The 57671-nt window shown below is 37.6% G+C and carries 42 protein-coding genes (1 of these 42 running past the window's edge); 16 read left to right on the top strand and 26 right to left on the bottom strand.

Annotated features, from left to right (window positions below; translation table 11 throughout):
• The 5 genes in view from AAKU52_RS08200 to hemA are tightly spaced (at most 41 nt apart) and all read right to left on the bottom strand, a layout consistent with a single transcriptional unit that may run on beyond the window.
• A protein-coding gene (locus tag AAKU52_RS08200; protein ID WP_354332163.1) for a sensor histidine kinase crosses the window boundary here: on the bottom strand, positions 1 to 320 show its 5' end (the start). It extends 547 nt beyond the left edge of the window; only the first 320 of its 867 coding nucleotides appear in the window; its start codon is at positions 318 to 320; the stop codon falls past the left edge of the window.
• Positions 321 to 1694, bottom strand: a complete 1374-nt coding sequence (gene hemL / locus AAKU52_RS08195; protein ID WP_354332161.1) for a glutamate-1-semialdehyde 2,1-aminomutase — start codon at positions 1692 to 1694, stop codon at positions 321 to 323. It abuts the gene before it with no gap.
• Between the two features lies 1 nt (position 1695).
• The gene (hemB, locus tag AAKU52_RS08190) at positions 1696 to 2664 is read right to left on the bottom strand and encodes a porphobilinogen synthase (RefSeq protein WP_354332159.1); all 969 of its coding nucleotides are present in this window, start codon (positions 2662 to 2664) and stop codon (positions 1696 to 1698) included.
• Between the two features lie 8 nt (positions 2665 to 2672).
• Positions 2673 to 4253 carry a hydroxymethylbilane synthase gene (gene hemC, locus AAKU52_RS08185; protein ID WP_354332157.1) on the bottom strand — a complete coding sequence of 527 codons (1581 nt, stop codon included), beginning with the start codon at positions 4251 to 4253 and terminating at the stop codon, positions 2673 to 2675.
• Positions 4254 to 4294: 41 nt separating this feature from the next.
• Entirely contained in the window at positions 4295 to 5521 is a 1227-nt protein-coding gene (hemA, locus tag AAKU52_RS08180) for a glutamyl-tRNA reductase (RefSeq protein WP_354332238.1), read from the bottom strand.
• A gap of 169 nt (positions 5522 to 5690) precedes the next feature.
• On the opposite strand from hemA, the gene AAKU52_RS08175 reads away from it, so the two are divergent.
• Positions 5691 to 6518 (top strand): alpha/beta hydrolase family protein, encoded by an 828-nt coding sequence (locus AAKU52_RS08175; protein ID WP_354332155.1) that lies wholly within the window; start codon positions 5691 to 5693, stop codon positions 6516 to 6518.
• A gap of 83 nt (positions 6519 to 6601) precedes the next feature.
• On the opposite strand, the gene AAKU52_RS08170 is transcribed toward AAKU52_RS08175, so the two are convergent.
• The 8 genes from AAKU52_RS08170 to AAKU52_RS08135 all read right to left on the bottom strand — a co-directional run bounded on the left by AAKU52_RS08170 (position 6602) and on the right by AAKU52_RS08135 (position 18347).
• Positions 6602 to 8182 (bottom strand): DUF5689 domain-containing protein, encoded by a 1581-nt coding sequence (locus AAKU52_RS08170; RefSeq protein WP_354332153.1) that lies wholly within the window; start codon positions 8180 to 8182, stop codon positions 6602 to 6604.
• A 33-nt stretch (positions 8183 to 8215) separates the two neighbouring features.
• Complete coding sequence (locus AAKU52_RS08165) at positions 8216 to 9778, bottom strand: SusD/RagB family nutrient-binding outer membrane lipoprotein (protein WP_354332151.1); 1563 nt, start codon at positions 9776 to 9778, stop codon at positions 8216 to 8218.
• 149 nt (positions 9779 to 9927) lie between these two features.
• Positions 9928 to 13194 carry a SusC/RagA family TonB-linked outer membrane protein gene (locus AAKU52_RS08160; protein WP_354332149.1) on the bottom strand — a complete coding sequence of 1089 codons (3267 nt, stop codon included), beginning with the start codon at positions 13192 to 13194 and terminating at the stop codon, positions 9928 to 9930.
• A gap of 178 nt (positions 13195 to 13372) precedes the next feature.
• Positions 13373 to 15340 (bottom strand): (E)-4-hydroxy-3-methylbut-2-enyl-diphosphate synthase, encoded by a 1968-nt coding sequence (ispG, locus tag AAKU52_RS08155; protein WP_354332147.1) that lies wholly within the window; start codon positions 15338 to 15340, stop codon positions 13373 to 13375.
• Between the two features lie 18 nt (positions 15341 to 15358).
• Positions 15359 to 15970 (bottom strand): RDD family protein, encoded by a 612-nt coding sequence (locus AAKU52_RS08150; protein WP_354332145.1) that lies wholly within the window; start codon positions 15968 to 15970, stop codon positions 15359 to 15361.
• Between the two features lie 21 nt (positions 15971 to 15991).
• Positions 15992 to 16939 (bottom strand): toast rack family protein, encoded by a 948-nt coding sequence (locus AAKU52_RS08145; protein ID WP_354332143.1) that lies wholly within the window; start codon positions 16937 to 16939, stop codon positions 15992 to 15994.
• Positions 16940 to 16981: 42 nt separating this feature from the next.
• Complete coding sequence (locus AAKU52_RS08140; protein ID WP_354332141.1) at positions 16982 to 17638, bottom strand: PspC domain-containing protein; 657 nt, start codon at positions 17636 to 17638, stop codon at positions 16982 to 16984.
• 13 nt (positions 17639 to 17651) lie between these two features.
• Positions 17652 to 18347, bottom strand: coding sequence for an SDR family oxidoreductase (locus tag AAKU52_RS08135; protein WP_354332139.1), 696 nt, complete (start codon positions 18345 to 18347; stop codon positions 17652 to 17654).
• A 142-nt stretch (positions 18348 to 18489) separates the two neighbouring features.
• On the opposite strand from AAKU52_RS08135, the gene hflK reads away from it, so the two are divergent.
• The 5 genes from hflK (at position 18490) to AAKU52_RS08110 (ending at position 22870) form a co-directional block, all read left to right on the top strand.
• On the top strand, positions 18490 to 19464 hold the full coding sequence (gene hflK, locus AAKU52_RS08130; protein WP_354332136.1) for an FtsH protease activity modulator HflK: 975 nt from the start codon (positions 18490 to 18492) through the stop codon (positions 19462 to 19464).
• Between the two features lie 2 nt (positions 19465 to 19466).
• Entirely contained in the window at positions 19467 to 20405 is a 939-nt protein-coding gene (gene hflC, locus AAKU52_RS08125) for a protease modulator HflC (protein ID WP_354332134.1), read from the top strand.
• A 75-nt stretch (positions 20406 to 20480) separates the two neighbouring features.
• On the top strand, positions 20481 to 21215 hold the full coding sequence (locus AAKU52_RS08120; protein ID WP_354332132.1) for an MlaE family ABC transporter permease: 735 nt from the start codon (positions 20481 to 20483) through the stop codon (positions 21213 to 21215).
• Entirely contained in the window at positions 21212 to 21964 is a 753-nt protein-coding gene (locus AAKU52_RS08115; protein ID WP_354332130.1) for an ABC transporter ATP-binding protein, read from the top strand. The genes AAKU52_RS08120 and AAKU52_RS08115 overlap by 4 nt, the downstream gene beginning before the upstream one ends.
• A gap of 24 nt (positions 21965 to 21988) precedes the next feature.
• A complete protein-coding gene (locus AAKU52_RS08110) occupies positions 21989 to 22870 on the top strand; it encodes a class I SAM-dependent rRNA methyltransferase (RefSeq protein ID WP_354332128.1) in 882 nt (293 codons plus the stop codon).
• A gap of 87 nt (positions 22871 to 22957) precedes the next feature.
• Here AAKU52_RS08110 and AAKU52_RS08105 read toward each other — a convergent pair whose 3' ends face one another.
• The 4 genes from AAKU52_RS08105 to AAKU52_RS08090 are packed head-to-tail and all read right to left on the bottom strand — an operon-like array spanning position 22958 to position 27874.
• A complete protein-coding gene (locus AAKU52_RS08105; protein ID WP_354332126.1) occupies positions 22958 to 24043 on the bottom strand; it encodes a family 10 glycosylhydrolase in 1086 nt (361 codons plus the stop codon).
• 4 nt (positions 24044 to 24047) lie between these two features.
• Positions 24048 to 25139, bottom strand: coding sequence for a carbohydrate-binding family 9-like protein (locus AAKU52_RS08100; protein ID WP_354332124.1), 1092 nt, complete (start codon positions 25137 to 25139; stop codon positions 24048 to 24050).
• Between the two features lie 49 nt (positions 25140 to 25188).
• Positions 25189 to 26649, bottom strand: a complete 1461-nt coding sequence (locus tag AAKU52_RS08095) for an alpha-L-fucosidase (protein ID WP_354332122.1) — start codon at positions 26647 to 26649, stop codon at positions 25189 to 25191.
• Between the two features lie 19 nt (positions 26650 to 26668).
• On the bottom strand, positions 26669 to 27874 hold the full coding sequence (locus tag AAKU52_RS08090; protein WP_354332120.1) for an ROK family protein: 1206 nt from the start codon (positions 27872 to 27874) through the stop codon (positions 26669 to 26671).
• A 182-nt stretch (positions 27875 to 28056) separates the two neighbouring features.
• On the opposite strand from AAKU52_RS08090, the gene AAKU52_RS08085 reads away from it, so the two are divergent.
• The 4 genes from AAKU52_RS08085 to AAKU52_RS08070 all read left to right on the top strand — a co-directional run bounded on the left by AAKU52_RS08085 (position 28057) and on the right by AAKU52_RS08070 (position 35040).
• Positions 28057 to 31326, top strand: coding sequence for a SusC/RagA family TonB-linked outer membrane protein (locus tag AAKU52_RS08085; RefSeq protein WP_354332118.1), 3270 nt, complete (start codon positions 28057 to 28059; stop codon positions 31324 to 31326).
• Positions 31327 to 31345: 19 nt separating this feature from the next.
• A complete protein-coding gene (locus tag AAKU52_RS08080) occupies positions 31346 to 32941 on the top strand; it encodes a SusD/RagB family nutrient-binding outer membrane lipoprotein (protein WP_354332115.1) in 1596 nt (531 codons plus the stop codon).
• 196 nt (positions 32942 to 33137) lie between these two features.
• The gene (locus AAKU52_RS08075; protein ID WP_354332113.1) at positions 33138 to 34184 is read left to right on the top strand and encodes a hypothetical protein; all 1047 of its coding nucleotides are present in this window, start codon (positions 33138 to 33140) and stop codon (positions 34182 to 34184) included.
• Positions 34185 to 34452: 268 nt separating this feature from the next.
• On the top strand, positions 34453 to 35040 hold the full coding sequence (locus AAKU52_RS08070) for a HupE/UreJ family protein (RefSeq protein ID WP_354332111.1): 588 nt from the start codon (positions 34453 to 34455) through the stop codon (positions 35038 to 35040).
• Positions 35041 to 35065: 25 nt separating this feature from the next.
• Here the strand turns inward: AAKU52_RS08070 and AAKU52_RS08065 are convergent, their stop codons facing one another.
• The gene (locus AAKU52_RS08065) at positions 35066 to 37927 is read right to left on the bottom strand and encodes a DNA gyrase/topoisomerase IV subunit A (RefSeq protein ID WP_354332109.1); all 2862 of its coding nucleotides are present in this window, start codon (positions 37925 to 37927) and stop codon (positions 35066 to 35068) included.
• A gap of 123 nt (positions 37928 to 38050) precedes the next feature.
• Positions 38051 to 38539 (bottom strand): cytidine deaminase, encoded by a 489-nt coding sequence (locus AAKU52_RS08060; RefSeq protein WP_354332106.1) that lies wholly within the window; start codon positions 38537 to 38539, stop codon positions 38051 to 38053.
• A 276-nt stretch (positions 38540 to 38815) separates the two neighbouring features.
• Between AAKU52_RS08060 and AAKU52_RS08055 the strand changes: the two genes are divergently transcribed.
• The 3 genes from AAKU52_RS08055 to AAKU52_RS08045 are packed head-to-tail and all read left to right on the top strand — an operon-like array spanning position 38816 to position 47210.
• On the top strand, positions 38816 to 43951 hold the full coding sequence (locus AAKU52_RS08055; RefSeq protein ID WP_354332104.1) for a translocation/assembly module TamB domain-containing protein: 5136 nt from the start codon (positions 38816 to 38818) through the stop codon (positions 43949 to 43951).
• Positions 43935 to 46226: a translocation and assembly module lipoprotein TamL gene (gene tamL, locus AAKU52_RS08050; protein ID WP_354332101.1), complete on the top strand. Its 2292-nt coding sequence runs from the start codon at positions 43935 to 43937 to the stop codon at positions 46224 to 46226. The genes AAKU52_RS08055 and tamL overlap by 17 nt, the downstream gene beginning before the upstream one ends.
• Before the next feature lie 6 nt (positions 46227 to 46232).
• On the top strand, positions 46233 to 47210 hold the full coding sequence (locus AAKU52_RS08045; RefSeq protein WP_354332099.1) for a YihY/virulence factor BrkB family protein: 978 nt from the start codon (positions 46233 to 46235) through the stop codon (positions 47208 to 47210).
• Here the strand turns inward: AAKU52_RS08045 and AAKU52_RS08040 are convergent.
• Positions 47207 to 49111 (bottom strand): DNA topoisomerase IV subunit B, encoded by a 1905-nt coding sequence (locus AAKU52_RS08040; RefSeq protein WP_354332097.1) that lies wholly within the window; start codon positions 49109 to 49111, stop codon positions 47207 to 47209. The genes AAKU52_RS08045 and AAKU52_RS08040 overlap by 4 nt on opposite strands.
• A 339-nt stretch (positions 49112 to 49450) precedes the next feature.
• Here AAKU52_RS08040 and AAKU52_RS08035 point away from each other — a divergent pair, with 339 nt between their 5' ends.
• Positions 49451 to 50794, top strand: coding sequence for a DEAD/DEAH box helicase (locus AAKU52_RS08035; protein WP_354332095.1), 1344 nt, complete (start codon positions 49451 to 49453; stop codon positions 50792 to 50794).
• A gap of 16 nt (positions 50795 to 50810) precedes the next feature.
• Here the strand turns inward: AAKU52_RS08035 and AAKU52_RS08030 are convergent, their stop codons facing one another.
• From AAKU52_RS08030 to hxlB, 6 genes are all read right to left on the bottom strand, one after another.
• Complete coding sequence (locus AAKU52_RS08030; RefSeq protein ID WP_354332236.1) at positions 50811 to 51539, bottom strand: acyl-CoA desaturase; 729 nt, start codon at positions 51537 to 51539, stop codon at positions 50811 to 50813.
• A 185-nt stretch (positions 51540 to 51724) separates the two neighbouring features.
• Complete coding sequence (locus tag AAKU52_RS08025; RefSeq protein ID WP_354332092.1) at positions 51725 to 52222, bottom strand: cupin domain-containing protein; 498 nt, start codon at positions 52220 to 52222, stop codon at positions 51725 to 51727.
• A gap of 39 nt (positions 52223 to 52261) precedes the next feature.
• Entirely contained in the window at positions 52262 to 52633 is a 372-nt protein-coding gene (locus AAKU52_RS08020; RefSeq protein WP_354332090.1) for a response regulator transcription factor, read from the bottom strand.
• Between the two features lie 61 nt (positions 52634 to 52694).
• Entirely contained in the window at positions 52695 to 53387 is a 693-nt protein-coding gene (locus AAKU52_RS08015) for a carbonic anhydrase family protein (protein ID WP_354332088.1), read from the bottom strand.
• A 228-nt stretch (positions 53388 to 53615) separates the two neighbouring features.
• The gene (gene hxlA, locus AAKU52_RS08010) at positions 53616 to 54248 is read right to left on the bottom strand and encodes a 3-hexulose-6-phosphate synthase (RefSeq protein WP_354332086.1); all 633 of its coding nucleotides are present in this window, start codon (positions 54246 to 54248) and stop codon (positions 53616 to 53618) included.
• A gap of 23 nt (positions 54249 to 54271) precedes the next feature.
• The gene (hxlB, locus tag AAKU52_RS08005; protein ID WP_354332084.1) at positions 54272 to 54859 is read right to left on the bottom strand and encodes a 6-phospho-3-hexuloisomerase; all 588 of its coding nucleotides are present in this window, start codon (positions 54857 to 54859) and stop codon (positions 54272 to 54274) included.
• Between the two features lie 201 nt (positions 54860 to 55060).
• On the opposite strand from hxlB, the gene AAKU52_RS08000 reads away from it, so the two are divergent.
• Both AAKU52_RS08000 and AAKU52_RS07995 read left to right on the top strand, forming a co-directional pair.
• The gene (locus tag AAKU52_RS08000) at positions 55061 to 55924 is read left to right on the top strand and encodes a helix-turn-helix domain-containing protein (RefSeq protein ID WP_354332082.1); all 864 of its coding nucleotides are present in this window, start codon (positions 55061 to 55063) and stop codon (positions 55922 to 55924) included.
• Between the two features lie 1364 nt (positions 55925 to 57288).
• Positions 57289 to 57654: a hypothetical protein gene (locus AAKU52_RS07995; RefSeq protein ID WP_354332080.1), complete on the top strand. Its 366-nt coding sequence runs from the start codon at positions 57289 to 57291 to the stop codon at positions 57652 to 57654.
• Positions 57655 to 57671: the final 17 nt, after the last annotated feature.

Raw genomic sequence — 57671 nt, 5'->3', positions numbered from 1 at the left:
AAGGAAGTTTGTCTGGCTTTGTCCAAATCTCTTTTAACAATGGTTTGCAAAGAAAGTTTAATAGCAGCAAGCGGCGATTTCAATTCATGTGTTACCGATAATAGGAAGTTGGTTTGCTGTTCATGTAAACGGTTTTCCTTTATAATGGACTGGTGCAAAAAATAAGCACCTATGCATAAAAGAAATAAGAATACTGAGCCCTCACCCATAATCATTGCCATTCTGGAAGGCTCCAGCTTGATAACAAGCGTACCCCAGGAAACCAACTGTATTAAACTATACAGCAACAGGAAGTAAAATATGACGAGGGACTTCTTCATTTATTTATTTCTAAAAACTATATCCAATGTTTCAACGATAGCTCTTTTTGCTTTCTCTAATTCAATTTTTGTATGTGCTGCAGAAACAAAACCTACTTCGTAACCAGATGGCCCAAGGTAAATACCTCTGTTTAACAATTCGCGGTGCATAATTTTGAATTTCTCCATACTAGCCGGATCAATATCTGCTGCACATTGTATCTTTTCCTTTTCTGTAAAGGCGAACCAAAAGATCGAGCCTATATAAAATACTTTAAATTTATAATTTCTTGCGGTAGCAAAGCGTTGAATACCTTCAGCAAATTCAGCAGTTTTATTGTTAAGGTCTTTATAAAAGTTAGACCGTAAAAGTTCTGTAAGCTGTGCAATACCGGCAGCCATAGCTACGGGATTACCAGATAAAGTTCCCGCCTGGTAAACACCGCCTTCGGGAGAAATATGACTCATAATTTCTGCTGAAGCGCCATACATTCCAACAGGTAGGCCACCACCAATAATTTTTCCGTAGGTAACAATATCAGGTTTAATACCATAATAAGATGCAGCACCCTCAAAACCTATCCTGAATCCAGTAATCACTTCATCAAAAATCAGTAAAGAGTTATTTTCCTTACAAATATTTTGCAAAAATGCTATATAATCCTGGTTTTGAATTAACAAGCCATTGTTTGCCGGTACACCTTCAATAATTACCGCTGCAATTTGATCTTTAAACTGCTCGAAAGCTTCGGTTAAAGCTGCTGTATCGTTTAATGGAATAACGATAGTTTCCTGTGCAAAAGATTTAGGAACCCCAGCTGAAGAGGTTTCACCAAAAGTTACCAGACCCGAACCGGCTTTAACCAGCAGTGAATCTGAATGCCCATGGTAACATCCATCAAATTTCAGTATTTTATCACGTCCTGTAAAACCCCTGGCCAGTCTGATGGCAGACATGACCGCTTCGGTACCAGAACTTGTAAAACGTATCTTTTCTACATGTTTATTGTTTTTTATAATCAACTCAGCAAGTTCATTTTCCAAAGCTGTAGGTGCACCAAAGCTCATTCCGCTTTGCATTACTTCTGTCACTTTTTCCCTTACTTTTGCATTGTTATGTCCCAAAATTAAAGGGCCCCAACTAGCACAAAAATCAATAAACTGATTTCCATCTGCATCCCATAAAAAACAACCATCGCCCTTTTGAATAAACAAAGGGGTTCCGTAAACAGACTTAAAAGCCCTAACAGGCGAATTTACACCTCCAGGAAAGAAAGTTTTAGCTTTCTCATAAAGCTCTGCCGATTTTTCTCTTGAAATATCCGGTTTGCTTCCAGTATTAACAGGCATATCACCTTCATTACCAGAAAACATTTTTTTTAAAGACTCTAACATATTACAACCAATTCTTTTCTAATATATCCCTAATGTGGTATGTGGTAATGATACTTGCACCTGCCCTGGCGAAAGCATGCATGGTTTCCATCACCACTTTTTCTTCATCAATCCAACCCCGCTCTGCTGCTGCTTTTACCATGGCATATTCGCCCGATACATTATAACAAGCAATGGGGAGGTCAGTATTTTGTTTTAAATGATGAACAACATCTAAATACGCCAGTGCAGGCTTAACCATTAATACATCTGCACCTTCACTTTCATCAAGCAATGCCTCTCTTAAGGCTTCATTGCCATTTCTGTAATCCATTTGGTAAGCTTTCCTGTCGCCTTTACTTGGTGCACAATCTGCAGCTTCCCTAAAAGGGCCATAATATGCAGAAGCAAATTTTGTGGCATGAGACATGATTGCTGTATTTACATAATCATTCTTGTCTAGTAAATCCCTTATTGCCCTTACTCTGCCATCCATCATATCAGAAGGAGCAAGCATGTCTGCACCAGCTTTTGCATGTGCTAAAGCCATTTTTGCAATCACTTCAACGGTAGCATCATTCTGAACGTAGTCATCTTTTAAAATACCACAATGACCATGGCTAGTATAAGAACAAACACATACGTCAGTAACTACGTATAAATCATCACCAAAGTTTTTTTTCAGTTCCCGAATAGCAACAGGGATGAGCGAATGGTCATGATAAGCAGTATGTGCATCCTCACTTTTCTCTACGCCAACGCCAAAGAGCATGATTTTATTTATGCCAAGTTTTAAGCCTTTTTCAACGTCACTTAACAAGGTATCTGTAGAAAAATGACTTATGCCCGGCATTGAACCTAATGGATGAATTACATTATTTCCCGGAACTACAAAATAGGGATAAATGAACATGTCTTTAGATAACCTTGTTTCAGCTATCATTTCCCTTACTATTGGATTTTTCCTTAACCTTCTTGGACGTTGTAACATTTCTTTTTTTATTTAATATCTATGCCAAACACAGCTTCGGCAAGGCCAATTTCATCAGGTGAATAAGGTAAGGTGTACTTTACGTCCATCTCATCAAATTTCTTGCCTGTAGAATGACCTATAGCGATAACCTTTTGTTCAGGCTGTAATAAATTTTTGGCAAAATAAGCTTCCACATTTGAAGGACTGGTAAAGATCAAAACTTCAGCTGAAGTAGGATCTATTTCATCTTCAATAACAGTCTCATAAATTGGCAAATCAACTACTATAGTGCTTGTTTTCAAAAACTTCTGCATGCTTAAAAGCGAATCTTGTGCCCGCGGGAACAACACCCTTTTTCCTTCAACCATTGTAGCAAAAGATTCAGCAACTTCATCTATGTCTCCACCTTCTCCAACAAAGTCAGATAAGTGACCACATCTTCTTAAAGCATCTTCAGAACCCCGACCTACTACACCAAATTTAACTCTTTTAGATAGAATGGGATTTAAATTAAAGAAGTATTCCACGCCATTTCTGCTGCTAAAGAAAATCCAGTCAATATTGCGGAGGTAAAAAGGATCTAATACATGTACTATTGGAAAAGTACGGATTAATGAACGACCTTCTATTGCTATCTGGTGTTTTTCTAATGCTCTTCTAAAATAGCTGAATTCACCAATTTCTCTGGAGATAAACACTTTAGAAGGAAATTTTCTGATTGATTTAAATTTGGATACAATTTTTTCGGCAAGGCCGTCCAGGTTTTCAACCCTAAAAAAAAGACGATCAGGAAAATGCTCATCAGTTTCTGCTTTAGAGGTCCACACTTCATATTGACCATTATCTTTTTTACAATAACAGCCTAATGGCATGTGACAACCACCTTCAAATAAATTAAGCACTTTACGTTCTAAGGCAATTTCTGCTACAGTTTCAAGATGATTTAATTGTTGAAGTAAATCAAACAATTCCTGATCAGATTCCCGGATCTGTATACCTAAAGCACCCTGTGCAGGGGAGGGAACAATTTCGTTGGTATCGATTACTTCGACATGGAATTCGCTTAAATCGATTCCCAAACGATTTACACCCGCCTTAGCTATTAAAATTGCATCGTAGTTTTCATCGCGAAGTTTCTGTATCCTGGTTGGAACATTGCCGCGTAAGTCTTCAATATTTAACTCTGGGCGTAATGCCAATAATTGTGCCTTACGGCGATTAGAGGACGTACCAACCATAGCTCCTGTTTTCAAGGAAAGTTTTTGGGTAACGTCAACACAATCTTTAAGTATTAGGAGTAATTCGGCAGGGTCTCCTCTTTCAGGAACCGCAGCAATAATTAAACCTGCAGGATGAGTGGTAGGCAAATCTTTATGAGAATGCACAGCCAGATCGATAGAGCCATTCAACAGCTCTTCTTCAAGTTCTTTGGTAAAAAACCCTTTCCCTTCCAGCTTATCTAATCTGACGTTTAAGATCCTGTCTCCCTGAGTTTTGATAATTTTCAATTCTACCTCAACACCAATTGCGGAGAGTTTATCTTTAATAAAATTAGCTTGCCATAAGGCAAGATCACTGCCCCTAGTTCCTATAATAAGTTTTTTCACGTACTGAAGTAAAATATATTTGCTGACTAATATAGCTAGAATTAGCTGTTATTTACTAAAATTTCTTTCGCCATGACCATAGGAACACTGATACATTTCTTCTCCATATAGTTCATAACCCGCTCTAAAACAAGTCGCGAATTTTCATCCATACCATTTATTTCATCTGCAAAAATGGCATTCATAGCGGTATGTTTTATTTCTTTTATTTTTTCAGGTACACTGCGCATTGCGATTTCAATTTTACGCTGGCGAAGCACCATCACAAATTCTTTAATATTTTCTTCAATGATCTGTTCTGCATTAACGAGTTCATCATAGCGCTCCTGAATGTTTTTGCGTGCAGTTTCTTTTAAAGATTCTACTTCTATATAATGCACTGCATTATTAGTAATAATTTCAGGGGCAATATCATTTGGGATCGCTAAATCAACAATGACCTTCTTTGCCGTATCTCCGTTCAGTAGATTTTTATAAATCTGCTCCGTAATAACCGGCTCTGTAGCTCCAGTACAAGTGATGATTACATCAAAACCCTTGCTGTAGTTTTCAAGAGCTGATAATGGAAAAGCTTGTCCGTTCAATTCCACAGCTAAACTTTCAGCCTTTTCTATGGTACGGTTAAAGACAGCAAAATTAGAGTATTTGTGTTTTTTTAAATATTGCGCTATATGATGTATGGTTTCACCAGCACCAATAATCAGCAACCTTGAATTTGAACACATATTAAGGTCACGTAATTTGCGGTAAGCTAAAGAAACCACAGAAACAGGATTCTTTGAAATATTGGTAAAAGTGTAAACTTCTTTAGCCGTTTTCACCACACGCTCCATTACAGTACGCATGTAATCACCAGTAAAACCTGCAACACGGCAACACTCGTAGGCTTTACGCACTTGAGCAAGAATTTCTTTCTCCCCTACCACTAAACTTTCTAATGAGCAGGAGGTGCGTAACAAATGATTAAAAGCCTCAACCTTCTGATATACAGACACATTTTCAATAAATTGCTCTAGGTATTCATCAGGAAGACCCATGTCTAATACCGTTAAAAACCGGAGAATGAAATCTTTATCTACATCATTTTCGGAAGTGAAAACAAATTCAACCCGATTACAGGTTCCAACATAAAATATTTCCTTAACATTCAGATCTAGCTGAATATTTCTTAACCTATCATCGAGCGTTTGCTCACATATAACTAATTTTCCAAGAGATTTTAGGTCAATCTGTTTGTGAGTAAAAGCAATAATCCTTAAATATTCCAATTGATTTGATAATTTTTTTTCCAAAACAAAAGTAATAAGACCATGCTCAGTGTCTGTCATTATGCTGTAATTAAGACTTATTTAGAAAGATTTTAAATTAACTGCTTTAAGCCCCACTTCAAACTATAATTTTGTTATATTAGCTAAAAGAACCTATCAAAAGTGCATTATGATTAAAAAAGCGCAATTTATATTAACTGGATCTAATGATAAAATCATATTTGGCGACCATACTTATGACGATAAATCCACAAAAAATGAGGTTATTGTATTCGTTCATGGGTTCAAAGGGTTTAAAGATTGGGGTGCACATCACTTAATTGCACAATATTTTGCTGAAAAAGGCTATCGTTTTTTAAAATTCAACCTTTCACACTGTGGTGTTTCTTCTGAAAACTCTAAGGAAGTTCAGGATATGGCGGCATTTGCATTAAACACCATAAGTTATGAACTTGCAGATGTAAATACGATCATCAATTACGTTGCACATACTTACCCTTCTTGCAAAATCACATTGATTGGTCATAGCAGAGGTGGTGGGCTGGCGATTATTAGTGCTACAACTGATATTAGAATATGCAGAGTGGTTACCTGGAGTGCCATTGCCGACTTCAGTAGTTTATGGAAACCAGAACAAGAAGAAGAATGGGAAAGAAAAGGCAGAATCTATGTAGAAAATGCAAGAACGAAAGAAAAAATGCCTTTAAATATTACGCTGTTAAAGGACTTCCAGCTTCATAAAGACGAATATAACATTGTTGCTGCAGCCAAAAAGATTCAGATTCCATGGTTAATTATCCATGGGGATGATGATATAAATGTACCATTCAACGTGGCTGAGCAGCTTGCAAAAGAGCAACCCGCAGCCTTACTTAAAAGAATAAAAGGCGCCAACCATGTTTATGGAGCATCACACCCTTATACTGCAGAAACTTTGCCCCCACAATTACTGGAGGTATGTGAAACGACATTGAAATTTATTGAAGAAAACAATTAATGCTTTCATTTTAACGTCAGAGTAATTACTCCGACGTTAAAATGAAAGCATTAATCTACAAATGAGTTCCAATTATTGTATTTTTATTTTAGAGAAGTGGCTGGAAAACCTGCTGGATTTTCCTCAGAAGCTGCTGGAAACACCCCTTCAATTTCAATAACGGGAGAGGTCTTAGTTAGTAACACAGGAGTCTGGGCTCTAGCTTTCACCCATTTCCCGAGGGCTACGTTATAAACACCACCAAGCTTATTAAAATAACCCAAATCAGACGTTAAATAGGCAAAATTCATTTTGTTGGTGCCAGACCTGTAAAAAGGTTGTGGCTTCAGGTCATCGCTCACTACGTCTACCTTATCATAAAAATCTGTATTGGCAATCCTATAACCCGTTGTTCCTCCGTATAAACTACCTCCGGAACCAATAAACACCACATCTATTGGGGTAGAATTTACATCTACCTCTGTGCCCTCAAATACTGCAAATCCTGAAGCATTGCCGCTATTTGCAAACAAACCACTGGTTTTTAATCCGAATCCATCACCATTCGTTGTTGAATAATTGAATGACCTAATCCATTTAGAATCAGCCATAGTAGTAGAACTTGATCCATTGATCATTTTGGTTGATCCGCCCACATAAAAGAATTCTCCTTTTGAAACTTTTCCCATGGTAAGATTAAACTTGTAAGTCCTTGAATTTCCTTTTGTTGCCAAGCTTCCGGTTGCCCATCCTAAACTAGGCAGTCCAATTGGAACTGAGCCACCCGCATTATTGGTAACAACGACAGCGAAAGAAGTAGCAGCAAAATCAATGTCTCTTGTAGCAATGAATTGCATATATTCATAATTTCCATCCCCACCCCTCACATCAGCCATGAAGCCGGAAATGATGACAGATGCAATTTCAGGAGTAGAACTTAAAGGCTTAACGTCTTGCAAGGTACGAATATGGTGATGCGGAATTAATTTCCCTTCTGCATTTAACTTATTAAAAACGATGCCATAATAGTTGGCATTAAAGTTAAGTTCATGGCTGTTAGCAAATGTGGCCGAGGCCTGGGTATGCAAAGTGATATTGTCAAAACCATCATTCAATAATTTATCACCAGCGTAAACATCTGTTGGCTCTGTTCTGGTATCAAAACCGGCTTTCACAATAGCAACAAAAGTACTTTCATAATCTTCAGGTTTCGCCAGTATATTACTACTTGACACCCTGTTGGGATCTACTTTCAGACCTGAAGCTACTTTTGTAACCGCCCCAGCCGGAATACCCGTAATTTGCAAAACCCCATCTGTCCTTTTAAGAATCCCTCCTGTAATGTTAACCACTACAGAATCTCCAGGCACATAATTCACGGCATCATTACCAATATTTATTGAAATCCCCCTTAATAAATTAATGCGCTTTCTTTCCTGTATCACCAAAAGTCCTGCAGGAAGATTTTTACCGGAATGGTCAGAAACAACCACACCGGTAACACTATTGGAGCCGAACATGTTACCAGTGTTTAATGTTATATCATTTCCTTTATAAATTTCCCTGAGGTCGTACAACGGCAGGTAGGGACTAATTGTTCCACCGGGGTAATTGTTTTTTTCACACCCCGACCATAGGAAGGCGGCAGAAAGTAGGGTAAGAGTAATTAAAAATATCTTTTTCATTTTAGCGTTTTAATAAAATAATCTTTGATCTGCTTATGGTTTTTGCCACCATACATTAGTGAAGATTTCGTCCGACCCCTGGGATGCTACAGCGGCTTTATAGTTTGTTGGGTTTGCAGACTGTACGTAAACCGGATAAGTCATTCTTGCAGGCATGACACCATTGTTTCGCAGACCGGCACCTTTAGGGAGAACCGGATGGCCTGTACGCCTATATTCAAACCATTGCTGCATATCAACAAGGAACAAAGCAAAATATTTTTGTAAATGAATCTGCTCCATTTTGCCATCTAAAGATAGCGTGGCATCCCAATTTATATCAGCGTTTGAAACATATTCTGTAAAAGTTGCAGAAGATACGTCAGCCGGGAACATAGGAACCCAGTAATTAATAGCATTGGCAATTCCTTTGTTGTAATAATTTTCAGCAGAACCACTGATCCATCCTTTTGCAGCTGCCTCAGCCAGAATAAACTGTAATTCAGCATAGTTCATGATAATTCCTGTTAATGGAGACTGCTGCAGTGACCTGGTGCCAATTGCTTTATTCGACGCTAATTGTTCATAAGAATAAAAATAAGCAGATTTAGTAACCTCTTCGCCGACCAGATATCCACTAGGAACCCCTGCAAATGAGTTACTGCCAGGATTAATTCCTAAACTATTTATGCCTTCGGTTCCATAAGCTGAAAAGTTAATGCGCGGATCGTTCCAGTCTCTTAAATGCTCAATGAAGAACTTCCCCAATCCAGGAGTTCTGAAATCCTGTACCCTTATTGCATTAACGTAAGGATTTACATAAGGCCCACTTCCTGTTTCTCCTGTCCACCTGATTACTGCCGAACCTGCATTATTGTCGATCAATGGATATTTTGATGGATTACCCTCAACAATTTCCTTAATTTTAGCAATAGTTGGCGCTGAGACCTCAGATTTGCCAGACACCTTGGTTAGCAACCTTAAATATAAGGCGTTACCAAACTTGCGCCAGGCGGCTACATCGCCATTATAAACTGGATCGCTGGATGCAACTATTTGTTTACCCTGACTTAATAAATTATTTGCCTCCTCCAGTTTATTGAAAAGATCAAGATAAATATCCTTTTGTTTATCAAAAACTGGTTCAAGTATGCCGTTCTTTCCTTGATTAGCCGTTGTGTAGGGAACATCGCCATAAGTATCTGTCAGCAAAGAATACACCCAAGCCTGGCAGATGAGGGAAATGCCTTGGTAGGAAGTATTTAAGTTTTCCGGCTCACTAGCCAATGTAAAAACATCTTTAAAATTATTTAATTGCACATACCAGTTGTTCCAGGTATAATCAGACCATGTACGTCTAAATTCATACCTAAAAACAGTAGCATCTCCATCACTTATACTTACCGTTACCTGCATCAGTTCATTGTTAAAGTTGCGGTTACGAATCATATTAGTTGATAATGTGCTGACTAATGAAGGTGCAAGCAACTTATCTGGGGTAGCAGAAAGAATATTGATGGGATCTGTGTTAATCTCTTCAAAATCTTTATCGCATGAGGAAAGCGTAATCGAAAACGCCAACAACAAGCCTGTGAATTTATATTTTATATTTTTCATCAACTTATTTATGTTTTTAACGGTGATGAAGCTATCATAAGCTTCTATTCATTGCTTTTTGTAAGCTGTAAACTTATGATGGTTTCATCAACTTATTTATGTTTTTAACGGTGATGAAGCTATCATAAGCTTCTATTCATTGCGAAAATTTAAATTCCAACAACTAAATTAAATCCGTATGTTCTTGTAGATGGGAACTGCCCTACTTCAAAGCCCCTCACGATATCCGAACCGCTAAGCGTTCCAAATTCTGGGTCGAACATTGGCCAAGGGGACCAAATAAAGAGATTACGGCCATATACACCAATGCTTACAGAAGATAAACCAGAATTCTTAAGCCATCTGGAGTTAATTTTATAATTAAAGCTGGCTTCCCTGAACTTTATAAAATCTGTACTAAAGGTAGAACCTTCAGCATTTTCTGATCCCATGTGAGAGCGGTAATAGTTATCGATATCATAAGAAATGACATCGTTGGGGCGGAAAGTTCCATCAGCATTTCTGATTACACCTTTACCAATAATTCCATTATACCTTCCTGGTAAGGTATTGGTTAATTTACCCTGCTCCACCATTTTATAGTTCATTAGGGAGTGGCTCACACCACCAACCTGTGCATCAAACAAGAAATTTAAACTAAAGCGTTTATAATTAAAGTTATTACCGAAACTAAACTTATACTTTGGAATAGTATTACCGATATAAATCACATCGGTTGTTATTTTTGCCCAACCCGTGGCTTCATCATAAATAACCTGTCCGTCTGGTGCTCTTTCATAACCTCTTCCATAAAGATCGCCCATGCTGCCACCAACTTTTGCAACCACCTGACCACCACCAACAGGGCCTACGCTCAAAATAATAGAACTGTCTGGCAGCTCCATTATTTGATTTTTATTAGAGGCAAAAGTCATATAAGTGGTCCAGTTAAAACCATCTTTGTTTTTTACGGGGCTAGCGTTAAGTGCTACTTCAATACCCGTATTATTTACACGACCGGCATTAATAACAGCCTGATTGTAGCCGGAAGAGCGATCTACTATTCTTGTAAGGATTTGGTTTTTGGTATTCCCAACATAATAGGCTACATCAAAGCCGAGCCTGCCATTGAAAAACTTCACTTCAGTACCTAATTCGTAAGTAGTCGTTTTCAAAGGTTTTAAGTTTGGATTTGGCAATACCCCAGGGTTAGTAAGTGCACTATCGGGATAGGTACCATTTGCAGCTAGCCCGTAAGTATATGAAGTTCTGTATGGAACATTAGTTCCACTACCTACCTGCGAGGCCGAAGCTCTCAGTTTCATATAACTTACAAATTCAGGCAACTTTAGAGATTCTGAAATTATATAACTCAGGTTGGCAGAAGGATAGAAAAATCCAACATTGTCTTTCCTAGTTGGAGTTGCCAATACACTGTTCCAATCCTGTCTTCCTGTAATATCCAGAAATAAACGGTCTTTATAACCCATGGACATTATTCCATAAACACTATTAATCCTTAACCTGTTTGTATCCGGAATGGAAATTAGCGGATATAAATTATTATCCATTCTATAGATGTTTGGTACGATCAGACCATCAGCCCTGAGGTCTTTTTTATTATATTTATTTCTAAGCTGACTACCACCAACAGTAGCAGTTATAGAAATATCCTGATTTACTTTTTTATTGTACCTCATTAGGAAATCAATGTTTGTTTCCTGCGCATAAATATCTTGTGTACGATAAGAGCCCTGCGGAAGTCTACTTCCTGCATCATAAGGGCGCTCCTGCGCACGTTGCTCAGCTGACAAATCAAAAGTACTACGCACAAGAAGGGACAATTCTTTAGTAAACTCGTAGTTGGCCTGTACATTACCTGTTAAGCCATTCCTGCCTGTTTTATTGATAAACTCATTAGAGATAGCATAAGGGTTTTCAGGATAAGAACTGAATGGATACTTAATCTGCTTGTTCTCTTGCCCATTTACCCAATAATTTTTTAACCAGTCAAGATCAGCATTTGGTTGCCAGAAAATGAACCAGTACATTAAGGATTGATTACCATAGCCATTTCCAGGAAGGTTATCACTAAACCTGTTGCTATAATTAAGCTTAGTGGAAACAGTGAGTTTTGGTGTAATTTTAGAGTTTAAAGATAAAGATGCTGAAGTCCGTTCCATACCTGTGTTTGGCACGATCCAGGAATTGTTCTGGTGCGTTATAGAAACTCTACCTGTTGTCTTTTTATAAGTCCCGTCAAGGGTTAAAGAGTTTGTTAAATTATATCCGGATTCGAAAAAATTCCTGATCTTGTTTTTATAAGGCACCCAAGGCGTCCGTTCAGTTCCCACAGCCTGTTTTACCGGGTCATATTGAAAAAACGATTGTCCGTTAAACCTCGGACCATAAGCAGAACTGGTACCACCGGTACTTCCTCCATCAGCGCTTGAGCCGAAAGAGTAATGTCCGGCACCATCTAAACCCTGTCCGTATTCAAATTGCATATCCGGCCAGCGATTAGGCTCCTCAACAGAACCATTTGAAGTAAATTTAATACCCAGTCCCTTCTTTTTAGAATTTCCTGATTTAGTAGTGATGATAATTGCCCCGTTTGCACCTCGCTGACCATAAAGTGCAGCTGCGCCAGGACCTTTCAATACCGTTACACTCTCGATATTCTCGGGGTTGATATCATTAAGGCCACTGCCATAATCTGCCGGCATATTATCACTACCCGTTCCATAAACAGCTTCAGAAGCATTCCCCGAACGTCTGCCACTACTGCCGTTAATCACCACTCCGTCTACCACTACAAGCGCTTCATTGTCACCGGTCAGGTTATTTTCTCCACGCAAAATAATTTTATTTGACCCAGCAGGACCACCATTTGACCGGACAAGGTTTAAACCTGCCACTTTCCCAGACAATGCATCAGTCCAGTTACTGGACACAGCATCAGTTAACTGGTTACTGTCAATTTTGGTCACCGAATATCCTAAAGATTTTTCTTCTCTTTTAATCCCGAGAGCGGTTACCACAACCTCATTCAGTTCGTTGGAAGATTCTTGTAAGCTGATGATTAGGTTTTCTACATTTGAATTAACAACACGTTTTATGGCTTTATAGCCCAACATATTAAAGGAGATTTCTGACCCTTTAGGAATATTTATGCTGAAACCACCTTTGTTATTGGTAACTGCAAGCACCTTCTTTTGATCATTTGTAATAGAAACGCCAGGAAGAGGCTGCCCATCTTTTTCATCTGTCACTGTTCCCTTAATCGTAACAGTCTCCTGAAATGAATTGAAAGAGATGACTCTGGGGGCAACAGCAAAAAGTGTTTGTGGCCATGGAGAAATAGCTAAAGTAAGCATAAAACATGCATACTTGTAAACCCATTTGAATGGCCTAGGTTTAGTAAAAGTTTTGTTCATATAAATGGATTTGTTAACTTTATTAATCAGCCGCCAAATAAACAGATTCTGATTTGGCGCAAAGATGGGTATCACTGGTTAACCCAGTGTAAAGGATTTATTATTTCCTTATACCTTCTTAATTTCTAATTAACAAAAAAACTGCATCTACATTCCCTTTTCGCAGTAGAAAGAACTTCTATTGCTTTTTCACTTCAATCCACTTGCCATCGTCTTTAATCAAACGAATCAAGTCATCAAGCGCATTACTGGTATTCACATTTTTCTTATATACCTCTTTACCCCGATATAAAGTGATTTTTCCTGGGCCAGTGCCTACATAACCATAATCAGCATCAGCCATTTCACCCGGGCCATTAACAATACAACCCATTATGCCAATTTTAATTCCCTTTAAATGATCTGTTCTGGAACGAATTAATTGCGTTGTTTCCTGCAAATCAAAAAGTGTTCTGCCACAACTTGGACAAGAAATATATTCTGCTTTTGATATCCTTGTTCTGGTAGCCTGAAGGATACCAAAACTAGTGGCGTTAATTAGTGGCAATTTCACCATTGGGGCATCAATCCATACCCCATCACCAAAGCCATCTGTCAATAAAGCACCTAAATCTGTAGCAGCATAAAGCATCAGGTCATCGGTATTTAACAAAGGATAACTGCCTTTAATAATGACAGGAATTTTTATTTCTGCATTTAATAGCGCAATGAAAAATGCCCTTTGTGCAGCCATACCATTAATTGCTTCAGTTTTAAGTAACAACACGGCATTAGAAGGAAGCAACTTTATTTGTTCAATCTGTAACGCAGCAGCTTCAGAATTGAAGGCTGCAGTTTCCACACTAAATATATTCAAGGAAGGATCCTTAACTAATTCAACCGTATTGTCGGCCAGATTAATCAACGGATGACAATTCGTTTTATCTTTCAATCCTAGCCAAGTATGGTAATTATAGATTTGCTTTAAGTTACCAGGGAAAGAAAATGAAGGCAGAGCATCGGCTAGGTAAACCAAATCGCATGCCTGATCTGCCATGTTGTATTTATCTAAAAGTGCATCATATTTATAACCCGCTGCAGTTAGAAAATAAGGATCTTTCAGGTTTTGTGCAGCAACATCAAGCATCACTATTGGATGGGAATTACCACCAATATGCTGTACAGGAAGGGTTTGCCTGCGATTGTATGTAAAAAGAGTATAAGGAAGATCTTTCACTAAAATATGTTCTTTTTCTATCTCCAGTTGCCCTGCAGCTTCCACTTGTAACTGTGACCTGCGTTGATAACGATCGGCCAAGGCCTTTGCTACAGGCGCTTCAAACTCAGGATCTTCAGTAAGTGACACCCTAATGGTATCACCAAGCCCATCTTCCAGTAGCGTACCTATCCCAACGGCGGATTTAATGCGTCCATCTTCCCCGTCACCTGCTTCAGTAACGCCAAGGTGTAAAGGATAATTCATCCCTTCTTTAATCATGGTAGCTACAAGTAAACGATAGGCCTGCACCATCACTTGTGTGTTGCTGGCTTTCATGGATATAACCAGGTTATAATAATTCTGATCTTCGCACATTCGAATAAATTCCATAGCCGATTCCACCATTCCCCTCGGGGTATCGCCATATTGGCTCATGATACGATCTGATAAAGAACCATGGTTTGTACCAATACGCATGGCTGTACCATATTCTTTACAGATTTTAACCAGTGGCGTAAACTTTTTATAAATACGCTCCAGTTCCGCCTGGTAGGCTAAGCCTGTATATATTATATTTTTAAAACGCTTTTTATCGGCATAATTACCTGGATTTACCCTTACCTTTTCCACAATACGTGCAGCAGTTTCAGCTGCATTGGGGGTAAAATGAATGTCGGCAACCAAGGGAACATCGTAACCTCTAAAACGCAATTCTTTTTTAATATTACGCAAGTTTTCGGCCTCTTTCATACTTGGCGCTGTAATACGCACATACTCACAGCCTGAATTAACCATTCTGATGGTTTGTTCAACCGTACCTTTAGTGTCCATTGTATCAGTAGTTGTCATAGACTGTATCCTGATAGGATTAAATCCTCCCATGGGGATGTTTCCAACTGGCACTTCCCTGGTTAAAAATCTGGCGTATTGTAAGGCTATTTTTTCCATGAATGACAAAGATAAAGATTAAATCAATCTATCTTTAATAACTAAGGTATTTGCTGCAATGTCATGCCAGCATTGTTGCTTTCTATTTAGAAAACTATACAAATAACCAAAAAACAAAGGGATGACTGACAATATTTTAGCTGTATTTCTTAAAAAAGAGTGGCTTAATGAAATTCTGTTTCCCATCATATCGGTTACTTTAACATTCAGCAAGCGCTTGCCAATTGTTCCCTGCTTTATAGAGGCCTCAGCAATACTTGCATATAAAAACTTGGTGATAAGCACCAATGGAGAAAAACTCACAAAAAGTGTAATTCGCTCAGTTTTTTCTGTCACAACAATAAATGCAACCAACATCAAACCGATATAGCCTAAAATAATAAAGAAAAAATCAATAACAGTAGCCAATAACCGCTGATCAAAAGAAGCAAAATATTGGGGAGCTGTTTGTTGAAAATCAAAACCAAGAAGCGCCCGTAATTCAGGGAATTCGTGCGCTTCTTTATAATCATCCATTCCAGGTTTCCTCACAAAAGTATCCGGCTGTATTTTTAACGATGAAAGTCGATCCAGTGCATAAGGCCCTTGTGGCTTTCCATTAATAACAATGGTATATAGTTCATTTCCCACAGACTAGGCTTTTAGCTAAAATTAGTATCTTTTCACTGCAAAGTTACTCAAACCACCATCAAAGCTTATAAAAATCTTTTTGGTCGCGGTTTTATAATTTGGTGTTTCATAAGTATCATTAGCAACTTTGGTAAACCCTTCAAAATCTTTTGAGGACAAACCTGTTTTAGACTTAATTCTGCAGCCCGAAGTGGTTGGGACATTTAAATTTACATCTGCTACACCTGTTTTCACAACTACATCGGTGATGGGTAGCAAATCCCCCATGGTAATATCCAGTGCAGCAGCACCGCCATCAAATTTAAAAGTCCTTACTTTATAATCCCTGAGGTCAAAATCGACTTCCCCAGCACCCATACTCATATTCACTGTCCAAACAGGCATTTTATTAAGCTTAAAACGAACTTCATTTCCGCCATTGTTAATAGACCATTTCCCTTTTTTATCCTGCATGGCAAAAGTTAGCGTTTGTGTACTGTCGGTCATTTCTTTTTTTAGCCTGAAATTCCCTTGTTTACGGTTAACTAAGGCAGAAATCAAGCTATCAGTTTCTCCTTCAAGATTAAAAGATGTACCGCCGCCAGAAATATTCAAAATCACTTGTTTTGCAGAATCAGTAACAAAAGGCTCACTGAAATTTAGCACACTAACAGCTGAAGTATCCTCATCGTTATCGAAATCAATGTTACCTCTAAAATTATCTTCAATCCAGTTTCTATTTTTAGGAGGCTGCTGCCCTTTATAAAAAAGAAAGGCAAGCATTACAACCAGCACACCAATGGAAATAGCTGATCCAATTTGCGATTGCTTGCGGTTGAATAAAATATTAATCCCGGCTATGATTAGAAAAACAGGCCAAAAGCGCCAAATACTTCTCCAATAAAATTCTATAACATTAAAGTTTTCCAGCAAAAGTACACCACCTACAAACAGCAGGATAATGCCCCACATTATTCTATCCAGTTTCATTTTTTAATTTTTTTAATTTGATTAAATAGGTTTGCGCAGAAATTACGGCTGCGTGGTGTTCGTTTCATTTGTTGTATGACCAGATTCTTTTACATCCGCAGGTTTTTCGTTTCCAGGCGTTGGTGGTGGCGATTGCTGTTTTTCCCAATCTTGCCAGGTATCTTTGCGTTTAGCTTTGGCAACAAAACTAATTCCGACCGCAACAAATATCAATGGCCATAGCTTCCCTAAACTGAACCAATAAGGAATAATATTGAATTCATTCATCAGAAAATACAAACCTATAACCAGTAAGAATAAACCACCTATGGTGCGCCCAGTATCACTGTTTTTTTTTATGAAATTATAATCAGGCTGACCGGGTGTTTTATAAGGTCCTTCATTAAAGGTAGAAGAGCTCCAATTTTGAGCTGGGTTTTCCGGTTGGTTAAATGCACTGGGTTCATTAAATGTGGGGTTATTTTTCTGGTTTTTAAAGTAATCATTGAATTTTGAAAACCGCACTCCCGGCTCGTTATTAACAGGAACCACAATCCACATCACTATATAAACCAATATCCCTGTCCCCATTAAAAAAATGGTAGACAATACAAAAAGCAGCCTGATTATGGTCACATCAACCTCCATGTAAGCTGCTACGCCAGAAGAAACTCCAGCAATTACCTTGTCGTGCTCGTTTCTAAACAATCTCTTTTCCATAACTTGGTCTCCTTTACATTTTAAAGTCTTGTGGCTTTAAAATAACCTCATCAACGTTCACACCAACACTTAATTTTAATATGGCATCTATGGTATTCGCAATATCTTCAGGCTGAACAAATTGTTCTTTAGGTAGTGTTGTTCCATCCCAAGAAGCAGTATAAGTAGAACCCGGCAAAATTGCGGTAACTTTAACGTTGTATGGAGCTAATTCCTGCCTCAGTACATTATTAAGACTAAGCAATGCTGCTTTAGTTACACTATAACTACCAGCATTTTTTACAATTTCTTTACTGGCTATAGAACAGATGTTAAAAATATGCCCAGACTGCCTATCTCTCATCGCTTTCCCAAAAAATCTGGAAAGAATATAAGGTGCATTGAGGTTCAGCGACAACTGCAGGTGAAAGTTCTCTTCAGCCTCGTCAAGCAATGAACCTGGCAGAAAGGTACCTGCATTATTAATTAACACATCTATTGCGCCCAGTTCTTTTGATGTAAACTCACAAAAACGTTCAACGGCTAACTTATCACTGCAGTCGGTCGCAGCATAAACCACTTTAACACCTAAATTTTCAAGCGTTACTGCAAATTCGTTTAACTCCTTTTTATTTCTGGCACAAATGGAAAGGTTGTATCCATTTTCCGCTAATTTTAGCGCAATGGCGCGCCCGATTCCTTTAGTAGCCCCAGTTACAAGTGCATTCATTTTTCATGTATAAATCTGCTCCAAGATACACAAAAGACATACAAAAGATACATAAAAGAACCCTTCTTAAAATTGCTTATTAGCACATATTTCTATATTTTACGGCATCTGACGAAAAAAATCAGATCACTTAAAATTTAACATGGATAAAAATCTTAACTTAATCTTACAGAATTTCAGACCTATCCTTATCGCCTTCGTGGCCTTGTTTGTATTATGGAATAGCATTTTTCAAATTGGTACCGAGGAAGTCGGGGTCATTACCAGATTGGGACGATACACCCGTACCGTTGAACCTGGATTAAACATTAAAATGCCTTTTGCAGAAACAGTATTTAAAGTACCTGTAGAACGCCAGCAAAAACTAGAGTTTGGCTTTAGGTCTACCGCAGGGCCTGAGCAGTCTGAATACACAAAAGGTGGTACTCAAAATGAGTCGCTAATGCTCACTGGCGATTTAAACCTTGCAGATGTAGAATGGGTTGTACAATATAGAATAAACGATGCCTACAACTACCTATTTAAAGTACGGGATCCAGAAAGCACTTTAAGAAACATTTCTGAAGCAGCAACGCGTGAAATCATTGGCGATAGAACGGTGAATGAAGTGCTAACTATTGGTCGTACAGAAATTACGGTTAAACTTCATGAACTCATCCAGAAGATCTGTAATGAATATAGTTTGGGTATAAAAGTAGAACAAGTAGTGTTGCAGGATGTTAACCCCCCTGACCCAGTAAAAGCAGCATTTAATGCTGTCAATGAAGCACAACAAGAAAAAGAAACCTTGATTAACCAGGCAAAGTCTGAGTATAATAAAGTAATCCCAAAAGCCAGAGGTGAAGCCAAAGCGACTATTCAAAAGGCTGAAGGCTATGCCATAGAAAGAGTAAACAACGCAGAGGGAGAAGTTGCTAGGTTTAACGACTTATACAGCCAATATATCAAGGCACCTGAAGTCACTAAAAAAAGGCTCTATCTAGAAAACATGTCCAGCGTACTATCCAAGCTAGGAAATGTAATCATCACCGATCAAAACGGTGCAAACGTACTTCCCCTGCTACAAATGCAATTGAATAAAGAAACTCCGAAGAAAGTAACCACGAAGAAAGATTAATCATGAGAAGAAACCACATCATTATATTAGCTATCGCTTTTTTTGCCATTATTAGTTTATTACTCAGCACATATACTGTAAGAGAATACGAGCAGGTGGTATTAACACAATTTGGCAGGCCTATTGGTAAAGCCGTTACGCAGCCAGGTATGAATTTCAAAGTCCCTTTTATCCAAACCGCTAATGTTTTTGAGAAAAGGTTTATGGAATGGGTAGGCGATCCTAATCAACTTCCTACTAAAGATAAAAAGTTCATATTTGTTGAAACTTATGCCCGTTGGCAAATCACTGATCCCTTGCAATTTTTCAAGCGATTAACCAATGAGCGCGGTGCGCAGTCAAGGCTGGATGATATTTTAGATGGCGAGACAAGAAATGTAGTAGCCAAAAATAACATTGAAGAACTGGTAAGAAACACCAACAGAAAGCCAGAATTAGATTCCATAGGAGAAGTTCTGGGAGATTCGCTAGCCACAGTATTTGTTGGGCGCGATAAAATGCAGCACATGATTTTAGCCTCGGCAAATAAGCAAGCAAAAGAATTGGGCATTAAAATACTCGATTTTAGGTTTAAAAGAATCAACTATGTAAAAGAAGTACAGACACAGGTGTATGAAAGGATGAAAAGTGAACGTTACCGAGTTGCCGACAAATTCAGGTCTGAAGGTCAGGGTGAAGCCTCAAAAATTGGTGGGGAAAAAGACAGGGAATTAAAGACCATTCAATCAGCAGCTTTTAAAAGAGCTGAAGAAATTAAAGGTAAGGCTGATGCAACTGCCGCTTCTATTTATGCCTCAGCTTATAATAAATCTCCACAGAGCAAAAACTTATATGGATTTATGAAATCTATGGAGACGCTAGATAAAACTTTTAGTGAGAAAACCTCGGTAATTCTCTCTACAAACAGCGAAATCTATCAATACCTGAAAAAATCAAACTAAATATAGAAAGCCACAACAATTTTTATTGTTTCTTTGTATAAAGATTGTATTTATATTTTAGCTAATTACCCATAAATGAACTTTACCAACTTTGGCAAGTATATATTGCTCCTTAAAGCTGTATTTAAGAAGCCGGAAAAAACGAAGATATACCTTAAAGCGATATTTCAACAGATGAACTTTATTGGCGTAGGTTCACTTGGCTTAATTTCTATTATCTCTACCTTTATTGGAGCGGTAATGACCCTGCAGATCGCTTTTCAGATGGTTAGTGATTTTGTACCCAAAGCGATTATTGGCTCAGTAAACAGGGATTCTAGCATTTTGGAATTAAGTCCAACAATCAGTGCCATTGTACTTGCTGGTAAAATAGGTTCCGCCATTTCTTCTGAGATAGGCACCATGAGGGTAACCGAACAAATAGATGCTTTAGAAATAATGGGCATCAACACACCTGGCTATTTAATTTTACCTAAAATTATTGCGGGTATTACAATGGTACCTATGCTGGTAATTGTTTCTATGTTTTTAAGTATTACTGGTGGTTATTTGGGTGGCACCTTATCAGGTGCCATATCAGCTGCAGATTATATGCTGGGCATAACTACAGATTTCAATCCTTATACCATTACCGTTTCTTTAGTTAAAGCCTTTGTTTTTGGCTTTATCATTACTTCGGTTCCAGCTTATGAAGGATTCTATGTTAAAGGTGGTGCATTAGAAGTTGCACAAGCCAGCACAAGAGCTGTGGTAGTAAGCTGTATTTCTATTCTTGCTTGTGATTATATTGTAACCCAACTTTTATTATGATCGAAATTAAAGACATTCATAAATCTTTCGGAGATAACGATGTGTTGCAAGGTATTTCAGGGAAATTTGAATCCGGGATAACGAACCTGATAATTGGAGGTTCTGGTTCCGGAAAAACAACGTTACTTAAGTGCATGATCGGTTTGCACCATCCTGAGAAGGGCACGGTTGAGTACGACGGCAGAGAATTTACTACCATGAACTTCCAGGAGCGTATTGATATCCGCAAGGAAATAGGTATGCTTTTCCAAGGATCTGCACTTTTTGATTCCATGAGCGTAGAAGAAAACATCATGTTCCCTTTGAACATGTTTACCGAACAATCCAGAAGTGAAAAGCTAGATCGTGTTAACTTCTGCCTAAATCGGGTTAATTTAGAGGGTAAGAATAAACTAAATCCCGCAGAGCTTTCTGGTGGAATGAAAAAACGCGTAGGTATTGCCCGTGCCATAGCCATGAACCCAAAGTACCTTTTTTGTGATGAGCCGAATTCAGGACTAGACCCCAGAACGGCCATTGTAATTGATGAACTGATAAAAGAACTTACGGAGGAATATAATACCACCACAATTGTGGTTACCCACGATATGAACTCCGTAATGGGAATTGGTGATTACATTCTTTTTCTCCATGAAGGTAAAAAATTCTGGGAAGGTTCAAAAGAAGAAATCGCACATACTGATGTTGCAGAACTTAATGATTTCGTCTTTGCCAGTCGTTTTATGAAGGCAGCAAAAGGGAAATTTTAATACACTTACAGACAAAAACATTTTATGATAGGCCTTTTAACACCCACACACTGGAAAGATTACGAGTTGATTGATTGTGGTGATTTTGAAAAACTGGAACGTTTTGGCAACCTGGTATTATGCAGACCAGAACCTCAAGCAGTATGGAAGAAAACACTTTCTGAGCAAAGCTGGAAAAAACAAACCCACATTAAATTTAAAGGCCGTTCGGCCACTAGCGGTGAATGGGTTAAGAACAACGCACATTTTCCGGACCGCTGGAATATTGCCTATACGAATGATGATGTGACCATAGAACTGCGATTAGGATTAACTTCTTTTAAACATGTTGGGGTTTTTCCAGAGCAGGCAGTAAATTGGGATTATATTTCCTCCTGCATCAAGCAGTTTAAAACGCCGGTACCTAAAGTACTCAACCTTTTTGCTTATACTGGTGCGGCATCCATGATTGCAAAAGCAGCTGGTGCAGATACCACACATGTTGATTCCATTAAACAAGTAGTGAACTGGGCTAATGAAAACCAGGAACTTTCTAAATTAAAGGATATCCGCTGGGTAGTAGAAGATGCACTTAAATTTGTAAAAAGAGAACTCAAAAGAGGAAAAAAATACAATGGTATCATTCTGGATCCACCAGCATTTGGACATGGCCCTAATGGCGAAAAATGGAAGCTGGAAGACCATATACAGGAAATGATGCAAGAAGTAGTGCAATTGCTAGATGAAGAAGAGCACTTTCTAATTTTAAATACTTATTCATTAGGTTTCTCCTCTATCATTGTGGAAAACCTAATTAAAACGTCCTTTCCAAAGGTTAAGAACCTGGAAACTGGTGAACTTTATTTACAAGCAACCTCGGGAATTAAATTACCCCTGGGCGTTTATGGCAAATTTAATAGTTTTTAAAATACATAATTAAGCCCTGATACTTTAAGCATCAGGGCTTATAGCAGTTTTCATCCTTTTCCGTTTATTCTACTTTAATATTTTAACTTACTGTAATACTGAAGCTTTCTTTAAAGCAGCCAAAGTACTTTCTGTTACATCGCCAAAAAGCGAAACACCACCAGCCCCATTTGCCATTGCATTTTCTATTCCCTGCTGTAATTCATTGTCATTTTTGAAATCCGACAAATACAAACCTGCGTATAATGGACATTTACCCTGAAGTGCTTTTACACCTTCAGCAACAGCCGTTCCTATCCAAGAAACATTTTCTTTATAAAAACCATGGTAGATCATCGGACAAACACCATCAATATTCCAATTTACCCAATCTTGCCTCACATTGCGGCGGGCAATATCTGGAGTAGGAAAAACAGCTGCTGTAATTGGCTTCTTATGTTTAGCTGCCAAGGTTGTTAAACGTTCTACCACCTGGTTAACTTGCTGATAACGAAATTGTCTCCATGAAGGACTGGCTTCCGGGTATTCCACTTCAGATATAATTACCCCAGTTTCTATTTTATACTTTTCCTGACAATCCTCACAATAGCAATAATCAAATTCAGGGGCTTCACTGGTTTGCACTAACTTATAATCAGCCCAAAGATTTACGGGCAATATAACGTCACTAAAACGCACATAATCAAGATGTACTCCATCAACATAGTCTTTACGCAATGCAGCGGCATACACACTTTCTAAATATTCACGCACTTTTTCTTTCGATGGACAAAGCCAGCGGTAATAATTTACATAGGGTGGATGTTCGGCACAAGATTCTCCTTTCCTATTTTTAGCATACCAATCTGGGTGGTCTTCCATTAATGATTTCTCCCCTCTATTCATTGTCCAAATCCAAAAATGAGCTTCCAATTTTTGTGCTTTGGCCGCCCTAAAATGTTTTTCACTGTCATGCTCAAAAAATATTCCGCGTATTCCAGCTTGGTAATACTGCTTGTACCGAAGCGCTAACTCTTCTGAAGTATCTTTCGGGTTAGGGTTAGTCCACACCCAATGCTTAATTTTTTTTTTGTGAGTTGGAGCTAGTATTGCCCCCTGCGATAAGCCAGGAAGTATAGCTACAGACAAACTCGCTAACACACCTGCTTTTAAAAATTTTCTTCGGTTATTCATAAGCTTATTTTTTAAAATATAATAATCCTTCTTCGTTGAGGTGAATGACCTTACCCCCTTTAACAGCTATGGTTGCTGTAAACTGATGATCAGTTGCCTGCATTTGGAGTAGATTTTCTTTTCCTTCTATATTTTGTTGTCCATTCATACCCAGCTCCTTTAAATTAGTCGCATACTTACCAAACTTCCCATGATGCTTTTTCTGGTTTTTATAGATGAGCCATAAATGTTGTTTTTGTCTTTCCACATAAGGGAGATTAAAAACCGTATTTTCATTCTTTGAAAACTGAAGATATCCCCAATGCTCTGGATAGTGCATATTAATCAAACCCTGGGGAGACCAAACCCAATTGTGTTCTGGTAAATCTTTTCCCGATGCATCTTTTAGTTTCATGTTCTTACCATGGCTAATTTTTGTGTCCCACTGTACCCTGGAAAAATTAATCCGCCATAAACTACCTTCTTTGGGAGCCTTAAAAGGATGTCCGAGATATAAAGATTTCAAGGGGATGGCCATCTCTATTGTCCAGCCCTTATCTACATCAGCAGGATTGTTAATGGTTCCATCTACTTTTATGGCTGATTTCAAATTAGCAACATTCCAGCTAATCAATGCATCACCACCATTGCGGTAAGGCTTAGGTATAAAAAGGTCGAAAATTTTATTAAATGCATTAATTTCAATCTCAAAATAATTATGGCCATTACCATGGGGATCAATAAAAATCTCAAAATCATTGTCATAATAAATAATGTCATCATGATTCATTAAAGTAGCCCATACCTGAGGCTCTTCTAATCTTGCAGCTATAAACAAAGTCGAATCATTCCAAAGCATTTTCACCTTCGTTTTTAACGCTGGCGAAGGCTTTTTAGCTCCTTCAATATCAACAAAATCACTTGTCCATTGCACTTTTTGCCAATCCACTTCATTTAAACCGCCATCAATTTTAAGCGCCTGCTGGGTATGCTGTATAACATAGCTTTTAGGTAGCTTTAGCGGTGAATCATTACTCTTTACGCTATTTTGAGCAGGAAGAGAGAGGCTTACTATCAATAATAAAACTAATATTGACAAGTCTTTACATAAGTTCATTCCTTATAAGGATATTAGGGGTGAAAATAAAAGCAACACTTTAAACAAATTAATACACAATTTTAAAACAGGCTGCAGTTTTCAATTGCGCATTTTTAATTGCTGCAGGTAACGTTATCCGAATTCCATCACCAATCTTTTTCCATTTCAACTTCTGGCTGCTGCCCAATAGATTCACTTTTTTAACCAATGCTCCCTTTTCCATTGGAATATCCAGGTGTGCAGGCAAAACAACATTTTCCTTCTCCGCACAGAGAAAAGCATACAGCACAGGTTTATCTTTACTTTTAGTGAAATAAACATTTCCCTTTGAATAAGGAGCTACTGACACAGAATTATAAATCCCTTCGCTGTTGATTTTCATCCAATCGCCAACACCATTTAATCTTTTATATACTTCAGTATCCCAGTCTCCATCAGGCCCCGGACCGATGTTCATCAATAAATTTCCACCACGAGAAACAATCTTTACGAGCAACTGAATAATCTGATGTGAGGATTTATATTCATCACCCGGTACATAGCTCCAGGAGTTACCCATTGTCATGCAGGTTTCCCAAGGGTTAGTAAGTGGCATTTCTGGAACTTCTTGTTCTGGGGTTGTATAATTTTCATACGGACCGGTTACCGTTCTATCGACCACAATTAATCCAGGTTGGTGCTTTCTACCCATTGTAGCAATTTTAGCCATATCAATATCCTGGTTATGCTTAATCCCTCTTTGCCAATCTATAGCCGTATCTATGGTATTTCTTGGGCGGACCCATCCCCCGTCTAACCATAAAATATCAACTTTACCGTATCCGGTCATTAGCTCTTGTATCTGGTTAAAAGTAAAATCCTTAAATTTATTCCATCGCTCCGGATACTTCTCAGGATCATAATTTACATTACGGTCTTTAGGCGGAAAATAAGGCCACCAATAATCTGGAGAATGCCAATCTGGTTTAGAAAAATAAGCGCCAATCATAAAGTTCTCTTTTTGAAAAGCACTAAAGATTTCTTTGGTAATATTTGCTTTTGGATTGGTGGAGAAGGGTGTTTTACTATCTGTCACCTTATAAGTTGTTTCTTGAGTATCAAACATTGAAAAACCATCATGATGCTTGGTTGTAAAAACCATGTATTTCATTCCTGCATTTTTTGCAGCAGCAACCCATTTTTCTGGATTAAACTTTACCGGATTAAAAGTTGTCTGTAAATTTTCATAGGCCTTTTTATAACCTTCATAAGTGGCAGAATTAGGCCCTCTGCGTTGTGTCCAGCCTTCATCTTCAGGACAAATACTCCAGCTTTCCACTACTCCCCATTGGCTGTATGCACCCCAATGCATAAACAAACCGAACTTTAAATCTTGCCATTTCGCTAGTTTTTGAATTACTTCAGGGTCTTCAGGAGCCTGGTAATTTTTAGACATGTTATGCTGCTGTGCTGTTGCAGTGCTGAAAGTAAACAGAGCGGTTAACAGAGGTAAGAAAAATAAGGTTGGGTTGAGTTTTAGTTTAATCATAGTCCAATTATTTTATAATTTATGCAGTCATTTTATTTAAAATTTTCATTTTTTCGGCCAGTTTTTCACCCAAATTCTCCACCATTAAGGCTGCACCCCCAATTAGTTGTGCATCATTATTTAAATCTGAAATGAAAAAATTAGTATTTTTTATCATCCTTGGGATACAATGTTCATTTAATGCTTGCTGAATAGGTGCCATCCAGATATTGCCGACAACACTTGCTTTACCACTTAGAACTACAGCCCCAGGATTCATCAGGTGAATCAGAATAGCCAAACCTTGTCCAACATGATAAGCAGCTTCTGAAATCAGCTTCACCGAAAATAAGTCACCCTTAATGGCTTCGGCAATAATATGATCAGCATTAACTTCAGCATAGCTCGACAAACTGGTAATTTGTCCATTTTTCATCCCTTCTTTAGCATTCGATGTAATGGCAATTAAAGATGCTTCTGTTTCCAGACAGCCACGTTTTCCACAGGTACAAAGTTTGCCATTATTGAAAATAGGGATATGACTAAACTCACCGGCGAATCCATTATTTCCCCTGAAAATCTTGTCATCCACAATCATTCCCAAGCCAATTCCCCATCCAAGATTCAGTACCATCACATTCTTTACATGTGCTGCCACCCCAAACTTTTGCTCACCGAGTGCAATTGCGGTAGAGTTATTATCTAAAAAAACTGGAATAGAAATACGATCCTGAATGAATTCTACGAGTGTTTGACCTGGCACTTCTAAAAATGAATGGTTAATTCCGTTCTCTGTATCCACGAATCCCGGCATTGTAAGTACTACACCAATTATATCAGTTTTAGCAATTGGCATTTCCTGAATAAAGCTTTCTAAATAAGTGAGAAAAGTAGCTGCTTTTAACTTCCCTAAATCAAAACTATAATGGGCCACTTTAGTAACAAAATTATTGTTCATGTCCACCACCACAGCCTGAGCAGAAAACTGATCCATGGCTACAGATAAAATATAATGGGTATTAGGGATTAAAGAATAATTAATCGGCTTTCGGCCCCCGCTGGAATTTGCAAAACCCTTTTCTGCTACGTAACCTTCTTTGATCAATTCACTTAACACTTTAATGGTATAAGGAATACTTTTGCCAGTCTGATCGCTGATATCAGTACTAGTCAATACTTTATTATAGTATAAACTCTTAATGGTATCGCTGTATTGAATTAGAGAAATTTTGTTCCGTTCTGCCATCTTGTTATTTGTATCTACATATATAAGGCATTTTTTCAAATTAAAAAAATCTTTTTAAAAATTTTAAAAAGAATTAGGAAGATTAAAATAATATTACTTACTTAGATTAAGATTTTAATTTATAAACTAACAATTAGCTACTTATTCTAACACATTCAAACTAAACACTTAATTAATCAACTATGAAAAAACTGTATTTAAAAAGTATAGTACTTCTTTTATTTTGCCTTTTCACCACTTTGGCATTCGCACAGAAAACCATTAATGGAACAATAAGAGATGCATCAGGACCTTTACCAAACGTAAGTATCTTAATAAAAGGTACCTCAACAGGCGTACAGACGAATCCACAAGGAAAGTTTTCGATTTCCGCAAAACCCACAGATATCCTTGTCATATCTTTAGTAGGATACAACAAGCAAGAAGTTCCCGTGGGTAGCCAGTCGACGATTAACATCAGTTTAGCTGAAAGTGCGACTAACCTTAATGAGGTAGTAGTAACCTCTCTTGGTATCAAAAAAGAGCAAAAATCTTTGGGATATGCAGTAAGCACAATAACTTCTAAACAACTTACTGAAGCGGGTAATACCAACTTTGCTTCTGCTTTATATGGTAAAGCAGCAGGGGTTAAAATTACGACAGCACCGGGTGGGGCGAGTAGTGCGGTAAATGTGCAGATCAGGGGTATCAATTCTTTGGGCTATAACCAGCAGCCGCTTTATGTTGTTGATGGTGTTATGATCAGAAACGACGCACAAAATGGTGCAAATGGCGCTAACAACAATGATTACTGGGGCGATCAAAGAATCCGTGGAAATGGTATCCTTGACATTAACCCTAGTGATATAGAAAGTCTGACTGTTTTAAAAGGTGCAAGTGCAACGGCCCTATATGGTTCGGATGCCAACAGTGGCGTTGTCGTTATCACCACTAAAAGGGGCTCCAAAGCTCGTGGATTGGGTATTGATTTCAATTACACTGCGAGCATTGAAAAAGCTGCTTTTTTACCTGATTTTCAAAATACTTATGGCCCTGGATATGACCATGCCACAAACATTGCCAATGGAGCAAATGGAGAAGGTTGGATTGCCGATGCTGGTTCACCATCTGGTTTCAGACCTTATTTTAGGGCTTATGCTAATTTCGGACCAAAAATGGAAGACCAGCAAGTTAAATGGTGGGATGGATCAATCCGCTCTTATTCTCCTCAGCCTGACAATTACGCCAATGTATACGAAACAGGCTATAATTCTACTGCTAACGTTGCTATTTCAAACCAAACTGATGCCCTTAATTACAGATTTTCTGCAACACGCCTTGATTATAAAGGAACGCAGCCAGGAAATAAAATGCAAAAGAATTCATTTAACTTGAATTCAACGGTTAAATTAAGCCCTAAGTTAAGTGCTGATGTAGTGGTGAGTTATGTAAACACTAAAACACACAACAGACCTTATCAATTAGGAGAGGTATTGGGTTCCTTTTCGGGTTTCTTTAGCAGGGCCGAAGACATGGGTTTAATGAAAGAAAAATTTCAAACCAGTGGTGGTTATAAATATGCGCAGTTTAATCAACCTGAGCGCCCGGAACCTTTTCTTTATAACATCCGTGCAACAAATCTTTTAGATTTCTACTGGAAACAGCTAAGAAATAGCTATGATGAAACTGAAAACCGCCTATTATCTAGCGCAACCTTAAACTGGAATGCCGCAAATCACCTTAAATTTAGAGGTAGAATTGGTAATGACTTTACCGCTGCAAACAGCGAAAACAGACAATACAATGAACTGCCAATAAGTCTTAACCCTACCAGCAACAGTACGGGTAACTATTCTACTAAACAAGGTCAATACGCCATTCTTTATGGAGATGCATTAGCAACTTATGATAATAAGATCGGTGCTGACCTTGCTTTCTCTGCAAGTGCCGGTTTCCAGGGTAGAAAAGAACATTATAAAGACCTTAATTCGGATACACAACAAGGATTGGTTTCAGAAAACTGGTTTAGTTTATCGAACTCTTATGGAGTGGTTACTTCTGCAGAAAACAGAAAAGAATTAGTAAAGTATGCTTACCTAGGAATTTTAAATTTCAGCTATAAAGATTACTTATTTTTGGAAGGTACTGCAAGACAAGAATATGCTTCTACCCTGCCTGTACAAAACAACAGTTATTTTTACCCTTCAGTAAATTCAAGTTTTGTTTTTAGTGAGGCTTTTAAAATGCCAGAACTTCTTTCTTTCGGAAAAATCCGTGCGTCATATGGTATAGTAGGTAACTCACCTCCTATGTATGAAGCAAACATTACTTACAGTCAAAATTCATTGCAAACCATTAATGGATCTGTACCTTCCTTAACAGGTGGTAAATTTTATGGAAATAATTCCTTAAAATCTGAAATGAAACATGAAGCAGAATTTGGTCTGGAGACTAAGTTTTTCAATAACCGCATTGGTGTAGACATCAGTTATTACACCAACAGGGTTAAAGACCAAATTTTACCATTACAAACAACAGCTACAGTTGGCGCTACCAGCCAGTTGGTAAATGTTGGTGAAATTGGCAGTCAGGGTCTGGAAATTGCCTTCAATGCTACTCCAATTTCAGGTGGTGCATTTAGATGGGATACTAGGCTTAATTTCTCTACCAATAACTCAAAAGTATACAGCCTGATGCCTGGTGTAACCGAACTGCCTTTCTATTTTGCTGATCAAAATTCAGTTAAAATTGTGGCTAAAGTTGGCGAACGCTTAGGTAATATTTATGTAAACCCTCGTTTACAGGATAGTAAAGGAAATTTTGTGATCAATGACGATGGTTTATATGTTATTGACAAAGCCAATTATGTGCTTGCAGGTAACATTATGCCAAAATTAGTTGGTGGTATGTCGAACACCTTAAGCTATAAATCTTTTGCGCTAGACTTTACAGTAGATTATAGTTTTGGTGGAAAAATGGTTTCTCCGCCTACTAAATTCATGACCGGTGCAGGTATGTTTAACAACTCACTGCAATACCGCGATGCTGAAAATGGTGGATTAAATTATACTGATGGTGGCGTAACCTACAATGATGGAGTTTTACTGACAGGCGTAAATCAAAATACAGGACAGCCCAATACTAAAGTTTTAAGTGCTGCAGAATATTACATGAACACTTATAACTGGGGTGAAGATTCATGGTCTGAATCTGGTTCCATATTTAAAAACAACTTTATAAAATTGCGTGAAACAGTATTGAGCTATAAGGTTCCTGCAGCATTTTCAGAAAAACTGCACATCAATAACTTTAGAGTTTCACTAGTTGGCAGAAACCTGCTTTACTTCTACAGAACAATGAAAAATCTTGATCCGGAAGCTCCACTTGGTAACAAATGGTGGTCTCAAGGCGTAGATGTTGGTTCTACTGCTGCTGCAAGAAGCTTTGGCTTTTCATTAAACGCTAATTTTTAAGTAACAAAATTCAAAAGACATGAAAAAATATATCATAGCAATGGGTCTTTTTGTTTTGGTAGCTGCATCTTTCAGCAGCTGCAAAAAAGCACTCGAAGAAAATTTTACAAATCCGGAGAAATCCACAACACCAAGTATCCCTTTGTTTTTCACTGCGATGCTTAATAATGATCGCGTGGCCGTTAAATACTGGAATGTACGCACCTTTCTGAGTATAGGACCTGGTGTTTATGCCCAGACTTCTTATTTTAGCAATGGCAACACGGTATACCAGCAAAGTGATGGCTATACCCAACAATATTGGGATGATTTTTATTCTCCGGGAGGAAATGGAAGTGGAACAATGTCGCAATACCGCTCTATGCAAGTAACTTACGAGGCCAGTGCTGAAGCAGAAAAAGCGACAAAAACTATTTTCATGCAAGCTGCTAGAATTGTTTTAATCGAACAAGCAGCCAAAATGGTTGACCTATGGGGAGATATTCCTTATACTGAAACAGGAAGCTTACCTACCAGCAGCACCATTAAATTACCTAAATTTGATGATCAAAAAGTATTATACACGGGTTTTATTGCAGAACTTAAAGATGCAGCTACTTACTTTAAAACAGCACAATCAACAGCAGAATTTGCAAAACATGACATCCTGTTAAGTGGTAATGTTAATAAATGGGCACGTTATGCAAACTCACTCCGCCTGCGGTTATTAATGCGCATTTCAAATGTGGACGAATCAACTGCAAAAACAGCGGTTTTAGCCATGTTAAATGATCCAACAAATTTCCCGTTGGTAGATGGCGCTGATGTAGCGACTTACAATCCAAAAGTTACAGATATTTTGTTAAGTCCACTTACCAATAGCGTATCTACTTTGGTTGATGCTTTTAAAGAAGGCAGCTGGTACGCTACAGATTATATGTTAAATAAGGTAATGCTTCCTGCAAATGATCCAAGGATTCCTGTTATTTATGATAAAGGAAGTAAAATGGTTGGTGGCAAACTAGCGCAAAATCCAACATTTAAAGCTATGCCTTATGATTTTACTTTAGCACAGCAAGAAGCTAATTTTGAAAGCTATGCCTTAGTTGACTCAGGAACATTTTTATTAAATGCAGCATTGCCAGGAATCTTGATTACCGCACCGGAGGTAAACTTTTTAAAAGCTGAAGCTCAGGAACGCTGGGGAACCACTACAGCAGCAAAAACAGCTTACGACCTTGCTGTAAAGCAGTCTGTATCCTTTTATTATTACCTAAACAACTTGAATATTTCAGGTGTAAAAAAAGAAGTTTTACCCGCATCCAATATCATTCAAGATTTTGTTGACGTTGCTACAGTTGCTTACAATGGCACAACATCAAATAAGTTGACTAAGATCTACACACAGAAATGGTTGCATTTTGGAATCCTTCAATCTACTGAAGCATGGTCTGAGTACAGGAGAACAAATATGCCAGCCTTGCAGTTTGTTACTTCAGGTAAAATATCAAATTTTGATGTACCCCCCAACAGACTCATCTATCCTTCAGGAGAGAGATCTTTTAACTCGGCTAACTATTCAGCTGTTCAGGCTAAAGATACCCGTTTGAATAAAGTATTCTGGGATGTGAATTAATTCCTCCATTTAAAGTTTTTTAGTGGTGCCTGCAAAGTTGGGCACCACTTTTTTTATGCCTATATTTTCCCAACTCACTTTCGGTCAACATGGAAATCATTAAAGGCCGTAAATCCGTTTAATCATTGTTAATATCTATTTAACACTTTGTAGGAAAGCGATTAGGAGAAGTCATTTGATTGTGTATTTTTGTATTATGAAACTACCTTATTTTTCGGGAACATTCTTAATTGGAATTGCAAGTATCGGTTTATTAGCCAATTGCACTTCTGAGGCAAAAAAAGCAACCGGCACAACAACACATTTGGCAGCTGCCACAACAGATACAACCGTTGTTGAAGCGGAAGAAGTCATTGTGCCTACTGATACAGCAAAATATAATGCAGCACTTTTAAAAATAGCAAATGGCGACACCACAGGCAGGTGGCCAGTTAAAAAGCAACCTTATCCACTTGCAGGTGCTATTTTACCATATAAACGCATCGTAGTTTATTACGGCAACCTCCATTCCAAAAAAATGGGTGCCCTGGGTGAATATGAACCTAAAGAAATGTGGCGCAGGTTGAACGCAGAAGTAAAACACTGGGAAAAAGCTGACCCCGGCACTCCCGTTCAGGTAGGTTTACATTACATTGCTGCAGTGGCCAGTGGTACACCAGGCAGAGACGGAAAATACATCAACCGCATGGGTAATGCGCAGATAGATTCGGTAATGAAGATTGCAAAAATGCACAACGCTATTGTATTCTTAGATTTGCAAGTTGCCTTAAGTAACCTTAAAGATGAGTTGCCGAGAATAGAAAAATACTTACAATTGCCCAACGTACATTTAGGGATCGACCCTGAGTTCTCTATGAAAACAGGCGCTAAACCAGGTACTAGAATTGGAACTTATGACGCTGTAGATATCAATTATGCTTCGCAATACCTGGCCGATCTGGTAAAGAAACATAACCTGCCGCCGAAAGTTTTCATTGTACACAGGTTTACTAAGAAAATGGTTACCAATTCTCAAAACATCAAATTACGCCCTGAAGTACAGGTAGTAATGCACATGGATGGATGGGGCCAGCCAGATCTTAAAATAGGTACATACCGTTATTTTATTCAAAATGAACCTGTTCAGTTTACCGGTTTCAAATTGTTCTATAAAAACGACCTTAAAAAAGCGCCTAATCGTTTAATGACGCCAGAGGAATTATTGAAATTAAAACCTGCACCGATCTATATTCAGTACCAATAAGGTTTATTAAATTATTAAAAAGCGGGCATCCTAAAAGGTTGTCCGCTTTTTTTTTACGCTAAATCCCCATTTTCTCCTGGGTATGAAGACAGAGTGAGTCAACAGTGAGTCAAGGGTGAGTCAACAGTGAGTCAACCTTTTACTGAACAACACGTTGACTCACCCTTGACTCACCATGGTGTCACCGTTGTAACATCTATGACTAATAAGGAGTGATAAATGATGAATTTTTGTATTCTTAAAATTAAAACCCGATTTTGCATGCCTCATGCAAGATTTCCCTCTATATTTTGAATTAGGCTGGCAACATATTTTAGACTGGCGTGGATATGATCATATCCTTTTTGTGATGGTTTTATGTGGTAGCTACAGCCTGGTGGAGTGGAAAAAGGTATTGATACTCGTTACCGCCTTTACGCTTGGCCACAGCGCTACCCTGGCTTTAAGTGTTTTAAATTTAATTAATGTAAACACTGCCCTGATTGAGTTTTTAATTCCTGTAACGATCGTTATTACCGCCGCAGCGAATATTGTTAACAAAAAAACAGTAAACAAGGCTATTAAATTTAAATACCTGTTGGCCCTGTTTTTTGGGCTAATCCATGGGATGGGTTTTTCTAATTACCTCAAAGGATTGCTAGGCAGCAGCAATCAAATTATTGCAGAACTTTTTGCTTTTAACATAGGCCTTGAGTTCGGGCAACTCTTAATTGTTGGCGGAACCTTAGTGTTGTCATTCCTGCTCCTAAACTTATTAAAGGTTAAAAAATGGGACTGGAATTTCTTCTTGTCGTCGGCTATTTTTGGGATTTCTTTTGTAATGGCGATAGAGCGTTTACCTGCAATATTAATTTAGGTGGACATAAATGTTCCAATCTATTTTAAAACAAGCCGATTTGTCCTTTATCATCAATATCTGTATCCTCAGAATTAGTAATATCTTTTTTAATAACCTGTTTTGTGCTTTCTGTCTGCGCTTTCTCTTTTTCGGTATCACCTGTTTTTTCATCTGCATTATAAGGAATTTTTGCAGACTTCATCTTTTCAGGTTCTACTGAAGTTCTGTTCTGTTCAACAGTGGTAACAGGTGTTTTCGGTGCTTCGCTCACAAACTTAGGCTTAACCTTAACTAACGTAGCGTGTTCCTCTTGTTCCTTTACGGGCTCAGATTCATCTTCTGGCTCATCAAAATCACTGTTTTCATTGTCAATACCTGATTCAGAAACAGCATCTGCTATTTCCACCTCTTCTTGATTACTAATAGCCATGTGTTTAACTTCATGCTGACTTAACCTATTTCCATTAGCACGGATACCTTTCACGTCAATAAAATCGGTTAATATAATCTCCAGCGTTTCAGGGATATGACTTTTACCTTTCAGCACCTTAACAGTCAGTTTAGCATCAGGATTGCCCGTTAGATAAATAAATTTAGATCCATTTTCTTCACTGATCAGGCTTATTTTTTTACCAACCGATATGTTTTCGAATACAAATCTTTTTACGAAATAATTCTTGCCCTTGCCTTCAAATTGAACCACAGCATAAGGTTTTTCCGAATCAAACTTCTGGATCAGAATCAAATCAGCATCAAAGTGGTTGCTCAATTCGAAAGTACTCAATTCATACCAGCCATCTTTGTGCACTTGCAGAATTTTATCATCACCATCAAACTCGCCAAGGTATTTTCCTCTGCCATCCACATTTAAGCGGCGCAGTAACTCATCATACCATATTTTTAAGCCTGCAAGTGTAGAAATGCCCTTACTTTTTAGCAGGATTTTCTTGATTGGATATTTAGAAACAATGTTTCCCTGCGAGGCACGACCCTTTATAGCAATTTCAGCAAAGTCAATATCAAAAACAACTTTCTTTAATTTAGTATGGGGCTTAAGCTGTATATTGATCACTTCGGCCTCCCCATTAGGGTTGGCGGTAAAATACAAGATTTTAGAACCTTTGCTGCCTTTTGTAAGGTCATATTCCTTGTCACGCGTAATACCAAGTACGGCAAAACGCTTAATGTAAGCAACACCACTGGCACCATCTTTATAAATCATGTTATAGATAGTCCGCTCATCCCCTTTTTTAAACACGGCAGCATGAATAATTCCCTTGCCTACAAAAGTTTTATCTGCCACTTTGGTAACAGTACATCTTCCATCCTCCCTAAAAACGATAATTTCATCGAGGTCAGAACAATCAGCAATAAATTCATCTTTACGTAAACCAATACCTATAAAACCATCTTCGCGGTTCAGGTATATTTTAACGTTGGCAAGTGCAACTTTAGAAGCCTCTACCCTATCAAACAGTCTTATTTCTGTTTTACGTTCCCGCCCCTTGCCATATTTATCTTTTAATTTCTGGAACCATGCAATGGCATAATCCGTTAAGTGGCGGAGGTGATTTTTAACTACTTTAATTTCATCTTCCAGGGATTTCATTTGCTCATCCGCTTTTTTAACATCAAAACGGGTGATGCTGCTCATTGGCTTATCGATCAGCTTTTTGAAATCCTCTGGCAGAATTTCGCGGTATAATTTTTCTTTAAAGGACTCAAATAAAGCATATAAAACGTTAACCACACCTTCAAAATTGGTGGAAGTTTCATAACCATGGTCTTTATACATCCCCTCCTGAATAAAGATTCGCAGCAAAGAGCTGAAGAAAATCTTTTCTTCCAGTTCGTAGAGCCTGATTTCCAATTCCAGTTTTAATAAGGCTTTGGTATTTTTAGTGTTTTCAATCAGGATATCATTCACTCTCAAAAACTGAGGCTTATCATCCTTAATGATGCAGGTATTTGGAGAGATAGAAACTTCGCAGGAGGTAAAGGCGTATAGCGCATCAATAGTTACATCGGGCGAAATACCCGGTGCCAGTTGAATAACGATCTCTACATGCTGTGCGGTATTGTCTTCAATCTTTTTGATCCTAATTTTACCCTTTTCATTGGCAGACAAGATACTGTCGATTACCGATCCCGTGGTTGTACTGTACGGAATTTCTGTGATAACTAAAGTCTTTTTATCTTTCTCAGTGATTTTTGCCCTTACGCGGACTTTACCCCCACGCATGCCCTCATTATAAGCTGAAAAATCAGCCATACCGCCGGTAAAGAAATCAGGCATAATATTGGGCCTTACCCCTTTTAAAGCTTCAATAGAGGCATCTAAAAGTTCCAGAAAATTATGGGGCATTACCTTGGTGGCTAAACCAACAGCAATACCTTCTGCACCTTGAGCTAATAATAAAGGGAATTTTACCGGTAAAGTGATGGGTTCATTATTACGTCCATCATAACTGAGTTGCCAAACTGTAGTATCGGCATTAAAAACAACATCATTAGCAAACTTAGACAAGCGCGCTTCAATGTAACGAGCAGCAGCAGCACTATCACCGGTAATTGGATCTCCCCAGTTACCCTGACAATCGATCAATAAATCTTTCTGACCAATTTGAACCATCGCATCACCAATGGAGGCATCCCCATGGGGATGGTATTTCATGGTATTACCAATTACATTTGCTGCTTTATTGAAACGTCCATCGTCCATTTCTTTCAGCGAATGCATTATACGGCGCTGCACAGGCTTCAGTCCGTCGTTGATATGCGGAACTGCACGATCCAGAATTACATAAGAAGCATAATCGAGGAACCAGTTTTCATATAGCCCGTTAATAGGGATTATGGTATGCTTATTTTCTCCGTTTACGTTTTCTTGCTCTTCGTCGTTCATTAAAAGTTGTTGTTTTATTAATAAATTAACTGTTGTTGTAAATATAAGTGCTGGAATGAAAATTCCAGCAAAGAAGTTTTAAACACTCCTGAGTGCAACAAAGGTAAGTAAAATAGACTGAAATCAGACGGCCAAACGACCTTCAAAAAACGCAAAAGGGAGTAAACTTTTAATGCCTTTTATTTTGATGACCTCCCCGTTGAGGCAATAAAACAACACTTCAATTTCTTTTTTCTGTTTCAATTCAAACTCTGCCATGACCTGCAAACAGGCACCACAGGAAGTTACCGGATTCATGATCTTAAAATTATCGGTTTGGGCGGTAATCGCCATGCTCTCTATTACCGCATCAGGAAAGGCAGAACCAATAGTAAACAGAGCCACACGCTCCGCACATAAACCTGATGGGTAGGCTACATTTTCCTGGTTACTACCCATCACTACTTTGCCGTTGTTTAATCTAATCGCGGTACCTACCTTGAAATTGGAATAGGGTGAGTAGGAAGTTTTCAAAGCCTGTTCTGCCTGGCTACATAATGCTTTATCCTCATCATTAAGACCTGCCAGACTTTTATACGACTCATAGTTGATGGTCAAGTTCAATTTATTCATATTTAAACATAGCTATTTTAAGGCTAAAATAAGCTATGGTAGCTATAATTTTATTTCTCAATTTCATGGTTCCCAATAGAGAATGCTCCGGCAAATAATATTATTTTAACCATGGAAATGGAAAGTAAAATCGCTTAATTTTTTATTTAAAAGACCATTATTTACCATAAATAAAGTTTGCTAAAACAAAATCTAATGTTCCAGGTTTAAATAAAGCCAAATGGCATGATTTTAGATAAAAAAAACGATATTACTTAACTAATCAACCCTCATCTCTTGAACAAAAACATACGTAAAACTTTAAAGGTTATTCTATGGATAATCTCCATAATTATCCTTTTAGTAGTGATGGTTGTGCTCTCCCTGAATATCCCCGCCGTTCAAAACTTTGTTAAAAACAAGGCGATTAATTACCTTAAAAACAAAACACATACTGAAGTTAGTCTCGAAAGAATCACAATAGCTTTCCCAAAAGATATTGTGCTACAAAACTTTTATATCGAAGATCAAAAAAAGGATACCCTTTTATACGCACAAAAATTGGCCGTCGACATCAATTTAATTAAACTATTGAGTAACCGGGTTGAGATTAATAACATACAATTAGAAAAAGTAAGGGCTAACGTAACCAGAATTAACCCTGACACTACTTTTAACTTCTCTTTTTTAGTAGACGCTTTTATGTCGGAAGAAAAGAAACCCCAGGACAAAGTTTTGGCAGATACCACCTCAACACTTAAGTTTTCTATAGATAAAATTGGATTAAAAGATATTGGTATAGTTTACCGCGATGATGTTGCAGGAAACGAAATGAGACTGAACCTTGGCCAATTCAATTCAAACATCAAAGATTTCGACCTCAACCAGCAACATTATGTAATTAAGGACTTAACCCTAAAAAATACTGCGGTAACCTACCTCCAGCAAAAACCACTGACGCAATTACAGGCACAACTCGAAAACAGTGTAGACACCACCAAAACCGAAACAGGTAAATTGCCTTTAGTAGAAATTGAGAATTTCGCTTTTAATAATGTAAAAATTAATTTTAATGATCGTCTATCAAAAACAGCGGCCAACATAGACTTTAATGAAATTTCCTTAACCCAGTTATTCCTGGACCTGACCAATAACAATTTTAAATTGGCTAATGCAAATCTTGACAAGACTAAGATCAAATTCAACAGTGCCACAAATAATACAAAAGCAGACCTCGATTTAAAAGAATTCTCTTTCACCCAGTTGCAGGCTGATGTTAAAAATGGAAATTACAAAGTAGGCGACGCCAACCTCAATAAATCAAACGTACTGTTTGCTTTTAAACCTGCTGTACCTATAAAAAAAGCAACAGATACAGTAGCGAAATCCGCCCCACTTACCCTGCTCTTAAATAGCTTGACCTTAGCAAATAATACAGTGCAGTTTGATAACCTCGCTGAAAAGCCGGTAAAGGGAATGGATTTCAATCACCTCAAAATGCAAAACCTTGGTTTAACAGCAACAGGGCTTAATTACAACGACGGTGCTATTAAAGTGAGCGTTAAAAATGGAAAATTGAAGGAGAAGAGTGGATTTAACTTATTGAATTTAAAAGGTGATGTGCTATACACAGACAGACAGGTTAAAGTGAAGAACTTATTAGTTAAAACGCCAAACACCATTATTGAAAACAATACCGAACTAAACTATTCCTCCATCGATGACTTAACTAAAAACCCAGAAAAAGTGAAGATTTTCATGGAAGTTAAAAACACCACTATAGGGTTAAAGGATGCGATTTATTTTAGTGATGCGGTTCCAGCAAATTATAAAAATGAAAAAATAAAAGTAAATGCTATTGCTAATGGTTATTTAAATAACCTGAATATACCGAAACTTCAAATCACTGGTCTGAAAAACACACGTACCGATGTAAGTGGAACGGTTAAAGGTTTGCCAGATATTAACAAAACTTTCCTGGACTTAAATATTAAAAGATTCGCCATGACAAAAGCTGATCTTATGGTGGTTATCCCTAAAAACGCCATTCCTGCAAATATCACCTTGCCTAACACCATCAATGCCAATGGTAAATTCAAAGGTTCTTTAACTAATTTCAATACTGGCCTTAACATCAGTACCGACATGGGTTCGGCTAAAATTTCAGCCAACATGAAAGGACCCGAAGGAAAGGAAAGTTACAATGCCAACATCGACCTTAACAACTTTAACATGGGTAGTCTGTTACAAATGGATACTGTATTGGGCCGCATTACATTAACCGCAGCGGTAAAAGGCACAGGGCTGGACATGAAAAAAGCTTCAGTAAGTTTAAATGCAAAAGTAATCAGCGCTGATTATAATAAATATATTTACAAAAACCTGATCCTGGGTGGCAATTATACACAGCAAAAGCTTAACCTGAAAAGTAATATGACCGATACGAATGCCAATTTCAACTTGACGGCTTTTGTGAACATGGCAGGGAAATACCCAGCCGTTAAGGGTAATATTAATTTAAAGCAAATTGACCTTCAGAAATTGAATTTCAGTACAACAGAATTAAAACTTGCCGGCGTTATTGATGCCAATGTAACCAGTGCTGATCCTGATTTTCTAAATGGAGATGTGGCTATTAATAACTTACAGGTAGTGAAAGATGGACAAAGTTTTAATGTGGATACCATTCTTTTACACTCAGAAGCAACTGCAACGCATAATTTACTAACCCTAAATTCAGAGATACTTAATGCAAAAGTAGACGGTCAGTACCAGTTAACCAATCTGGGTAGTGCCGTAATTAACCAAATCAACAAGTATTACCAGTTTGGTCAGGTCACTAAAATTCCTGATCAACGTTTTAGGTTTGTCGTTAACATTTACAATCCCAAGTTCTTACAGAACCTTGTCCCGGAGTTGAGCACCTTTGCCCCTTCCAGAATGAATGGAATATTGGATACTAAAAAAGACAGCCTGGTAATGAATGCCTGGTTCCCACGCGTGGTATATGGCAATTATAAAGTAGACAGTACCCGAATAACGATTAACAATAATGACCAAAAATTGGGTTATAAATTAATGGTCAAGAATATTCAAAGTCCTTCGTTATCACTTTACAATACTGAAGTGAGTGGAATTGCTGCTGACAACAACCTAGGGTTGAATATTTTCTTAAGAGATAGTAAATTCAAAGATAAATATGTGCTGGGTGGAAATTTTAAATCCTTCGATAAAGATTATCGGTTCAGCTTTGATCCTGAAAAGTTATTGCTGAACTATCAAAAATGGGCCGTTAGTCCGCAGAACTATATTCAATTTGGCAAATCGGGTATTTTGGCTAACCAGTTTAACCTGAGTAATAAAGGTCAGCTGCTGAGTATTAACAGTACCAACACGACAGCAAATGCGCCACTTAATGTTGAATTCAAAGATTTCAGGATAGAAACCCTTACCAGCTTTGCAGAGGCAGACAGTGCACTTGCAGGTGGTTCTATCAATGGAACGGTAAAAGTAGAAGACCTTGCTGCCACTCCTAAAATTGAGGCAAACCTTACCATTGACCAGCTTCGCTATGAGAAAGATAGGTTAGGAACTTTAAGGATTGCTGTCAATAATAATACAGCAAATGCTTACGAAATGGATATTGCCTTATCTGGTGTACATGAATTAAGGGCAAATGGCTTTTATTATACGGCTCCAAAAAGTGCTTTAGACCTTAAAGTCTTTATAGATAAAATAGACTTGAAAGCAGTAGAAAGCTTATCAATGGGACAAATAAGACAAGGCTCGGGCACGGTAACCGGCCAGTTAAATATTAAGGGTGCATTGGATGCTCCTAGCGTTTTAGGAGAGTTAAAATTTAATCAGGCGGCTTTTAATGTTGCTTATGCCAATTCTTATTTTAGAATGCCAAATGAAACAATCAGCTTTAATGAAACCGGCATAAAATTCAACAACTTTACTATCATAGATTCATTAAACCAAAAAGCGACAATTAATGGTGGCATTCTAACTACTGATTATAGAAATTATAAGTTCAACATGGACATCAGAACACGTAATTTCAGGGTATTAAATTCTACAGCGGCCGACAATGAACTGATTTATGGAACGGTTTTCTTAACCAGTACCATTAGTGTTCGGGGAGATCTCAACCAGCCTGATGTTGATATGGACATCAAGGTGGAGGATAAGACCAAGTTTTTCTTTGCAATGCCACCAACAGACCCTTCTATTATTGACCAGGAAGGGATAGTGCAGTATATTGATGCTGACGTAGCTCCATTTAATGGCAGAAAAGCACTCAATGCTACCGACTCAGTGAGTAAAGCTCCCATTAAAGGCTTGAACCTGAGTGCCACAATCGAAATTGATCGGGATGCAGAATTAAACGTAGTAGTGGATCCCGAAAATGGTGATGCTTTAAAAGTTAAAGGTCAGGCTACTTTAGCAGCCACTATGGATCCTAGTGGTAAAATCAGCTTAACAGGGCGCTATGAAATTTCTGATGGCTCCTATAATTTATCGGTTGGCCCTTTAGGTAAAAAAGACTTTAAACTGATACAGGGTAGTAGTATTGTTTGGACTGGCGAGCCCACTTCTGCCAATATTAATTTATCTGCCCTATACGAGGTTAATGCTGCACCTATAGATTTACTGGCCAGTCAGGCAAATACGGAAAGTGAATTTACAAGAAATACTTACAAAACTAAATTGCCTTTCCAGGTTTATTTAATGATGACAGGGGAATTGCTTAAACCCATTATTAAATTCAAACTGGATCTTCCTGAAAATGAACGTGGTGCTTTAGGTGGTATAGTTTACACTAAATTACTGCAGGTAAATACAAATGAAAGTGAATTAAACAAACAGGTGTTTGCCTTGCTAGCACTAAACCGTTTTATAGCAGACAATCCTTTCCAGAGTCTTGCCGGAGGTGGTGGCGTTTCTACGCTCGCCCGCTCCAGTGTAAGTAAACTTTTAACAGAACAACTGAATAATTTAGCCTCTGATTTGATTAAAGGCATAGACTTAAATTTTGGAGTGAATTCTTCTGAAGATTATTCTACGGGGCAGCTGGAACAAAAAACAGATCTAGAAATTGGCCTATCTAAAAAACTATTGAATGACCGGCTGACCGTTACCATCGGCAGTTCATTTGGATTGGAAGGGCCGCAACGACAAGGACAAAGTTCAACAAATATCGCTGGAAATGTGAATGTGGAATACTTGTTATCGGCAGATGGCAGATACAGACTTAGGGCTTACAGACGTAACCAGAATGAAGGAATAATTGAAGGTCAGATTATTGAAACCGGGGTTGGGTTTGCACTTGTGGTAGATTACAACAGGTTTAGGGAAGTTTTCAGGAACTTCTCTAAAAAGAAAAGAAATAACCAAGAACGGAAGCTTAGAAATGAAACAACAAATTAAAGTTAGTTTATTGATCCTTATCTGCTTGATTTGGGGTGCTTGTAGCAGTACAAAGAACCTCAAGCCGGGACAAAATTTATATGTAGGTGCAGAAATAAAGATCAATCCTGATTCTTCGTTCAGGATTGATGATCAAAAGGATGTTAAACGCACCTTAGAAAGCAAAACCCGGCCTAGACCTAACAAAAAGCTCTTAGGTATTAAATTTAAATTAGGCATGTATAACCTTGTGGGTGAACCTAAAAAGCCTAAAGGTTTCCGTCATTGGCTGCGAAACAAGTTAGGCGAACCACCGGTATTGTTGAGTGAGGTCAATTTGAACTATAATAATGCCGTTTTAGAAAGTTATTTAATTAGTCAGGGCTATTTACAATCTGATGTCATAGGTGACACTGTTGTAAAAGATAAAAAAGCGAAGGCGATTTACACCGTGAACACTGGAAACCGGTATAAAATTAGCAGCATTACTTTCCCAAAAGACAGCATGGGTATTGCCAATATCATTCGCAACCACGTTGATCAAACTTTATTGAAAGTTGGGGATAACTATGACCTTGATGTTTTTAAAAACGAGCGCATCCGAATAGACAATGACCTTAAAGAGGCCGGTTATTTTTATTTCAGTCCCGATTACCTTATTTTGCAGGTCGATAGTACGATAGGTAAAAACCTGGTCGATGTGAGGTTAAGGGTTAAGGATATTGCTCCTGATGCCGGATTAAAACCTTACACTATCAATGAAATTAACATTTACCCTAATTACACACTGAGAAGAGATAGTGTCCTCAAAAACGCTACACCGGAAGTATATCATGATTTCGAAATCTATGATCCCAGAAAAACTTTCAAACCTAACTTGTTTGATAGACTGGTTTTCTTTAAAAAAGACGAGCTCTACAATAGAACAGATCATAACCAGTCTTTAAACAGAATGGTAAACATCGGTGCATTTCAATATGTGAAGGCCGATTTTGTACCTTTAGACAGCTTTAAAAACAACAAACTGGATTTAAGCATATACCTTACCCCATTAAAGAAAAACACTTTATCATTTTCTGCGACAGGAACGAGTAAATCAAATAATTTTGTGGGTTCTGAGTTAAAACTTACCCAAACAACAAGGAACTTGTTTAGAGGTGCTGAACAATTAGATGTTAGTTTGAGTGGTGGTTTTGAAACACAAATAAGCGGACAATCAAAAGGACTAAATTCTTTTTCTTTTACCACAGAAGCGAAACTTACTTTCCCCAGGTTTATTGTTCCTTTTTTCAACCCTAGCAATACGAATGCGTTTATTCCAAAAACCATTGGTTCTGTTTCCTATCAATTGTTGAGCAGAGGTTCAAACTATAACCTGAATTCTATTAAAGGAGAGTTTGGCTACAGTTGGAAGGAAAACATGTATAAAGAACATACGTTTAATCCAATATCTGTAAACTATGTGACTTCTAAAATTACTGCAAATAACCCTGATAGTTTGCTACAGGCCATTCCAGATTTAAGAAGGGTATTGGAGAAACAATTTATTATTGGTAGTAATTACAATTTCACCTATACCAACCAGATGGAGGATAAAAGAAGGAATAACATTTTCTTTTTTGGGGGACTAGAAACCGGAGGTAATGTTTGGGGTTTATTTGCTAATAAGAATGGGGCTGGAGAAAAAGCAGTATTGGGTGTCCCTATTACGCAGTTTGTACGTTTAGAAGCAGACGTTAGAGACTATTTCAAAATCACCCGTAACATCATTTGGGCCAATCGTTTTAATGTTGGCTATGGTTATGCTTATGGGAATAGTCCTTCCTTGCCATTTGTTCGTCAGTTCTTTGCTGGGGGCAGTAACGATATTCGTGCCTTCGCAGCCAGATCTTTAGGTCCCGGGACTTACAGAGTTCCAACAATAGAAACTTATGCCGACCAAAGTGGTGATGTAAAAGTAATGTTTAACACCGAGTTAAGGTTTAAACTGATCAGTATTCTTCATGGTGCATTATTTGCTGATGCAGGTAATATATGGCTCAGAAAAGAAGATCCTCTAAAACCTGGTTCAGGCTTTGACTTTAAAGATGCCTTAAGTGAAATGGCCGTCGGTACGGGTGTTGGTCTTAGGGTAGATGCCACTATATTCGTGATACGTCTGGATGTAGCTTTCCCTATTCGTAAACCTTATTTAGCACCTGGTAATCGTTGGGTAGTGGATCAGATTGATTTCGGGAATAAAACATGGCGTAAAGAAAACATAATTTATAATATTGGCATAGGTTATCCATTTTAAAAAAACATGAAAATACTCAGATCGTTACTAAGCTTTTTTAAATCCCTCGGCCATCTTTTCATGGCAGCCGGTAAAGGTTTTGTAGAAGATAAAGTGACTAAACTCAGCGCGTCATTAGCTTATTATACCATATTTGCATTAACCCCATTGATTATTATCGTTATCTCTGCGGCAAGTATTTTCTTCGGCGACAAGCTGAATGCTGATACGGAGTTATTTTCAGAAATAAATAGCTTTATCGGAGAACCGGCAACATTGCAATTGCAAAGCTTTGTAATTAATGCCAACCTGAGCGGCAAGAGCACCCTTGGCTTATTGGTTGGAATTATAACCCTAGTTATTGGTTCCACAGCCATATTCATAGAAATTCAGGACAGTATTAACCTGATCTGGAAAGTGCGGGCTATTCCAAAAAAGGGCTGGATAAAAATGCTTACCAATAGATTATTATCCTTCTCGCTAATTGTTTCCATGGGCTTTTTATTACTGGTTTCCCTGGTTGTGAATAGTATTATTGTAGGTTTGGGATCTAAAATTTCTCAATATATCCCAGAAGTAACAACTATTATGATGGATCTTATTACCCGTGTGGTTACCCTGGCTGTGGTTACAGGAATTTTCACTATCATTTTTAAGGTACTACCTGATGTCATCATCAAATGGAAGACTGCCATTATAGGCGCCCTATTTACGGCTGTTTTATTTAGTATTGGTCAATTTTTAATCGGGATTTACATTGAAAAGGGAAACCCGGGATCTGCATTTGGTGCTGCAGGATCTATTATTATTATTTTACTTTGGATTTATTATAGTTCCATCATCCTGTATTTTGGAGCCGAATTTACACAGGCCTACTCAGAAAAATATGATCAGGCAATAGCGCCGAGTAAATATGCGGTGCTCACAAAAATAATCATCATAGAAAAAGAGGTCACCATATTACCACCACAGCATCCGGAAGATACCAAAGCTATTACAGATTAAATTTCAGCTACAATATCTTCTGTTACAGCAGCTGTAGCTGCACTTGCATCAGCAGAGATCAATTCTTCAATAGTATCTTTCTCTACCCTCAGGTTACTGATGATATGCCTTTGGCGGTCGGGAGTATTTTTACCCATATAATATTCCAGCAAACTTTTAATGGTTTGGTCTTTAAGAATAACTGGGTCAAGGCGAATGTCTTTACCGATAAATAAGCCAAATTCATCAGGAGATATTTCCCCAAGGCCTTTAAATCGAGTAATTTCTGGTTTACCACCTAACTTATGAATGGCCATTTTACGTTCTTCATCGCTGTAGCAATAAAAAGTTTCCTTTTTGTTACGTACCCTGAACAATGGCGTTTGCAAGATATAAACATGCCCTGCCCTAACCAGGTCTGGAAAGAACTGAAGAAAGAATGTCATCATTAACAACCGGATGTGCATGCCATCCACATCTGCATCAGTAGCAATAACGATATTGTTGTAATGTAAGCCTTCCAGCCCATCTTCAATATTAAGTGCATGCTGCAGCAAATTGAACTCTTCATTTTCATAAACCACTTTTTTGGTAAGTTCGTAGCAGTTTAAAGGCTTACCTTTCAAACTAAAAACCGCTTGACAATCAACATCCCTGGATTTAGTGATTGAACCTGAAGCAGAATCACCCTCGGTAATAAACAAGGTAGTTTCATACCTTTTATCATGGTTGGTATTGAAATGCACTTTACAGTCGCGAAGTTTTTTATTATGCAAAGAAGCCTTTTTAGCGCGGTCGTTAGCCAGCTTTTTAATACCTGCAATGTCTTTACGTTCCCGTTCAGATTGCAGGATACGTTTCAATAACGCATCGGCTACATTGGAATGCCGGTGGAGGTAGTCATCCAGCTCCTTTTTAAGAAAATCATTGATGAAAGTACGTACAGACGGACCGTCTGGACCCATATTTTGAGACCCTAGTTTTGTTTTGGTCTGCGATTCAAAGACAGGTTCTTGTACACGAATGGAAATAGCGGCAATAATCGAAGAACGGATATCCGATGCTTCGTATTCCTTTTTATAAAACTCACGAATAGTTTTTACAACGGCCTCTCTAAAAGCAGCCTGATGTGTACCACCCTGCGTAGTGTGCTGCCCGTTAACAAATGAATGGTAATCTTCTCCATACTGTTGTCCGTGGGTCATGGCAATTTCAATATCATTCCCTTTAAGGTGGATGATGGGGTAACGGATATGATCAACATCTGCTACTTTATTCAGCAAATCATAAAGTCCGCGTTCAGAGAAATACTTTTGGCCGTTAAAGTTTACTGTCAATCCGGCATTCAGGAACACATAATTCCAGATCATGCTTTCTACGAATTCAGAAATGTAATGGTAGTTTCTAAAAATACTTTCATCAGGATAAAAGGTAATGGCGGTACCATTACGCTGGGTAGTTTCAATGATGGGCTGATCCAGCACAATTTCCCCTTTTGAAAATTCCACTTTCTTTGTTTTGCCATCCCGGTAAGATTGAACGACAAAAGAATTAGACAAAGCGTTAACGGCTTTGGTACCTACACCGTTTAAGCCTACAGATTTCTGGAAAGCGTTACTATCATATTTACCACCGGTATTAATTTTAGAAACACAATCAATTACTTTACCCAAAGGAATACCCCTGCCATAATCACGGATGTTTACTTTATGTTCAGAAACAGTAATTTCAATGGTACGTCCTGAACCCATTACAAACTCATCAATGGAGTTGTCAAAGATTTCTTTCAGCAATACATAGATTCCATCATCATGTGCAGATCCATCGCCCAATTTCCCGATATACATTCCTGGGCGCAATCTAATATGTTCCTTCCAGTCGAGTGACCTTATACTGTCTTCGTTATATTTCGGTTCTGCCATGATGATTTGTAGAGTAGTAGATTTACAAATTTACATAATTAGCCTTATCATTGTACAACTTTTAAAATTATGATCCCTTCAAAAAAATAGCTCTCCCTGTTTGACCTCTCCATGATCGTTGTTGGTCCTGCGGGATTTACAATCTTATCGGTTATCATTTATATTTCAATAATGGGATATGTATACGTAAACCTCTCTATTTTTTGGCTTTATTGTTCTTTATTTTATAGGTAAATTACTCCGCAGTAAAAAATCAACGTAAGAGAAAAAATTATATGTATCTTTGCGAAGAAATGAAATGTGTTCATTTCATTCTATTAAACATTAAATACTTACATATTGTTATTCAGCGAATTAAATCTGATTGAGCCTATATTATCGGCATTGCAAACAGAAGGTTATACTCAACCAACCCCAATACAAGAACATTCTATTCCAACTATATTAAAAGGCAAAGACCTGTTAGGTTGCGCACAAACTGGTACAGGTAAAACTGCTGCTTTTGCAATTCCAATGTTGCAATTACTGCACAAGCCTCATGCAAATACTAAAGGCCCAAAAGCCATTAAAGCATTGATACTTACCCCTACCCGCGAACTTGCAATTCAAATTGAGGAAAGTTTCAAAGCCTATGGTAGGAACCTTCCTTTAAAATACCAGGTAATTTTTGGTGGCGTAGGTCAAAAAGCACAAACCGATGCACTTCAAAGAGGTGTAGATATTTTAGTAGCCACACCAGGAAGATTGTTAGACTTAATGGGCCAGGGGTTCATTAACTTGCGCGAATTGGAAATCTTCGTTTTAGATGAAGCCGACAGGATGCTAGACATGGGATTTATCCATGATGTTAAGAAAGTAATTACAAAACTTCCTGCCAAAAGACAAACTTTATTTTTCTCGGCAACTATGCCAGCGGAAATTCAAAAACTTGCAAATACCATTTTAAATGACCCAACGAAAGTTGAAGTTACACCGGTATCTTCTACAGCAGAAAAAATTGTACAGTCTATTTATTATGTGGCCAAAAACGACAAAAGAACGTTGTTGAGCCACATTTTGCAAGATAAGGGCATACAAACTGCTTTGGTATTTACACGTACCAAACATGGTGCAGATAAAGTTGTTAAAGACTTAATCAAAATTGGTGTTAAAGCAGAAGCGATACACGGTAACAAATCGCAGAACGCCAGACAAAGGGCACTTACAAATTTCAAAGACAGAACAACACGTATTTTGGTTGCAACCGATATTGCTGCCCGTGGTATTGATGTAGATGAATTAACCCATGTAATCAATTACGAATTACCAAATGTTCCTGAAACTTATGTGCACAGGATTGGCCGTACTGGTCGTGCAGGATTAAGCGGTATCGCTTTTTCTTTCTGTGATGCGGATGAAAAGGAATATTTAAAGGATATTGAGAAGCTAATTGGCTTAACCATACCTGTTGCGGAGGATAATCCTTATGCGATGAGCTGGCAAGGATTAATGGCTAAACAGGAAGATAAGCCTAAAGGAGGAAAACCTTCTGCGGCAAATCACCGCAGAGGAGGAAATGCGTCTGCGTCTGCTTCATCTGCTAAAAGCAAACAAGCACCACGCAGTCAGGATCGTGAACCAAACCTGAGTGGTGCTAAGAGAACACCCAAAAGCGGAAGTCGCCGTTGGAGTGGAAAGAGTTAGTAAACTAACTCTCTTTTTATGATTTTCTAATTCTAATGATGCGCAACCAGTGCATCATTTTTAGTATAGGGTAAGTTGGGTCAAATTCAAACCATTTAGCAGCAAAATTCGGACTATTCGGTCTCATGTGGTGGTTATTTTGAAACAACTCACCTAACATTAAAAAATCCAGTGGTAAGGAATTTTTACTGTGATCGCCGTTATCATAATTAGAATAACCATATTTATGCCCACACCAGTTCACTATAGCACCATGTATAGGCCCCATTAAGAAGTGAATAGGCAATAAAAGAAACATCCACCATTGCGTGGCAAAAATGACATAAAAGCCTATATAGAAAAGTATAAAAGCAACTCTTGTTGGCCAGGCATCACCTATTTTATCTATAAAAGCCCATGTTGGGTAATTTCCGCGAAATTGCTCTTCAGGTTCGGTTTTAAATTTCACATGATCCAGATATATATTTTTAGTCTGGATCATTAAACCCCAAACGTCTTTAATAAAATGTGGAGAATGCGGATCTTTTATGGTATCACTATAGGCATGGTGCATGCGGTGCATAATGGCATAAGCCCTTGGATTTAAAAAGGAAGATCCCTGTGCCAAGAAGGTAAGGGTATAAAAGAACTTCTCCCAGAAGGGGTTCATTTTAAACATCTTATGTGATGCATAGCGGTGAAGGAAAAAAGTCTGGCAAAAAAGTGATAAGAACCAATGTAAAAGAAAGAAAATTAAAATAGTCATATAAAAGTGTTCAGGTACAAATGGGTTTTCGCCCATTATTTGTTTTCAAATAACAAAAGTACTAAAAGATAAGTTGTGTTAAGTTGAAATAAAGTAAGGTTAACAAATGGCTGTAAATACAAAAGGCTGTATCATTTTTTATCAATGATGCAGCCTTTTTATGATTGTATTAAAATTATTGTTAATTACCTTCCAAAATCATCTTCTACCCTTACAATATCAGACTCATCTGAAGGGTTTTCAGGATCGGTATGTTGCCAGATTTCAGAAACGATACCCCAGTCCTGCAGACCAACCAATCGGTGTCTCTCTCCCTTTTGCAAAGTTATTCTGTTACCTGGCGTTAATTTTTGAAGTTTGCCTTCCTCATCAGTATCGCTGGTTACAATACCAACGGTTCCACTTACTACCTGCCAAATTTCAGCACGGCGATGGTGGTATTGCCAGGATAAACGCTTTTCTGGTGCAACAACTAATATTTTAGGACTCAACTTGCCACTGATTTTTAAATCCTCAACATTTAATCCGTCGAAATAAACATTTGCAAACTGTTGCGCCTGCTGCTCATCTATAACAAAGAAACCGCCCCAGGGACGAGTATTATCAACGTTTACAACATTAAAGCCTTCAATTTTAAGACGTTGGGCAATGCTATTGAATATTTCATTTTTTTGATCTGACATCGTAATTCTTCTATTAAAAAATCAAATATAGTAAAATATTTATTTTACGGTTTTACCAATTAATTTGTCAATTCGCTTAACAATGTAATCAATATCGAAAGGTTTCTTAATATAATCATCCGCACCAGCAGCAATGCTTTTATTCATATTCTGGTCGTTTGCAGACATCACAATGATTGGGATATGTTTAGTAAACAAATCACCTTTTAAGTCAGCACAAATTTCTGAGCCATCACCATCCGGAAGCATTACGTCAAGGATAAACAGATCTGGCAAAGAATCTTTCAACTTTTCTTTTAACTCAGCAAATGATGAAGATAGCTGTAAATCATAGCCTTCATCTTTTAGCAAAAATTCTATGATATATCTAATATCAGTATCGTCTTCAAGAACATGTATTCTTTTTACCATAATATATATTTATTAATTATTGAAATGCATTTAAAGGAATAATTTAGCCAAAAATACTAAATTAATTAAAATTAACCCTACCAGTTTCCATGTCATAAACAGCACCTACAATTTTAATGGCTCCCTGAGCTTCCATTTCGTTTAAAATAGGACTTTTTGACCTGATATTAGCTACGCTAAGCTTTACATTTTCGGTACAAACATGATGCAAATATTTAGGATTAGCAGCAGTTTTTTCGCCGGGAAAATCCATGGAAGCGATAACTGCAGGACGTATTTTTTCGAGCAGCGCAGTAATATTCCCGATTTTTACGTTATCTACAGCCGACCTTATAGCGCCGCAATATTCATGGCCCAATACCAGGATTAATTTTGAACCAGACACTTTACATGCATATTCTAAACTTCCTAGTATATCTTCATTTACAATATTTCCGGCCACACGGAGCACAAAAATATCACCTATACCTTGGTGAAAAACATCTTCAACGGGCACTCGAGAATCCAGGCATGATAAAACAACCGCAAGAGGGTACTGGCCAAGGGAAGCCTGGCGCATTCTTTCAGAATTATTTCTAATGGTAAGCACACCATCAACAAAATCCTGATTTCCCTTTTTTAAGATCGATAAAATCTTATCAGGATGCAGGGCCTTTTGTTGTTCAGCAGACAAAATACTACCAGAAATGACATCCTGTTCCTTAACTTGATCTGTGGATCTTTTGTTATTTTTACGAGTATATAAAATTATCATTCCCAACAGGGAAAATCCAAGTAAAATTTCAAAAGTACTCATCGTTGTTTCAACTGTTGATGTAATAATGCCACAATTTTACGTGTTTTTAGGCGAAAAATGGATAAATTATCTGCAATTAGCTCATAAAATCAATAAGAAAAAGCGATGGTTAATATGCTTTTTAAAAAAAAACAGCCTCTAAACTAAATCAGAAGCTGTTTTTAATATTAAATTTAAATCCTGTTGTTAAACGGCATCAATAGCTTGGCGAAGTGCTTTTGCTGCAGCTGCAGGATCTTCAGCACCGTAAATTGCAGCACCAGCTACAGCCACCTTTGCACCAGCTTTGATAACTTCGGTAATGTTATCAATATTTACACCACCAGCTACTGAAACTGGTACGCCAACTCTTGCAGCTTCGTCAATTAATACCTGAATCGAATAACCTGCAGTCCATTGTTCGTCAAGACCAGCATGTAATTCTACAAATTCCACACCTAATTCAGTTACTTCCTGAGCTCTTTTAACACGGTCCGGATGTCCTATTGTATCAACAACAACACCTTTACCATGTGCTTTTGCAGCCTTAACGGCACCGATAATAGTCGCGTTTCCTGCAGTGCCCAGTACGGTTACTAAATCTGCACCTGCTTTAAAAGCAATATCCGCTTCAAGTTCTCCTGCATCAGCAGTTTTAAGATCTGCAAAAACGAGTTTATCAGGATGTGCATTTTTCATTGCCTTAATGACTGATGAACCCATATTTTTGATTAGTGGAGTACCTAACTCAATAATATCTACATAAGGTGCAACTTTTGCTGCAAGCGCTAATGCTTCTTCTGTTGTTAATAAGTCTATTGCTACTTGTAATTTTGCCATAATTTCTATAATTAATTTTGTTGTTATTCGAGGTTAGCGTGTCTTTTCCATAATTCTTCAGCGGGGGTTCCATCCGCTTTCCATAAGGATTGAAAAACGGCATCAGTAAGCAGGAGCAGGAATTGTTCAAACAAGCTTCCCGCATATTGCCTTGAGCGGCTACTATCGTGATCTTCTTTTTCTGCTCCAGGTATATGAACCAGGTTATTGGCTATTTTTGCTAGTGGCGACTGATCTTGAGTGGAGAGCGCAAAAACGCGTGCACCTGCAGCTATAGCCTTTTCTGCGGCTTTAATAATCGTACTGGTTGTACCAGAGCCTGATGCTGCAATAAGCAAGTCGCCTTTTTGAATAGCAGGCGTAGTCGTATCTCCAACAAAATAAACTTTTAATCCGAGATGCATGAAGCGCATTGCTGCTGACCTCATCGAAAAACCTGAGCGACCAGCAGCTATCATAAAAATATGATTTGCCTGTTGAATATCACTTGCTAAGGCATTAACCTGGACAAAATCGATCTGGTTAAGTAGCCAGGTATTTTCAACAATGATCATTTCCAGATTTATTTTAATTCCTTTTGCTATTTGTTCTTGCTCTTTTATACTTTGCATGTATCTGCTTTTTAAACCTTCACAAAAATAGCTTCCTACAAAGCAAGAAAGCTTAGACAATTAGCACATTCTATAGGACTATTTGGAATAAACGTAACTCAAAAGTCATAAAAACGCAATGAAGAAACACCTATTTCCGAATAGTCCACTTTAATTACTTATTTGTCCACTACTATTACTTCATTTTAATTAACTTTAAGAATGATCCCTTCAGCAACACAACCCCCACTTGAAAAGTCACTTGTTTACATCAGGAATTTAGGTGATTGTCCTCCGAGTTACCTGAACGATCCTGGGCGAAAAGATTTCTTTGAGATTGTCTGGTTAAAAAACGAGGCAGCTTTGCACGCGTTAAAGGAACCGGATTTTGAAACTAGGGGTGATTGGATTTATTTGATCCCTCCTTACCGGGTACACCAGTTAAACAAGGCAGGAAAAAATGGCGAACTGATTTCTTTTAAACGAGCAATGTTAGAAGGAGAAGATAAAGAATTTATGTTGGACTTATTTAAGATATTTAATGTTCAGGGGGAATTCTCTTGCCTTCGATTGAGTGAAAGTGAGTCTTTAGCTTTAACAGGAATTTATGAGTTGCTGGAAAAAGAATACCACACTGAAGGCAACAACTACATCATGGTAAAAGCTTTGTTAAAAGTATTCCTATTAAAGCTGATACAGGTAAAGGAACAGCAATTTACTATTCATGACATTCATCAGAAAAGAGTTTATGAATTCCTGATGTTATTGGAAAGCAATTACCAGGAAATAAGGAATACAGATTTTTATGCAGGTAAATTGGGCATCAGTTCTAAGCGGCTCAATCAGATTTTAAAGGAGAAGCTTGATAAAACAGGAATGCAACTCATTCACGACAGGCTGATTCTGGAAGCAAAGCGAAGCATTATTCATAGTGAAAGTACGATAAAAGAAATTGCTGATGAGCTTGGTTTTTCAGACCGCCCTTATTTCAGTCGCTTTTTCAAAAAGCAAACGGGTCAAACGCCAGAAGCCTTTCAAAAGGAGGCGAAGGAACACATACAATCAAAATTTAATACTTTAGTTTAAAAAGAGTTACCTATAGCCTTATTTGAATAGCATTATAAACTGCTGCTTCTAAAATATCCTAAATCTTAGGATTAAGTAAAAATAGCTATCATCAATATGAGAATGGAGATATAACTACGGTTGCTAATGGAAGATTAATGTTGACTGCAAAAGATCCAGAAGAATTTAGAAAATTTCTAGATGCAAGTAAACCAATTTTAATCGAAAGAGATTGCTCAAAATATTAAAGATTACTCAAGACCTAATTAAAGAAAAAAGAACATGTTTGAGATTCTATGTTTTTAAACATTCAAAGCCTTCTGAATTTAATGGCTATAAAGTTCCCAATAAAGTTAAGGTAGTCAATATGATCAGCTATATTTCAAATTCAAACTCAGATTTCTTCAAATCAAAACTCAATAAGATTTTATTATACAGTGACTTTTTACATTTTAAGAATACTGGAAATTCAATGAGTGGAATAGCTTACAGGCTATACATATTGGAACTGTCCCTGCTGAATATCATAAGCTTTATATCAAATTAGTTGATCATAATCCGGTTAATTTAGAATTTTTAAAGTTTAGTAATGGTTACGGGGAAGTTTTAACCCAACAATCATTTTTAGGAGATGCTTTTAATGAAACATTAATATATTTATTGAATCAAGTTATTAAACAATTTGGGTCTAAAACAACAATTGAAATGGTTATTATTAGCCACTTAGAACGGGCATGGGTAGATAATGAGAATAATAAAGATATTATCAGTTATTCAAAATATGCTTTTGAAATTAATCAAATTTATTATTTTGGAGCTCAACTGTTTTTCATGAACTCGCTTTGGCTCAATTCGCGAATTCGTTTTAACCGTTACACAAACTACCCTTTTCTTAGATTTGCCGTCATTACCCTAGCATATCTTATTTTTTAATACTTTCGTTATCAAAAACTCATCATCAAAAACAAGTAAATCTGTTTGATTATTTAAATGGATTTTTGAGAATTAAAAAAAATAAATATTGTTATTTAGTTGAAATAAACAATTGTAGCTAGTTGGCTTATTTCAATAATAATGTTTCAAATTATGGAAAAAACAGGGAATAATGATAGATATTTGGCCTTTTTTATTGGAATGAACAATGCTAATCTTACAGTGTTAATCGGATAATTTTTTCAGAAAGGGCTCACCAGACATTTAAAGATAAAATAAGTTTTGAATGGTTTGCAAAACCAGGTAACTTACAGTGACGGTTTAGTAATTTTTTATTATGTTTATGCTATGGGAAATTGCGATAAGTAAACCAAAAACTCGCAAAGTCAGAAAACTTGGCTAGCAATTTGAAAAAACTTTGAACTTTAATTTAACAATTGATAAAAATAAGCATGAAAAAATTTATAGTATTAATCTTCGTATTTTATGGATTTACTCTATTTGGACAAGAAAAAGACATAAAAAAGCCTGAATACGTAATTATCGCCAACAATGAGATAATAACTCAAGAAAAACTTGAAGAATATGGAAAGCAAGGCTTAATTAAAGCTATGAATAAAGGAGTAACCGAAGAAGAACGAAATAAACTTTCGGCAAAGTTCGGTGACAAAATTGGAGATAGGGAATTTATAATTAATATAGATTTATTAACCGATAAAGAAAAAAAGGAACGTCAGAATGTATCCGCCCCACAAAGTCCATATTTTTTTAAAGGCAACTTGACTCTACATTTGCTTTTTAAAAAACAATCAATATGACCAAAGCAGAAAAAATG

The sequence above is a fragment of the Pedobacter sp. CG_S7 genome (genome assembly GCF_040544395.1).
Classification (GTDB): domain Bacteria; phylum Bacteroidota; class Bacteroidia; order Sphingobacteriales; family Sphingobacteriaceae; genus Pedobacter.
The sequence above is the reverse complement of the archived record's forward strand: the minus strand, read 5'-3'. Positions and strand labels throughout refer to the sequence as shown.

Excerpts from the sequence above, each read along its gene's own strand:
- hemL (WP_354332161.1), bottom strand. The coding sequence starts at position 1,694 with ATGTTAGAGTCTTTAAAAAAAATGTTTTCTGGTAATGAAGGTGATATG.
- hemB (WP_354332159.1), bottom strand. The coding sequence starts at position 2,664 with ATGTTACAACGTCCAAGAAGGTTAAGGAAAAATCCAATAGTAAGGGAA.
- AAKU52_RS08175 (WP_354332155.1), top strand. The coding sequence starts at position 5,691 with ATGATTAAAAAAGCGCAATTTATATTAACTGGATCTAATGATAAAATC.
- AAKU52_RS08170 (WP_354332153.1), bottom strand. The coding sequence starts at position 8,182 with ATGAAAAAGATATTTTTAATTACTCTTACCCTACTTTCTGCCGCCTTC.
- AAKU52_RS08165 (WP_354332151.1), bottom strand. The coding sequence starts at position 9,778 with ATGAAAAATATAAAATATAAATTCACAGGCTTGTTGTTGGCGTTTTCG.
- AAKU52_RS08160 (WP_354332149.1), bottom strand. The coding sequence starts at position 13,194 with ATGAACAAAACTTTTACTAAACCTAGGCCATTCAAATGGGTTTACAAG.
- ispG (WP_354332147.1), bottom strand. The coding sequence starts at position 15,340 with ATGGAAAAAATAGCCTTACAATACGCCAGATTTTTAACCAGGGAAGTG.
- AAKU52_RS08145 (WP_354332143.1), bottom strand. The coding sequence starts at position 16,939 with ATGAAACTGGATAGAATAATGTGGGGCATTATCCTGCTGTTTGTAGGT.
- AAKU52_RS08140 (WP_354332141.1), bottom strand. The coding sequence starts at position 17,638 with ATGGAAAAGAGATTGTTTAGAAACGAGCACGACAAGGTAATTGCTGGA.
- AAKU52_RS08135 (WP_354332139.1), bottom strand. The coding sequence starts at position 18,347 with ATGAATGCACTTGTAACTGGGGCTACTAAAGGAATCGGGCGCGCCATT.
- hflK (WP_354332136.1), top strand. The coding sequence starts at position 18,490 with ATGGATAAAAATCTTAACTTAATCTTACAGAATTTCAGACCTATCCTT.
- hflC (WP_354332134.1), top strand. The coding sequence starts at position 19,467 with ATGAGAAGAAACCACATCATTATATTAGCTATCGCTTTTTTTGCCATT.
- AAKU52_RS08120 (WP_354332132.1), top strand. The coding sequence starts at position 20,481 with ATGAACTTTACCAACTTTGGCAAGTATATATTGCTCCTTAAAGCTGTA.
- AAKU52_RS08115 (WP_354332130.1), top strand. The coding sequence starts at position 21,212 with ATGATCGAAATTAAAGACATTCATAAATCTTTCGGAGATAACGATGTG.
- AAKU52_RS08110 (WP_354332128.1), top strand. The coding sequence starts at position 21,989 with ATGATAGGCCTTTTAACACCCACACACTGGAAAGATTACGAGTTGATT.
- AAKU52_RS08105 (WP_354332126.1), bottom strand. The coding sequence starts at position 24,043 with ATGAATAACCGAAGAAAATTTTTAAAAGCAGGTGTGTTAGCGAGTTTG.
- AAKU52_RS08100 (WP_354332124.1), bottom strand. The coding sequence starts at position 25,139 with ATGAACTTATGTAAAGACTTGTCAATATTAGTTTTATTATTGATAGTA.
- AAKU52_RS08095 (WP_354332122.1), bottom strand. The coding sequence starts at position 26,649 with ATGATTAAACTAAAACTCAACCCAACCTTATTTTTCTTACCTCTGTTA.
- AAKU52_RS08090 (WP_354332120.1), bottom strand. The coding sequence starts at position 27,874 with ATGGCAGAACGGAACAAAATTTCTCTAATTCAATACAGCGATACCATT.
- AAKU52_RS08085 (WP_354332118.1), top strand. The coding sequence starts at position 28,057 with ATGAAAAAACTGTATTTAAAAAGTATAGTACTTCTTTTATTTTGCCTT.
- AAKU52_RS08080 (WP_354332115.1), top strand. The coding sequence starts at position 31,346 with ATGAAAAAATATATCATAGCAATGGGTCTTTTTGTTTTGGTAGCTGCA.
- AAKU52_RS08075 (WP_354332113.1), top strand. The coding sequence starts at position 33,138 with ATGAAACTACCTTATTTTTCGGGAACATTCTTAATTGGAATTGCAAGT.
- AAKU52_RS08070 (WP_354332111.1), top strand. The coding sequence starts at position 34,453 with ATGCAAGATTTCCCTCTATATTTTGAATTAGGCTGGCAACATATTTTA.
- AAKU52_RS08065 (WP_354332109.1), bottom strand. The coding sequence starts at position 37,927 with ATGAACGACGAAGAGCAAGAAAACGTAAACGGAGAAAATAAGCATACC.
- AAKU52_RS08060 (WP_354332106.1), bottom strand. The coding sequence starts at position 38,539 with ATGAATAAATTGAACTTGACCATCAACTATGAGTCGTATAAAAGTCTG.
- tamL (WP_354332101.1), top strand. The coding sequence starts at position 43,935 with ATGAAACAACAAATTAAAGTTAGTTTATTGATCCTTATCTGCTTGATT.
- AAKU52_RS08045 (WP_354332099.1), top strand. The coding sequence starts at position 46,233 with ATGAAAATACTCAGATCGTTACTAAGCTTTTTTAAATCCCTCGGCCAT.
- AAKU52_RS08040 (WP_354332097.1), bottom strand. The coding sequence starts at position 49,111 with ATGGCAGAACCGAAATATAACGAAGACAGTATAAGGTCACTCGACTGG.
- AAKU52_RS08030 (WP_354332236.1), bottom strand. The coding sequence starts at position 51,539 with ATGACTATTTTAATTTTCTTTCTTTTACATTGGTTCTTATCACTTTTT.
- AAKU52_RS08025 (WP_354332092.1), bottom strand. The coding sequence starts at position 52,222 with ATGTCAGATCAAAAAAATGAAATATTCAATAGCATTGCCCAACGTCTT.
- AAKU52_RS08020 (WP_354332090.1), bottom strand. The coding sequence starts at position 52,633 with ATGGTAAAAAGAATACATGTTCTTGAAGACGATACTGATATTAGATAT.
- AAKU52_RS08015 (WP_354332088.1), bottom strand. The coding sequence starts at position 53,387 with ATGATAATTTTATATACTCGTAAAAATAACAAAAGATCCACAGATCAA.
- hxlA (WP_354332086.1), bottom strand. The coding sequence starts at position 54,248 with ATGGCAAAATTACAAGTAGCAATAGACTTATTAACAACAGAAGAAGCA.
- hxlB (WP_354332084.1), bottom strand. The coding sequence starts at position 54,859 with ATGCAAAGTATAAAAGAGCAAGAACAAATAGCAAAAGGAATTAAAATA.
- AAKU52_RS08000 (WP_354332082.1), top strand. The coding sequence starts at position 55,061 with ATGATCCCTTCAGCAACACAACCCCCACTTGAAAAGTCACTTGTTTAC.
- AAKU52_RS07995 (WP_354332080.1), top strand. The coding sequence starts at position 57,289 with ATGAAAAAATTTATAGTATTAATCTTCGTATTTTATGGATTTACTCTA.